General features: G+C 67.6%; 50 protein-coding genes and 1 tRNA gene (1 of these 51 only partly in view). 6 read left to right on the top strand and 45 right to left on the bottom strand.

Annotation, left to right across the window (positions count from 1 at the left end):
* Positions 1–141 precede the first annotated feature (141 nt).
* The 23 genes from ACF1B9_RS24060 to rpsJ form a co-directional block, all read right to left on the bottom strand.
* Complete coding sequence (locus ACF1B9_RS24060) at positions 142–798, bottom strand: adenylate kinase (RefSeq protein ID WP_391738825.1); 657 nt, start codon at positions 796–798, stop codon at positions 142–144.
* A complete protein-coding gene (gene secY, locus ACF1B9_RS24055) occupies positions 798–2,117 on the bottom strand; it encodes a preprotein translocase subunit SecY (protein ID WP_351078026.1) in 1,320 nt (439 codons plus the stop codon). The genes ACF1B9_RS24060 and secY overlap by 1 nt, the downstream gene beginning before the upstream one ends.
* A 215-nt stretch (positions 2,118–2,332) precedes the next feature.
* Positions 2,333–2,788, bottom strand: a complete 456-nt coding sequence (rplO, locus tag ACF1B9_RS24050; protein WP_018550610.1) for a 50S ribosomal protein L15 — start codon at positions 2,786–2,788, stop codon at positions 2,333–2,335.
* Position 2,789: 1 nt separating this feature from the next.
* Complete coding sequence (rpmD, locus tag ACF1B9_RS24045; RefSeq protein ID WP_030914154.1) at positions 2,790–2,972, bottom strand: 50S ribosomal protein L30; 183 nt, start codon at positions 2,970–2,972, stop codon at positions 2,790–2,792.
* Complete coding sequence (rpsE, locus tag ACF1B9_RS24040; protein WP_072485533.1) at positions 2,972–3,577, bottom strand: 30S ribosomal protein S5; 606 nt, start codon at positions 3,575–3,577, stop codon at positions 2,972–2,974. The genes rpmD and rpsE overlap by 1 nt, the downstream gene beginning before the upstream one ends.
* Positions 3,578–3,624: 47 nt before the next feature.
* Entirely contained in the window at positions 3,625–4,008 is a 384-nt protein-coding gene (gene rplR, locus ACF1B9_RS24035) for a 50S ribosomal protein L18 (protein WP_093540756.1), read from the bottom strand.
* A gap of 2 nt (positions 4,009–4,010) precedes the next feature.
* Positions 4,011–4,550 carry a 50S ribosomal protein L6 gene (rplF, locus tag ACF1B9_RS24030; RefSeq protein WP_266747962.1) on the bottom strand — a complete coding sequence of 180 codons (540 nt, stop codon included), beginning with the start codon at positions 4,548–4,550 and terminating at the stop codon, positions 4,011–4,013.
* Positions 4,551–4,571: 21 nt separating this feature from the next.
* Positions 4,572–4,970: a 30S ribosomal protein S8 gene (gene rpsH, locus ACF1B9_RS24025; RefSeq protein WP_005313538.1), complete on the bottom strand. Its 399-nt coding sequence runs from the start codon at positions 4,968–4,970 to the stop codon at positions 4,572–4,574.
* 224 nt (positions 4,971–5,194) lie between these two features.
* Complete coding sequence (locus ACF1B9_RS24020; protein WP_003948630.1) at positions 5,195–5,380, bottom strand: type Z 30S ribosomal protein S14; 186 nt, start codon at positions 5,378–5,380, stop codon at positions 5,195–5,197.
* 2 nt (positions 5,381–5,382) lie between these two features.
* Positions 5,383–5,940 (bottom strand): 50S ribosomal protein L5, encoded by a 558-nt coding sequence (rplE, locus tag ACF1B9_RS24015; RefSeq protein WP_189544134.1) that lies wholly within the window; start codon positions 5,938–5,940, stop codon positions 5,383–5,385.
* Positions 5,940–6,263 (bottom strand): 50S ribosomal protein L24, encoded by a 324-nt coding sequence (gene rplX, locus ACF1B9_RS24010; RefSeq protein ID WP_003966949.1) that lies wholly within the window; start codon positions 6,261–6,263, stop codon positions 5,940–5,942. Before rplX ends, rplE begins: the two co-directional genes overlap by 1 nt.
* A 2-nt stretch (positions 6,264–6,265) precedes the next feature.
* Positions 6,266–6,634 (bottom strand): 50S ribosomal protein L14, encoded by a 369-nt coding sequence (rplN, locus tag ACF1B9_RS24005; protein ID WP_003966950.1) that lies wholly within the window; start codon positions 6,632–6,634, stop codon positions 6,266–6,268.
* Between the two features lie 106 nt (positions 6,635–6,740).
* A complete protein-coding gene (rpsQ, locus tag ACF1B9_RS24000) occupies positions 6,741–7,025 on the bottom strand; it encodes a 30S ribosomal protein S17 (protein WP_030977953.1) in 285 nt (94 codons plus the stop codon).
* The gene (rpmC, locus tag ACF1B9_RS23995; RefSeq protein WP_014047786.1) at positions 7,025–7,249 is read right to left on the bottom strand and encodes a 50S ribosomal protein L29; all 225 of its coding nucleotides are present in this window, start codon (positions 7,247–7,249) and stop codon (positions 7,025–7,027) included. The genes rpsQ and rpmC overlap by 1 nt, the downstream gene beginning before the upstream one ends.
* Complete coding sequence (rplP, locus tag ACF1B9_RS23990; protein ID WP_072485538.1) at positions 7,249–7,668, bottom strand: 50S ribosomal protein L16; 420 nt, start codon at positions 7,666–7,668, stop codon at positions 7,249–7,251. The genes rpmC and rplP overlap by 1 nt, the downstream gene beginning before the upstream one ends.
* Before the next feature lie 5 nt (positions 7,669–7,673).
* Entirely contained in the window at positions 7,674–8,516 is an 843-nt protein-coding gene (rpsC, locus tag ACF1B9_RS23985) for a 30S ribosomal protein S3 (protein WP_093540760.1), read from the bottom strand.
* Positions 8,516–8,863: a 50S ribosomal protein L22 gene (gene rplV / locus ACF1B9_RS23980; RefSeq protein ID WP_004571827.1), complete on the bottom strand. Its 348-nt coding sequence runs from the start codon at positions 8,861–8,863 to the stop codon at positions 8,516–8,518. The genes rpsC and rplV overlap by 1 nt, the downstream gene beginning before the upstream one ends.
* 40 nt (positions 8,864–8,903) lie before the next feature.
* Complete coding sequence (gene rpsS / locus ACF1B9_RS23975; RefSeq protein ID WP_003966956.1) at positions 8,904–9,185, bottom strand: 30S ribosomal protein S19; 282 nt, start codon at positions 9,183–9,185, stop codon at positions 8,904–8,906.
* A gap of 12 nt (positions 9,186–9,197) precedes the next feature.
* The gene (rplB, locus tag ACF1B9_RS23970; RefSeq protein ID WP_093773282.1) at positions 9,198–10,034 is read right to left on the bottom strand and encodes a 50S ribosomal protein L2; all 837 of its coding nucleotides are present in this window, start codon (positions 10,032–10,034) and stop codon (positions 9,198–9,200) included.
* Between the two features lie 40 nt (positions 10,035–10,074).
* Positions 10,075–10,398 carry a 50S ribosomal protein L23 gene (rplW, locus tag ACF1B9_RS23965; protein ID WP_189544130.1) on the bottom strand — a complete coding sequence of 108 codons (324 nt, stop codon included), beginning with the start codon at positions 10,396–10,398 and terminating at the stop codon, positions 10,075–10,077.
* Entirely contained in the window at positions 10,398–11,048 is a 651-nt protein-coding gene (rplD, locus tag ACF1B9_RS23960; protein ID WP_327369309.1) for a 50S ribosomal protein L4, read from the bottom strand. Before rplD ends, rplW begins: the two co-directional genes overlap by 1 nt.
* Before the next feature lie 4 nt (positions 11,049–11,052).
* On the bottom strand, positions 11,053–11,697 hold the full coding sequence (gene rplC, locus ACF1B9_RS23955) for a 50S ribosomal protein L3 (protein ID WP_351078032.1): 645 nt from the start codon (positions 11,695–11,697) through the stop codon (positions 11,053–11,055).
* Positions 11,698–11,710: 13 nt separating this feature from the next.
* Positions 11,711–12,019: a 30S ribosomal protein S10 gene (rpsJ, locus tag ACF1B9_RS23950; RefSeq protein ID WP_003948644.1), complete on the bottom strand. Its 309-nt coding sequence runs from the start codon at positions 12,017–12,019 to the stop codon at positions 11,711–11,713.
* Between the two features lie 526 nt (positions 12,020–12,545).
* Here rpsJ and ACF1B9_RS23945 point away from each other — a divergent pair.
* The 3 genes from ACF1B9_RS23945 to ACF1B9_RS23935 all read left to right on the top strand — a co-directional run bounded on the left by ACF1B9_RS23945 (position 12,546) and on the right by ACF1B9_RS23935 (position 18,971).
* Entirely contained in the window at positions 12,546–14,216 is a 1,671-nt protein-coding gene (locus tag ACF1B9_RS23945) for an RNA ligase family protein (RefSeq protein WP_391738822.1), read from the top strand.
* A gap of 162 nt (positions 14,217–14,378) precedes the next feature.
* Positions 14,379–16,604 carry a poly(A) polymerase gene (locus ACF1B9_RS23940; RefSeq protein ID WP_391738821.1) on the top strand — a complete coding sequence of 742 codons (2,226 nt, stop codon included), beginning with the start codon at positions 14,379–14,381 and terminating at the stop codon, positions 16,602–16,604.
* 327 nt (positions 16,605–16,931) lie between these two features.
* Entirely contained in the window at positions 16,932–18,971 is a 2,040-nt protein-coding gene (locus ACF1B9_RS23935; protein ID WP_391739314.1) for a PIG-L family deacetylase, read from the top strand.
* 107 nt (positions 18,972–19,078) lie between these two features.
* On the opposite strand, the gene tuf is transcribed toward ACF1B9_RS23935, so the two are convergent.
* The 17 genes from tuf to ACF1B9_RS23850 form a co-directional block, all read right to left on the bottom strand.
* Complete coding sequence (gene tuf, locus ACF1B9_RS23930; RefSeq protein ID WP_351078042.1) at positions 19,079–20,272, bottom strand: elongation factor Tu; 1,194 nt, start codon at positions 20,270–20,272, stop codon at positions 19,079–19,081.
* Between the two features lie 159 nt (positions 20,273–20,431).
* Positions 20,432–22,558 (bottom strand): elongation factor G, encoded by a 2,127-nt coding sequence (fusA, locus tag ACF1B9_RS23925; RefSeq protein WP_391738819.1) that lies wholly within the window; start codon positions 22,556–22,558, stop codon positions 20,432–20,434.
* A 38-nt stretch (positions 22,559–22,596) separates the two neighbouring features.
* Positions 22,597–23,067 (bottom strand): 30S ribosomal protein S7, encoded by a 471-nt coding sequence (rpsG, locus tag ACF1B9_RS23920; RefSeq protein ID WP_093897234.1) that lies wholly within the window; start codon positions 23,065–23,067, stop codon positions 22,597–22,599.
* 2 nt (positions 23,068–23,069) lie between these two features.
* On the bottom strand, positions 23,070–23,441 hold the full coding sequence (gene rpsL / locus ACF1B9_RS23915; protein ID WP_003948652.1) for a 30S ribosomal protein S12: 372 nt from the start codon (positions 23,439–23,441) through the stop codon (positions 23,070–23,072).
* A 314-nt stretch (positions 23,442–23,755) separates the two neighbouring features.
* Positions 23,756–24,196, bottom strand: a complete 441-nt coding sequence (locus ACF1B9_RS23910) for a hypothetical protein (protein WP_391738818.1) — start codon at positions 24,194–24,196, stop codon at positions 23,756–23,758.
* An 11-nt stretch (positions 24,197–24,207) separates the two neighbouring features.
* On the bottom strand, positions 24,208–24,867 hold the full coding sequence (locus tag ACF1B9_RS23905) for a hypothetical protein (protein ID WP_391738817.1): 660 nt from the start codon (positions 24,865–24,867) through the stop codon (positions 24,208–24,210).
* A 261-nt stretch (positions 24,868–25,128) separates the two neighbouring features.
* Positions 25,129–29,028 carry a DNA-directed RNA polymerase subunit beta' gene (locus ACF1B9_RS23900; RefSeq protein ID WP_351078048.1) on the bottom strand — a complete coding sequence of 1,300 codons (3,900 nt, stop codon included), beginning with the start codon at positions 29,026–29,028 and terminating at the stop codon, positions 25,129–25,131.
* Between the two features lie 129 nt (positions 29,029–29,157).
* A complete protein-coding gene (gene rpoB / locus ACF1B9_RS23895) occupies positions 29,158–32,643 on the bottom strand; it encodes a DNA-directed RNA polymerase subunit beta (RefSeq protein WP_391738816.1) in 3,486 nt (1,161 codons plus the stop codon).
* Between the two features lie 599 nt (positions 32,644–33,242).
* Positions 33,243–33,626 carry a 50S ribosomal protein L7/L12 gene (rplL, locus tag ACF1B9_RS23890; RefSeq protein ID WP_362440680.1) on the bottom strand — a complete coding sequence of 128 codons (384 nt, stop codon included), beginning with the start codon at positions 33,624–33,626 and terminating at the stop codon, positions 33,243–33,245.
* A 111-nt stretch (positions 33,627–33,737) separates the two neighbouring features.
* Positions 33,738–34,268, bottom strand: a complete 531-nt coding sequence (rplJ, locus tag ACF1B9_RS23885; RefSeq protein ID WP_266415516.1) for a 50S ribosomal protein L10 — start codon at positions 34,266–34,268, stop codon at positions 33,738–33,740.
* Positions 34,269–34,555: 287 nt separating this feature from the next.
* Positions 34,556–35,437 carry a DUF1396 domain-containing protein gene (locus ACF1B9_RS23880; RefSeq protein ID WP_391738814.1) on the bottom strand — a complete coding sequence of 294 codons (882 nt, stop codon included), beginning with the start codon at positions 35,435–35,437 and terminating at the stop codon, positions 34,556–34,558.
* Positions 35,438–35,633: 196 nt separating this feature from the next.
* The gene (locus tag ACF1B9_RS23875; RefSeq protein ID WP_391738813.1) at positions 35,634–36,536 is read right to left on the bottom strand and encodes a hypothetical protein; all 903 of its coding nucleotides are present in this window, start codon (positions 36,534–36,536) and stop codon (positions 35,634–35,636) included.
* 170 nt (positions 36,537–36,706) lie between these two features.
* Entirely contained in the window at positions 36,707–37,429 is a 723-nt protein-coding gene (rplA, locus tag ACF1B9_RS23870; protein ID WP_093897228.1) for a 50S ribosomal protein L1, read from the bottom strand.
* Positions 37,430–37,510: 81 nt separating this feature from the next.
* The gene (gene rplK / locus ACF1B9_RS23865; protein WP_006126872.1) at positions 37,511–37,945 is read right to left on the bottom strand and encodes a 50S ribosomal protein L11; all 435 of its coding nucleotides are present in this window, start codon (positions 37,943–37,945) and stop codon (positions 37,511–37,513) included.
* A 176-nt stretch (positions 37,946–38,121) separates the two neighbouring features.
* Positions 38,122–39,021 (bottom strand): transcription termination/antitermination protein NusG, encoded by a 900-nt coding sequence (nusG, locus tag ACF1B9_RS23860; RefSeq protein WP_391738811.1) that lies wholly within the window; start codon positions 39,019–39,021, stop codon positions 38,122–38,124.
* Positions 39,022–39,093: 72 nt separating this feature from the next.
* Positions 39,094–39,381, bottom strand: coding sequence for a preprotein translocase subunit SecE (gene secE, locus ACF1B9_RS23855; RefSeq protein WP_391738810.1), 288 nt, complete (start codon positions 39,379–39,381; stop codon positions 39,094–39,096).
* Between the two features lie 106 nt (positions 39,382–39,487).
* A tRNA-Trp gene (locus tag ACF1B9_RS23850) sits at positions 39,488–39,560 on the bottom strand.
* Between the two features lie 224 nt (positions 39,561–39,784).
* Between ACF1B9_RS23850 and ACF1B9_RS23845 the strand changes: the two genes are divergently transcribed.
* Both ACF1B9_RS23845 and ACF1B9_RS23840 read left to right on the top strand, forming a co-directional pair.
* Complete coding sequence (locus tag ACF1B9_RS23845) at positions 39,785–41,011, top strand: pyridoxal phosphate-dependent aminotransferase (protein ID WP_351078066.1); 1,227 nt, start codon at positions 39,785–39,787, stop codon at positions 41,009–41,011.
* A gap of 122 nt (positions 41,012–41,133) precedes the next feature.
* A complete protein-coding gene (locus ACF1B9_RS23840; RefSeq protein WP_391738807.1) occupies positions 41,134–42,201 on the top strand; it encodes an adenosine deaminase in 1,068 nt (355 codons plus the stop codon).
* 55 nt (positions 42,202–42,256) lie between these two features.
* Here the strand turns inward: ACF1B9_RS23840 and ACF1B9_RS23835 are convergent, their stop codons facing one another.
* A complete protein-coding gene (locus ACF1B9_RS23835; protein WP_391738805.1) occupies positions 42,257–42,862 on the bottom strand; it encodes a TetR/AcrR family transcriptional regulator in 606 nt (201 codons plus the stop codon).
* A gap of 88 nt (positions 42,863–42,950) precedes the next feature.
* Here ACF1B9_RS23835 and ACF1B9_RS23830 point away from each other — a divergent pair, with 88 nt between their 5' ends.
* A complete protein-coding gene (locus ACF1B9_RS23830; RefSeq protein ID WP_391738803.1) occupies positions 42,951–43,586 on the top strand; it encodes an NAD(P)-dependent oxidoreductase in 636 nt (211 codons plus the stop codon).
* Positions 43,587–43,652: 66 nt separating this feature from the next.
* Here the strand turns inward: ACF1B9_RS23830 and ACF1B9_RS23825 are convergent, their stop codons facing one another.
* The 4 genes from ACF1B9_RS23825 to ACF1B9_RS23810 all read right to left on the bottom strand — a co-directional run.
* Positions 43,653–44,711 carry a UDP-N-acetylmuramate dehydrogenase gene (locus tag ACF1B9_RS23825; protein WP_391738801.1) on the bottom strand — a complete coding sequence of 353 codons (1,059 nt, stop codon included), beginning with the start codon at positions 44,709–44,711 and terminating at the stop codon, positions 43,653–43,655.
* Between the two features lie 70 nt (positions 44,712–44,781).
* Positions 44,782–44,916, bottom strand: coding sequence for a hypothetical protein (locus ACF1B9_RS23820; protein ID WP_391738799.1), 135 nt, complete (start codon positions 44,914–44,916; stop codon positions 44,782–44,784).
* A 129-nt stretch (positions 44,917–45,045) separates the two neighbouring features.
* A complete protein-coding gene (locus ACF1B9_RS23815; protein WP_391738797.1) occupies positions 45,046–45,474 on the bottom strand; it encodes a MaoC family dehydratase in 429 nt (142 codons plus the stop codon).
* Positions 45,474–45,520 carry the end of a MaoC family dehydratase N-terminal domain-containing protein gene (locus tag ACF1B9_RS23810; protein ID WP_391738795.1) on the bottom strand. It continues 406 nt past the right edge of the window, so 47 of the gene's 453 nt are visible here — the last part of the coding sequence; its start codon lies beyond the right edge, outside the window; the stop codon is at positions 45,474–45,476. Before ACF1B9_RS23810 ends, ACF1B9_RS23815 begins: the two co-directional genes overlap by 1 nt.

Raw genomic sequence — 45,520 nt, 5'->3', positions numbered from 1 at the left:
CACCTGGGCGCGGCCCCTCTCTCCATCCAAGGCCAGCGTGGGGGGGGGGGGGGCGGCTTACACACCGCTCCGCCCAAACGTGGGGGCGGGGGCCCCCTGGGCCGCCGCGCCCGACTGTACGAGTAGTGCGGGGTCTGCCCCTCAGGCCTTCTCGGACCCGAGAGCCTCCATCGCCCGCTCGGTCACCTCGGTGACCTTGCCGAGCGCGGAGATGGTGACCACCAGGTTCTGGGCCCGGTAGTAGTCGATGATCGGCTCGGTCTGCGTGTGGTAGACCTCCAGCCGGGTACGGACCGTCTCCTCGGAGTCGTCGTCGCGCTGGTACAGCTCGCCGCCGCAGGTGTCGCAGACGCCCTCGGCCTTCGGCGGGTTGTACGTCACGTGGAAGACGTGCGCGCTGTCGTTGCGGCAGATCCGTCGACCCGCGATCCGCTTGACGACCTCGTCCTCGGGGACCTCCAGGTCGAGAACCGCGTCCAGCTTCACGCCCTCGTCCTTGAGCATCGCGTCAAGAGCCTCGGCCTGACCCACGTTGCGCGGGAAGCCGTCCAGCAGGAAGCCGTTCTCGGCGTCCGGCTGGGACATGCGGTCCTTGGCCATCGCGATGGTGACCTCGTCCGGCACCAGCTGCCCCGCGTCCATGTAGGCGCGGGCCTGCTTGCCAAGGTCGGTGCCCTGGCTGATGTTGGCGCGGAAGAGATCGCCCGTGGAGATGTGCGGAATCGACAGGTTCTTGGCAAGGTACGCAGCCTGCGTTCCCTTGCCGGCACCGGGCGGCCCGACGAGGACGATTCGCATCAGCGGAGGAACCCTTCGTAATTGCGCTGCTGGAGCTGACTCTCGATCTGCTTCACGGTCTCCAGACCCACACCCACGATGATGAGGATGCTCGTCCCGCCGAACGGGAAGTTCTGGTTAGCGCCACCGAAGCCTGCCAACGCCATCGTCGGCACCAGAGCGATCAGACCCAGGTACAGCGAGCCCGGCCAAGTGATCCTGTTGAGCACGTAGCTCAGGTACTCGGCAGTAGGTCGACCAGCCCGGATACCCGGGATGAACCCACCATACTTCTTCATGTTGTCGGCGACTTCCTCGGGGTTGAACGAAATCGCCACATAGAAGAAGGCGAAGAAGACGATCAACAGGAAGTACGCCGTGATGTAGTACGGGTGGTCGCCCTTGACGAAGTTGTCCTTGATCCAGGTCGCCCAGCCCGCGGTGGAGTTGGAGAACTGGACGATCAGGGCGGGGATGTAGAGCAGCGAAGAAGCGAAGATGACGGGAATCACACCCGCCTGATTCACCTTCAGCGGAATGTACGTCGAGGTACCGCCGTACGACCTGCGGCCGATCATGCGCTTCGCGTACTGCACCGGGATACGGCGCTGGGCCTGCTCGACGAAGACGACGAGGCCCACCATCACGAAGCCGATCAGGATGACGGTGCCGAACTCGATCCAGCCGTCGGCCAGCTTGCCGCTGGTCTTGATGGCCCACAGGGCGCCGGGGAAGCTGGCGGCGATCGAGATGAACATCAGGATCGACATGCCGTTGCCGATGCCGCGGTCGGTGATGAGCTCACCGAGCCACATGACGGCGGCGGTACCCGCGGTCATGGTGATCACCATGACGATGGTCGTGAAGATCGACTGGTTCGGCACGATCTGGTCGGCGACCGGGCAGCCGCTGAACAGCGCGCCACTGGTGGCGGTGGCCACCAGGCCGGTGCCCTGGAGGATGGCGAGCGCGACGGTCAGATAACGCGTGTACTGCGTGATCTTGGCCTGGCCGGACTGCCCCTCCTTCTTGAGCGCCTCAAGTCGGGGAATGACCACGGTCAGCAGCTGGAGAATGATGCTGGCCGTGATGTACGGCATGATGCCGAGCGCGAAGATCGTGATCTGCAGCAGTGCACCACCGCTGAACATGTTCACCAGGCCGAAGAGGCTGTTGTTGCCCTTGCTGGCCTGATCAACACAGGTCTGGACGTTCTCGTAGCTCACTCCCGGTACGGGGATGTGTGCCCCGAGCCGGTAGATCACGATGATGCCGAGCGTGAAGAGCAGCTTCTTGCGCAGGTCGGGCGTCTTGAACGCCCGGGCGAACGCGGTGAGCACGGTGCCTCCTGCGACCCCCGCGCAATGCGAAGAGGTGACGGTCTTGAGGATCGACGAATACGTAACAGTCAAAAGTACCCGGGCGGGTGCCCGAGGGGATACCACACAACAACGCACGCCACCTTACCGGCGACCATGCCCACCTAGGAACGACCAACCGGGGATGCCCCAAATGAGAGGCATCCCCGGTCGGATGTTCAGGCCATCGAGTTGTCTCAGACGAGCTCGGTGACGGTGCCGCCGGCGGCGGCGATCTTCTCCTTGGCGGAGCCGGAGACGGCGTCAACCGAAACCTGCAGCGCCACGGAGATCTCGCCCTGTCCGAGGACCTTGACGAGGTGGTTGTTGCGCACCGCACCCTTGGCGACCAGGTCGGCCACGGTGACCTCTCCACCCTCGGGGTAGAGCGTCGCGAGCTTGTCCAGGTTCACGACCTGGTACTCGGTGCGGAACGGGTTCTTGAAGCCCTTGAGCTTCGGGAGACGCATGTGGAGGGGCATCTGCCCACCCTCGAAGCGCTCCGGAACCTGGTAGCGGGCCTTGGTGCCCTTGGTGCCACGACCGGCGGTCTTACCCTTGGACGCCTCACCACGACCCACACGGGTCTTGGCGGTCTTGGCGCCCGGGGCGGGCCGGAGGTCATGGGCCTTCAGCGGCTTGTTCTCCGCCATGTCAGTCGACCTCCTCAACCGTCACGAGGTGGCGGACGGTGTGAGCCATTCCGCGGAACTCGGGGCGGTCCTCCTTGACAACCACGTCGTTCAGGCGCTTGAGCCCGAGCGAACGCAGGGTGTCGCGGTGGTTCTGCTTGCTGCCGATGTACGACTTCGTCTGCGTGATCTTGAGGCGAGCCATTACGCACCCGCTCCCGCACGCGCACGAAGCAGGGCCGCGGGGGCGACGTCCTCGAGCGGCAGACCACGGCGGGCCGCGATCTCCTCGGGACGCTGCAGGCCCTTGAGGGCCTCCACGGTCGCGTGCACGATGTTGATCGCGTTGTCGGAGCCGAGCGACTTCGACAGGATGTCGTGAACGCCGGCGCACTCCAGAACGGCGCGCACCGGGCCACCGGCGATCACACCGGTACCGGGGGAAGCAGGCTTCAGCAGGACGACGCCCGCGGCCTTCTCGCCCTGGATCGGGTGAGGAATGGTGCCCTGGATGCGCGGAACCTTGAAGAAGTTCTTCTTGGCTTCTTCCACGCCCTTGGCGATGGCCGCGGGAACTTCCTTGGCCTTGCCGTAGCCGACACCGACGGTGCCGTCACCATCGCCCACCACGACCAGCGCGGTGAAGCTGAAGCGACGACCACCCTTCACAACCTTGGCGACGCGGTTGATCGCGACGACGCGCTCAACGTACGCGGTCTTCTCGGCGGCAGCTGCGCCGCCGTCACGGCCCTTCCGGTCCCGCCGCTCGCCGCCACCGGCACCGCTTCCGCGGCGCTGGGGTCCAGCCATTGGATTTACCTCTCTCTGTTACGTCCGCTGTGCGTAGGAACCGGGGCTTAGAACTTCAGCCCGGCTTCACGGGCGGCGTCAGCCAGAGCGGCAATCCGCCCGGCGTACTGGTTACCACCGCGGTCAAACACGACGGCCTCGACGCCTGCGGCCTTGGCGCGCTCAGCGACCAGGGCGCCGACCTGCTTGGCCTGGGTGCTCTTGTCGCCCTCGCCACCACGGATGGAGACGTCCAGGGTCGACGCCGACGCGAGCGTGTGCCCCGCGATGTCGTCGATGACCTGAGCCACCATGTGGCGGTTGGACCGCGTCACGACCAAGCGCGGACGCTCCGGCGAACCGGAGATGTGCTTGCGGACACGGATGTGGCGACGCTTGAGGGCGGCACGCTTGTAGGCGTCGCCCTTGGCAATCTTCACGCCGTATGCCATGGCTACTTACCAGCCTTTCCGACCTTGCGGCGGATGACCTCGCCGGCGTACTTGACGCCCTTGGCCTTGTACGGGTCAGGCTTCCGCAGCTTGCGGATCTTGGCCGCGGTCTCGCCGACCTTCTGCTTGTCGATGCCCTCGACGGAGAACTTCGTGGGGGACTCCACCTTGAAGGTGATGCCCTCCGGGGCCTCGATCAGGATCGGGTGGCTGTAGCCCAGGGCGAACTCCAGGTTGGAGCCCTTCGCCTGGACGCGGTAACCGACACCGCTGATCTCGAGCGCCTTGGTGTATCCCTGGGTCACACCGGTGATCATGTTCGCCACCAGCGTGCGGGACAGGCCGTGAAGGGCCTTGTTCTGACGCTCGTCGTTCGGGCGGGTGACGCTGAGGAAGCCGTCCTCACCCTTGGTGACCTCGATCGGCGACGCGACGGTGTGCGTGAGGGTGCCCTTGGGGCCCTTCACCGCGACCGTGCGGCCATCGATGGTGACGTCCACACCGGCGGGAACCTGGATGGGGAGCTTGCCGATTCGCGACATGAGCTATTCCTCCGTTCCCGACTACCAGACGTAGGCGAGGACTTCCCCACCTACGCCCTTCTTCTGAGCCTGCTGGCCGGTCAGGAGACCGTGGGACGTGGAGATGATCGCCACGCCCAGGCCGCCGAGGACCTTCGGCAGGTTGGTGGACTTTGCGTAGACACGCAGACCCGGCTTCGAGATGCGCTTGATGCCGGCGATCGAACGCTCGCGGTTCGGGCCGAACTTCAGCTCCAGGACGAGGTTCTTGCCGACCTCGGCGTCCTCGACCTTCCAGCCGGTGATGAAGCCCTCCTGCTGGAGGATCTCCGCGATGTGCGACTTGATCTTGCTGTGCGGCATCACGACGGAGTCGTGGTATGCCGAGTTCGCGTTACGCAGACGCGTGAGCATGTCTGCGATGGGATCAGTCATGGTCATGAATTGGCCTTCGGCCTCTCTCGCCGGGGTTTCCTGTATGCGCCATCCCTCTCCCCACTCAGAGGCAGGACGGGTGCGGTGCGGGGACCTACGGCGTAGTAAGTCGGTCTAGGGCGGCAGGCGCCCAACCCCACAAGCCTACGGCATGTGAGGCCGGACTCCTGCCGACCAGATGCTTACCGAGAGCTTCCGTCAATTCCCAACGCCCGGAGGGCGAAGGAGAATTACCAGGAGCTCTTGGTCACGCCCGGCAGCTCGCCACGGTGAGCCATCTCACGAAGGCACACGCGGCACAGGCCGAACTTGCGGTAGACGGAGTGGGGCCGGCCGCAGCGCTGGCAGCGGGTGTACCCGCGAACGCCGAACTTCGGCTTACGGGCGGCCTTAGCGATCAGAGCCTTCTTCGCCACGGTCAGTTCTCCTTGAACGGGAAGCCGAGGTGACGAAGGAGGGCACGACCCTCGTCGTCATTGGTCGCCGTGGTGACCACGGTGATGTCCATGCCCCGGACCCGGTCGATCTTGTCCTGGTCGATCTCGTGGAACATGACCTGCTCCGTGAGACCGAAGGTGTAGTTGCCACGGCCGTCGAACTGCTTCGGCGACAGACCACGGAAGTCACGGATACGCGGCAGCGCGAGCGACAGCGTACGGTCCAGGAACTCCCACATCCGGTCACCACGAAGGGTGACGTGGCAGCCGATCGGCTGGCCCTCGCGCAGCTTGAACTGCGCGATGGACTTGCGGGCCTTGGTGACGGCCGGCTTCTGGCCGGTGATCGTGGTGAGGTCGCGCACGGCGCCGTCGATCAGCTTGGAGTCGCGGGCGGCGTCGCCCACACCCATGTTGACCACGATCTTGACCAGGCCGGGAATCTGCATGACGTTCTCGTAGGAGAACTCCTCACGCAGCTTGCCGGCGATTTCCTCGCGGTACTTCGTCTTCAGACGCGGAGTGGTGGTGGTAGCCATCAGATGTCCTCACCCGTCCGCTTGGCAACGCGGATCTTGTTGCCTTCGTCGTCGAAGCGGTAACCGACGCGCGTGACGACCTTGTTGCCGTCCTTCTCCACGACGAGCTGAACGTTGCTCACGTGGATGGGGGCCTCGGTCGTGACGATGCCACCGGTCTGCGAACCGCGAGCGGTCTGGCCGGCCTTGGTGTGCTTCTTGACCCGGTTGACACCCTCGACGAGGACGCGGTCCTGAGCGGGGTAGGCCACGATGACCTTGCCCTGCTTGCCCTTGTCCTTACCGGTGATGACCTGAACCAGGTCGCCCTTCTTGATCTTCATGCTTACAGCACCTCCGGCGCGAGCGAGATGATCTTCATGAACTTCTTCTCGCGCAGTTCCCGGCCCACCGGGCCGAAGATGCGGGTGCCGCGGGGGTCACCGTCGTTCTTCAGAATGACGGCGGCGTTCTCGTCGAAGCGGATGTACGAGCCATCCTGACGGCGACGCTCCTTGACGGTGCGAACGATGACGGCCTTGACGACGTCACCCTTCTTCACGTTGCCACCGGGGATCGCGTCCTTGACGGTGGCGACGATGACGTCACCGATGCCCGCGTAGCGGCGACCCGAACCACCGAGAACACGGATGGTGAGGATTTCCTTCGCACCCGTGTTGTCGGCGACGCGAAGTCGCGACTCCTGCTGGATCACGTCTATCTCCTGATCGTCTGCCGGTTCCCGGTGGGGGCCACTCCGTCACCGGAGCGGACCCCACCGAGCCTGGCGGAACCTGCCTGAGGGGAATGCCCCTCAGGAATTACTTGGCCTTCTCGAGGATCTCGACGACGCGCCACCGCTTCGTGGCGGACAGCGGCCGGGTCTCCATCAGGAGGACGCGGTCGCCGACGCCGGCGGCGTTCTGCTCGTCGTGCGCCTTGAGCTTGTTCGTACGGCGGATGACCTTGCCGTACAGCGCGTGCTTGACACGGTCCTCGACAGCGACGACGACGGTCTTGTCCATCTTGTCGCTGACGACCAGACCCTCACGGGTCTTGCGGAAACCGCGGTCGGTGTTCGTCTCAGTCACAGTCTTCTCGCTCATCAGACGCTCTCCACCGTCTCGATGCCCAGCTCGCGCTCGCGCATCAGGGTGTAGATCCGGGCGATGTCCTTACGGACGGACTTGAGCCGACCGTGGTTCTCGAGCTGCCCGGTCGCCGCCTGGAAGCGGAGGTTGAACAGCTCTTCCTTGGCCTCGCGGAGCTTGTTGAGCAGCTCCTCGTTGCCCAGCTCGCGCAGCTCGGACGCCTTGGTTCCGGCCGACATCACGCCTCACCTGCCTCGCGCCGAACGATGCGGCACTTCATCGGAAGCTTGTGAGCAGCGCGGGTGAGCGCCTCACGAGCAATCTTCTCGTTCGGGTAGGACAGCTCGAACATCACCCGACCCGGCTTGACGTTCGCGATCCACCACTCGGGAGAACCCTTACCGGAACCCATGCGGGTCTCGGCCGGCTTCTTCGTCAGGGGACGGTCCGGGTAGATGTTGATCCAGACCTTGCCGCCACGCTTGATGTGACGGGTCATCGCGATACGAGCTGCCTCGATCTGACGGTTCGTCACGTACGCCGGGGTCAGCGCCTGGATGCCGTACTCGCCGAACGCAACCTGCGTGCCACCCTTGGACATACCGCTGCGCTTCGGGTGGTGCTGCTTGCGGTGCTTGACCCTACGGGGGATCAGCATTTCGGTCAGGCCTCCGTTCCGGTGCTCTCGGCAGCCGGAGCGGCAGCGGCGGGAGCCTCGGCCTTGGGGGCCTCGGCAGCCGGAGCCGACTGCTGCTGCGGCTTGCGACCGCGACCGCCACGCTCGCCACCGCGGCCACCGCGGCCGGCCGGGCGGTCAGCGCCGCCACGGGCCGGGCGGTTGCCGGCGCGGGCAGCGGCGTTCTCGGCGCGGACCTCGGCGATGTTCTTGACGTCGCCCTTGTAGATCCAGACCTTCACGCCGATGCGGCCGAAGGTCGTCTTGGCCTCGAAGAAGCCGTAGTCGACGTTCGCGCGGAGCGTGTGCAGGGGCACACGGCCCTCGCGGTAGAACTCCGAGCGGGACATCTCGGCGCCGCCGAGGCGGCCACCGCACTGGATCTTGATGCCCTTGGCGCCGGCCTTCATCGAGCTCTGCATGCTCTTGCGCATGGCACGACGGAAGGAGACGCGGGAGGAGAGCTGCTCGGCGACGGCCTGGGCCACCAGCTGAGCGTCGACCTCGGGGTTCTTGACCTCGAGGATGTTCAGCTGGACCTGCTTGCCGGTCAGCTTCTCCAGCTCGCCACGGATGCGGTCGGCCTCGGCGCCGCGGCGACCGATGACGATGCCCGGGCGGGCGGTGTGGATGTCAACGCGGACGCGGTCGCGGGTGCGCTCGATCTCGACCTTCGAGATGCCGGCCCGCTCCATGCCCTTCGTCATCATGCGACGAATGGCGACGTCTTCCTTGACGTAGTCCTTGTACAGCTTGTCGGCGTACCAACGGGACTTGAAGTCCGTGGTAATGCCGAGCCGGAACCCGTGCGGGTTTACCTTCTGGCCCATTACCGGGTTCCTTCCTTGCTGCTGACGACCACGGTGATGTGGCTGGTCCGCTTACGGATCCGGTAGGCACGGCCCTGAGCACGCGGACGGAACCGCTTCAGGGTCGGGCCCTCGTCCACGTACGCCTCGCTGATGACCAGCGAAGAGGCGTCGGTGTGGTCGTAGTTGTGTGCGGCGTTGGCGATGGCGCTGTCCAGCACCTTGCCAACCGGCACGCTCGCGGCCTGCGGGGCGAAACGCAGGACCGCCTGAGCCTCCGTGGCATCCATGCCACGGATGAGGTCCACCACGCGGCGGGCCTTCATGGGCGTGACGCGGATGTACCGCGCCTGGGCCCTGGCTTCCATGGTTGTCCCTTCGGTGTAAGTCATAGTCAGTCACCCCGCGTTAGCGGCGCTTCGACTTCCGGTCGTCCTTGACGTGGCCGCGGAAGGTGCGAGTCGGCGAGAACTCGCCGAGCTTGTGGCCGACCATCGACTCGGTGACGAACACCGGGACGTGGATCTTGCCGTTGTGCACCGCGATGGTGTGACCCAGCATGGCCGGGACGATCATCGAGCGACGGGACCAGGTCTTGATGACGTTCTTGGTGCCTGCCTCGTTCTGTACGTCCACCTTCTTGATGAGGTGGCCGTCGACGAAGGGCCCCTTCTTGAGACTGCGCGGCATCTAAACCCGCTCCTAGCGCTTCTTGTTCGTCTTGCGGCGGCGGACGATGTACTTGCTCGATGCCTTCTTCGGCGAGCGAGTACGACCCTCCTTCTGACCCCACGGCGAGACCGGGTGGCGACCACCGGAGGTCTTGCCCTCACCACCACCGTGCGGGTGGTCAACCGGGTTCATCGCGACACCGCGGACGGTCGGGCGAACGCCCTTCCAGCGCATGCGGCCGGCCTTGCCCCAGTTGATGTTCGACTGCTCGGCGTTGCCGACCTCGCCGATCGTGGCGCGGCAGCGGGCGTCGACCAGGCGGATTTCACCCGACGGCATACGAAGGTGGGCCATGGTGCCCTCCTTCGCCAGCAGCTGCACGGAGGCACCCGCGGAACGGGCGAACTTCGCGCCGCCGCCGGGCCGCAGCTCGATGGCGTGGATGGTCGTACCGACCGGGATGTTGCGCAGCGCCAGGTTGTTGCCGGGCTTGATGTCGGCGGCCGGGCCGTTCTCGACACGGTCGCCCTGCGTCAGGCCACGCGGCGCGATGATGTAGCGCTTCTCGCCGTCCGCGTAGTGCAGGAGCGCGATGCGCGCGGTGCGGTTGGGGTCGTACTCGATGTGCGCGACCTTGGCCGGCACGCCGTCCTTGTCGTGACGACGGAAGTCGATCACTCGGTAGGCGCGCTTGTGGCCACCGCCCTGGTGGCGAACGGTCACACGACCGGCGTTGTTACGGCCGCCCTTGCTGTGCAGGGGGCGGACCAGCGACTTCTCCGGCGTGGACCGCGTGATCTCGACAAAGTCGGCGACGCTGGAGCCACGACGGCCCGGGGTCGTCGGCTTGTACTTGCGGATACCCATTTCTCAGTCCTCGTCCGATTCCGGACGATCCAGACCGCCCTCAGGCGGTCGGACCGCCGAAGATGTCGATACGGTCGCCCTCGGCGAGGGTCACGATGGCGCGCTTGGTGTCAGCACGCTTGCCGAAACCGGTGCGGGTGCGCTTGCGCTTGCCCTGCCGGTTGATCGTGTTGACCCCGGTGACCTTGACCGAGAAGACCGCTTCCACGGCCTGCTTGATCTGGGTCTTGTTGGAGCCGGGCGCGACGATGAACGTGTACTTGTTCTCGTCGAGCAGCGCGTAGCTCTTCTCGGAAACGACCGGCTTGACGAGAACGTCGCGCGGGTCCGAGTAGGTCTTGCTGGTAACGGTCGCCTCACTCATCAGGCGTCGCTCCCTTCGGTCTCAGCGGTCTGGGGGCCAGACACGAAGGACTCGAAGGCGGCCTGGGTGAAGACCACGTCGTCAGAGACGATCACGTCGTACGTGTTCAGCTGGCCCGGCTCCAGGATGTGCACCTGGGGCAGGTTGCGGGCGGACAGCCACGCGGCCTCGTCGGCACGGTCGACGACCAGGAGCAGGTTCTTGCGCTCCGAGATCTTGCCGAACAGCGTCTTGGCGGCCTTGGTGGAGACGGCACCCTCGACCACGCCGGTGACGACGTGGATGCGGGAGTGACGGGCCCGGTCCGAGAGGGCACCGCGCAGGGCGGCGGCCTTCATCTTCTTCGGGGTCCGCTGCGAGTAGTCACGCGGCTGCGGGCCGTGGACGACGCCACCGCCGGCGAACTGCGGCGCACGGGTCGAACCCTGGCGCGCGCGGCCGGTGCCCTTCTGGCGGTACGGCTTGCGGCCACCGCCACGGACTTCGCCGCGGGTCTTGGTCTTGTGCGTGCCCTGACGGGCAGCGGCCAGCTGTGCGACAACGACCTGGTGGATCAGCGGAACGCTGGTCTTCGCGTCGAAGATCTCCGCGGGGAGCTCGACGGTACCGGCCTTGTCGCCTGCCGGCGAAAGGATGTCAATGGTGCTCATTACCTCAAGCCCCCTTGGCCGCGGTACGGACCAGGACGAGGCCGCCGTTCGGACCGGGGACTGCGCCCTTGATGAGGAGCAGACCCTTCTCCGCGTCAACCGCGTGGATGGTCAGGTTCTGGGTGGTGACACGCTCGTTGCCCATGCGACCCGCCATGCGCATGCCCTTGAAGACACGGCCGGGGGTGGCACAGCCACCGATGGAGCCGGGCATGCGGTGCACACGGTGGGCACCGTGGGACGCCTTGCCACCCTTGAAGTTGTGACGCTTCATCACACCGGCGAAGCCCTTGCCCTTGCTCTTGCCCGTGACGTCGACCTTGACGCCGGACTCGAACACCTCGGCAGTGACTTCCTGGCCCAGCGTGTACTCGCTGGCGTCGGCGGTGCGGAGCTCCACCAGGTGGCGGCGCGGGGTCACGTCGGCCTTGGCGAAGTGACCCTTGAGGGGCTTGTTCACCTTGCGGGGGTCGATCTCGCCGAAGGCGATCTGGACTGCCTCGTAGCCGTCGTTGTCGTTGGTGCGGACCTGGGTGACGACGCAGGGCCCGGCCTTGACGACGGTCACCGGGACGACCCGGTTGTTCTCGTCCCAGACCTGGGTCATGCCGAGCTTCTCGCCCAGAACGCCCTTAATGTTCTTAGCCATCTCGCGCGTCACCTCAGAGCTTGATCTCGATGTCGACGCCCGCCGGCAGGTCGAGACGCATCAGCGAGTCAACCGTCTTCGGCGTGGGGTCGAGGATGTCGATGAGGCGCTTGTGCGTCCGCATCTCGAAGTGCTCGCGCGAGTCCTTGTACTTGTGCGGCGACTTGATGACGCAGTACACGTTCTTCTCAGTGGGCAGCGGCACCGGGCCCGCGACCGACGCACCAGTGCGAGTCACCGTCTCGACGATCTTCTTCGCCGAGGAGTCGATGACCTCGTGGTCGTAGGCCTTGAGCCGGATGCGGATCTTCTGTCCCGCCATGGCTACTAGTAGTCCTGTCTCTCATAACGCTCTGGAACCCGAGGGCTCTGGTAACCCCGTCTCCGACCCACGCGGTCGGGCGTGTCGCATCCCCTCCACGCAGAACTCCCGAAGGATTTCCCAACCAAGGGGGTGCGGGCCCGAGGACCGCGCTGTGCTCAATCAAGAGCTGTCGGGGGCGGAACACCCACCGGGTGCCTGGCCGGTGCCCCACTGACGCTTCCCGGAAGATTCCCGTACGTCCGACCCGCAAGGGGTCGACGAGTACTGTGGGACTCGCTTCCGGTCCTCCCGGCGGGAGGCGCGCAGCATTGACACTCAACCGAGCAACCTGGTCAGTGTGCCATACGGGGCGTGAGCCTGGCCAATCGGGCCGAGGATCTTACCGCGCGCGGTCGCTCGGTCAAACGCGGGCGCGCAGCGGGAGCAATGCCGGGCGGCGCTCGCCGTAATTCGGTCGAGTGCCGTACGCCCCCGCCCCTACAGTGACCGGCCGGGCACGCCGTCGTCACCAGGGACACCGATCATGCGTACGCACTATCCACGTACCGCTCATCTGCCCTGGTCCCCGGGGGCCGCCTCGGACGACGTACGGATCGCGGATCTCTCCGGGCTGACCGGCCGCGAGGTCGTCGTCACCGAGAAGCTGGACGGTGAGAACACCACCCTCTACACCGACGGCCTGCACGCCCGCTCCCTCGATTCCGCCCACCACCCCTCGCGGGGCTGGGTGAAGGCGCTCCAAGGCCGGATCGGCGCCCGGATCCCCGAGGGGTGGCGGGTGTGCGGGGAGAACATGTTCGCGCGCCACTCGATCGCGTACGACCAACTGGACTCCTTCTTCTACGGTTTCTCCGTCTGGGACGGGCAGCACTGCCTGGACTGGGACCGGACCGTCGCCTTCCTGCGCGAGCTGGGGATTCCCGTGCCGCCGGTGCTGTGGCGCGGAGTGTTCGACGCGCGGGCCGAGAGGGCGCTGCGGGCGTTGCGGCCGGACACCGGACGACAGGAGGGGTACGTCGTACGGCCCGCGGACGGCTTCGACGCACCGGACTTCGGGCGCCGGGTGGCGAAGTGGGTGCGGCCCGGCCACGTACAGACCGATGCGCACTGGATGCACGCCCCCGTCGTGGAGAACGGGCTCGGTCCGGCCGCCGCCCTGTGGGCCGTACGCTCCGGGGCGCCCGTCGACGCGGCGGCACTGGCCGCCGCCGCGGGCACGGCGCCGGGGGATTGCGGGGCGGCCGTCGCGATGGGTGACGCCCTCGACACGTCGGGACGCACGGGTGACGACCGGCTGACCGGCGTACTGGCCGCGCTGCTGCACCGCGGACGGCGGACCGAGCTGGCGCCCGCGCTCGCGCGGACGCTGGGGATGCCGCTCGCCCGCCGCGTCGCGGACCTCGTCGGGTTGCACCCCGCGCTGCACCGCCCGTACCCGGACGAGGAGCGCCGGGCCGGACTGGCCCGGATGTCGTTCGCCGCCGATCTTCCTCTGCTGCACGCGCTGGCCGCCACGGTGGCGGACACCGACGAGGCGCGCGAGCAGGTGGAGTGGTCGTCGCTGTACGCGCAGGAGGTGCGGGAGCCGGACGGGCTGCGCGAGGCGTTCGCGGACCTGGAGCCGGCTGCCGCCGCCCGCTGCCGGGCACAGGCCCGCGAGGCCTGCGCCGCGGACCGGGTCGGCACCGCCGAGGAGGCCGTCGCGGCGACCTGGCGGTGGCGGGCCGGGGACTTCCCCCGCCTGATCCATCTGGTCGGCCCCTCCGGCAGCGGCAAGAGCACCTTCGGCCGCGGGCTGCCCGGCGTCGACACGTATCTCTCGCTCGACGACCTGCGCCTGGCCCGAGGATCACGCGCGGACCAGAAGGCCAACGGAGAAGTACTGCGCGAGGGCCTCGACCGGCTGGACGCCGCGCTCGCCGCGGGTGGCACGGTCGTCTGGGACGCCACCTCGCTCAACGTGCACCAGCGTTCCCTGGTGCACGCCGTCGCCCGGCGCAGGGATGCTCTGCTGACCCACGCCGTGGCCCTGGTCGACGGGGCGGAGCTCATGCGCCGCAACGAACGCCGCACCCACCCGGTGCCTCGGGAGGTGCTGACCTCGCAGCTGCACCGGTTCGTACCCCCGTATCCCGGCCAGGCGCACCGCACCTGGTACATCGGCGCGAGCGGAACCGTGGAGGACAGGGCGTAGGGCCTTCCGTCTGGATCGGGCCGGATCAGGGAGCGGGTTCTGGTGCGTGCGATCGCAAGGCGGAGGAGGGAGTCAGGGCGGAGCCCTGGCGAGTGACGACAACACGGCGAGCGCGCGTGCCGGAACCCGCGAGCCCGGCATGATCCAGACGGAAGGCCCTGAATGCGTACGAGCGAGGAGATCTACCACCGGATCCGCTGGGACGCCCGGTTCGACCCGGCGCGCTTCCTGATGGGCGTGTCGCAGCGCGGGGCCCCGCCCGAACGGGTGCCGCTGCCCCGGTTCACACCCGGCGGGGAGATTCCCTGGCACCGTGTGCTGTTCTTCGAGGCGGACGGCGAGGTGGTGTGGGACCGGCCCTCCGGTGTGGACCGGATCGACGCGACGGACGCCGGGCGGGTACGCGCCCCGCGCCGGCTGCCGTCCCCCTGCTTCACCTCCCGCACGCCGCACGTGTTCTCCGCGCCGGGGGACGTCTGGGCGCCCGTACCCGAGGGGGTGCCGGCATCCGTGCTGCCCGGTCCCCTGACGCTGCTGACCTGGAACACCCTCTGGGACCGCTACGACAGCGACCGCATCGACACCGCACGGCGCCGGCCGCTCCTCCTCGACGCCCTGCATGCGGCGGACGCGGACGTCATCGCCCTCCAGGAGGCCGAGCCCGCCCTGCTCGGTCTGCTGTTGTCCACGACGTGGGTCCGCGAGAGCTACACGTTCTGGGCCGATCCGGCCGGCCGGGACGTCGCCGACTGCGGTCTGCTGCTGCTCAGCAGACTCCCCGTGCGGGAGGCGGGCCTGCACGTCCTCGGCCCGCACAAGGCGGTCGCCGCCGTGGTCGTGGAGAGCGCGGAGGGACCCGTCACGGTCGCGGTCACCCATCTCAGCAGCGACCACTCGGCGAACGGCACGGCCCGGCGCGACACCGAACTGACCGATCTGGCAACAGGGTTGGCCGCCATCGAGGGCGATGTGATGCTGCTCGGCGACTTCAACGACGGCGGGGACACCCCACAGGAGAGGCTGGGAATGCCCGATGCCTGGAGCCGGGTGCACGGCGCCGGCGACCGGACGCCGACCTTCGATCCGTCCGTCAACCCGCTGGCGGCCGTCTCCTCCCTGACGGGGCGGGCGTCCCGGCTCGACCGGGTGCTGGTCCGCCCGGGGCGGCTGCGTCCCGTGTCGGCAGCGCTGCTGGGCGACGTACCGACACCGGACGGGCTGTACGTGTCGGACCATTTCGGGGTTCGGGTGGAGCTGACCGGGGCGGCCGCGGCGGAAGCGGACGACAGCGGCACCGCGGCGGAGATCGTCAGCCGGGTGGCCGCCGCCCTGCCCGAGGGCCGCGTCCACCTGGCCGGTTCACGACGGATGGGCTGTGCGCTGCCCGGCGCCGACGTGGACCTGGTCGCGGCGCTGCCCGGGGACGGGGATCTCCCGGGGACACGGGAGCGGCTGAACGCCGCCCTGCCGGACGCCGTCGGCCTGCGCGAGGTGACCGGAGCCCGCGTACCCGGACTGCGCTTCGGTCTCGCAGGGCTGCGGGTGGACCTGGTGACGGTCGCGACGGGCGGCCTCTCCCCCGCCGAGGCGGTGGCCCGCCGCACCGGACTGGGCGAGGCCGCGGCGACGGCGCTCGGCGCGGTGAGCGACGCGGACGCGGTGCCGACGGCGGCGGACCCGCACCGGGACGCGTTCACCCGGCTCGCCCGCGAGGTGAAGGGATGGGCGCGGGCACGCGGTCTGGACTCCGCCCCGTGCGGCGGACTGCCCGGCCTGGCGTGGACCGTGCTGGCGGCCCGTACCGCCCACGAGACCGGGGATCTGCCGCCCCTGCCTCTTCTGCGGCACTTCTTCGCGACGTGGGCCGCGTGGGACTGGCGCCGACCGGTCGGCTCCGCTCCCACGCGGCCGGGCGGGTCCCCCCTCACCGTGCTGACCCCGACGGCCCCCGTCCGCTCCTGCACCTCGCAGGTCTCCTCCGCGGGCCGCGATCTCGTCGTCGAGGAGCTCTTCCGCGCCTGGGAGATCCTGGAGTCCGCCGCCGACACCGGGCCCGTACCGCACGCCCTGCTCTGTGCCCCGCCGCCGCTGCGTCTGCGGCACTCCGCCTGGGCGATCGTCTCCGTAGCGCCCGGCCCCGACGAGGGACGCCTCCGGGGCCGGCTGCCGGCCCTGCTCGCCGCCCTCGCGGAAGCGGGCTCCCCGGACGCCCACGCCTGGCCCCGCCCGGTCACCGCCGACACCTCCCTCGTCGAGTACGCCATCGGCCTGGGCCGCACCCCACCGGACGGGGCCCGGCTCGCGGAGATCGGCGCCCGGCTGCTGCGCGGCATCCCAGGAGCGGGGCTGCGCCGGACCGGTGGGGCAGCCGCGCCGGAACTGCGGTGACGCAGACCGACAGCAGCCGGACCCGATCGACGTGTTCATGGTGCGCACCCCCGCGTACTGATCAAGGCGTGCGGCGCCTTCCGGTGCTGCGCCGTCCGGCCCACACCCGCGGAAACCCAGGCAACCCGCCCTCCGGATTCCCCGTCTATCCCCCCGCGGCAGCGGCTCGCCCCCTCCGCCGCCCGCATGGAATCGGTACGCAGCGCAGGGCCGCACAACCGCCCGCTGCGGGGGAAGTGGACGGAGCACGGTGTGACGGATCGATCTGCGTCGCGCGCATCTCGTACGGGTCTGTCGCGGCGCACCCTGCTGACGACGGCCGGTGCGATGGGTCTGACCGCCCTCGCCGCCTGCACCGTGCCCGCACCGCCGCGCCGCCGCAGCCCCACCGCCGACCCGCTGCCCGGCCTCCCGATCAGCACCCCGCACCCGGCCCTGATGATGCAGGTCCTCGCCCACCCGGACGACGACCTGTACTTCATGAACCCGGACGCCCAGCGGGCCCTCGACGCCGGGACACCGCTGGTCTGCGTCTATCTGACCGCGGGCGAGGCCACCGGCGTCAACCGTGTCCCCGGCCGGCCGCTGCCCGCCCCCGACAAGGCGGCGTACTCCTCCTCACGTCACCAGGGGCTCCGCCAGGCGTACGCGACGCTGCTCGGCCTCGGCAGGTTCACTCAGTGGCAGAAGTCGGTCATCGATCTCCACGGCAACCACCGCGCCGAGATCAACCGCCTCGGGAACGGCGGCCACAGGGTCGAGCTGATCTTCATCAACACCGCCATGCATACCTCGTACGGACGCCTCGGGCTGCCCAGCCTCTGGCAGGACCGGCGGCTCGTTCTGCCCACCGTCGTAGCCGACAACTCACCGCTCCAGAAGGCGGGTTCGTACACCTACGACGGACTCCTCGACGTACTCGACGGGCTGTTCGACCGATATCGGCCGAGCATCGTGCACACCATGGATCCGGACCCCGACATCCAGCACAGCAGCGAGCTCGTCCGGCGACGGGACAGCGAGCAGAAGGGCTACTCCGACCACCCCGACCACACCGCGGCGGCGTTGTTCACCTGGACGGCGCTGATCCGGTGGGTGGCCCGGACCACCGCCGTGGGCGGCGGGGTGCCGAGCTTCGCCACCACGGCGTTCCGCGGCTACTACAACCGGCACTGGCCCAAGAACCTGCCGCCCGCCGTGCTGGCCGAGAAGGCGTCGCACCTGGTGCCGTACGGGGGCTCGGCCGACTGGCGGTGCGGCAACCCGGCTGGCTGCGGTGACTACAGCGTGGGCGGCGACCGACCGCTGACCAACCGGAAGGGCTGGGTTCGGGCCACCCACCACCGCTACCCGGGCCCACGCCCCGCCGTCGCCACCGACACGGACGGCCGGCTCGTCGCGTACGGGGTGCTGGGGCTGCGGGCGGTGCGCTGGCGCGAGAGCGCGCCGGGCAGCGGGATGTGGAACACACCGGACGACCTCGGCGGCGGCCCGCTCGCACCGATCCTGGGCAGCACGCTCCTGCCGGACGGGCGGCAGTTGCTCTTCGGGCTGTGGTTCGCCGCGCTCAGCGGCCACGGCGGGAACAACGAACGCGAGATCGTCGTGCTGGAACAGCTCTCGCCCGGCGGCGACTTCCGTGCCTGGCAGGGACTGGGCAACCCCGAGCGGAACGATGTGGACGGGCGCCGGATCGGCGTCCCGGTCGCGATCACCGCCCCCGACGGGCGGGTCCACCTCTTCGTACGGAACGCGGAGAAGGGCCTCAGTACGCGGGTACGGGACACGGCCGGCCGGTGGAGCGGATGGCGGGACACGGGTGGCGGCGAGATCCAGGACGGGCTGAGTGCCGTGGTGGACGACGTGGGGTGTGTCCATGTGTTCGCGGCGGGCCGTTTCGCGGTGCACCACTGGACACAGGACACGCCCGGCGACGAGGTCACCGCGCGCACCCAGATCAGCGGGGTACCGGTGCCCGGCGACGGCCCGGCCGCGCTGCCCGGTGCGGACGGGGCCGTCGAGCTGTACTACCGCGCGGCGGCGAAGGCCGGCCTGACGACCTTGCGGACCGGGGAGACAGCGGCGGAGACCGGCATCGACGGGTATGGGCGGCTGATCGAGGACCGGGTGGGCTTCGACGGGTACGGGCCGGTGTCCGCGGCGGGGTCGCCGGGCGGCCCCGTGCTGCTCGGCCGCACAGAGAAGGGCCTGACTCAGGTCCGTACCGCCGGAAAGCTCTTCGTACGACAGCACGGCCCCGTGGCGCTGGACGGACCCGCGCTGCACATCGGGAAGGGCGGGCGGCCGACGGTGGTGGCATTGGGGGTCGACGCCCACCCCTGGCTCTGGCGCCCCCGGCAGGCCTGACGACGCAGGCGGGCGCATGCCGAAGGGCCCCGGTCCACCGCTTGCGCGGCGGGCCGGGGCCCTTCTTGGTGCTCTGTGCGGAGCAACCAGGTCAGACAGTCAGGTGATTACTTGACGATCTTGGTGACCTGGCCGGCGCCCACGGTCCGGCCACCCTCACGGATGGCGAACTTCAGGCCCTCTTCCATGGCGACCGGCTGGATCAGCGCGACGTTCATGACGGTGTTGTCGCCCGGCATGACCATCTCGGTGCCCTCGGGAAGGGTCACAACGCCCGTCACGTCCGTGGTACGGAAGTAGAACTGCGGGCGGTAGTTGTTGAAGAACGGGGTGTGACGGCCACCCTCGTCCTTCGACAGGATGTAGGCCTGGGCCTCGAACTCGGTGTGCGGCGTGACCGAACCGGGCTTGATGATGACCTGGCCGCGCTCGACGTCCTCGCGCTTGATGCCACGGAGGAGCAGACCGACGTTCTCACCGGCCTGGCCCTCGTCGAGCAGCTTGCGGAACATCTCGATGCCGGTGACCGTGGTGGTGGTCTTCTCGGTCTTGATACCGACGATGTCGACGGTCTCGTTGACCTTCAGGACACCACGCTCGATACGACCGGTGACGACGGTGCCACGACCGGTGATCGTGAAGACGTCCTCGATCGGCATCAGGAACGGCTTGTCGACGTCACGCTCGGGCTGCGGGATCGCCTCGTCGACGGCCTTCATCAGGTCGAGGACGGACTGGCCCCACTCCTTGTCGCCCTCAAGGGCCTTGAGCGCCGAGACCTTGACGACCGGAACGTCGTCGCCCGGGAACTCGTACTCGGAGAGGAGCTCACGGACCTCGAGCTCGACGAGCTCCAGGATCTCCTCGTCGTCCACCATGTCGGCCTTGTTCAGGGCGACGACGATGTACGGAACGCCGACCTGGCGGGCCAGGAGCACGTGCTCCTTGGTCTGCGGCATCGGGCCGTCGGTGGCGGCGACCACGAGGATGGCGCCGTCCATCTGCGCCGCACCCGTGATCATGTTCTTGATGTAGTCCGCGTGACCCGGGCAGTCGACGTGCGCGTAGTGACGCGACTCCGTCTGGTACTCGACGTGCGCGATCGAGATGGTGATACCGCGCTGGCGCTCCTCGGGAGCCTTGTCGATCTGGTCGAAGGCCGAGGCCTCGTTCAGGTCCGGGTACGCGTCGTGCAGCACCTTGGTAATGGCGGCCGTGAGGGTCGTCTTACCGTGGTCGATGTGACCGATGGTGCCGATGTTGACGTGCGGCTTAGTCCGCTCGAACTTCGCCTTCGCCACTGGGTCCTCCTGTGGAGTGGTTCTGTACGCCTTGCTTCATCGGCGCCAGGTGATCTTTGCTGGGATGCCGGGGCCGGGGACAATCGCCGCATTGCTTGCGCTCCGCGACGAATGCCCCCCAGGCTCCGGTGACAAGCCTAAAGCGTGAGCTCGGGAGAGTTACTCGCCCTTGGCCTTCGCGATGATCTCCTCGGCGACGTTCCGCGGAACCTCGGCGTAGGAGTCGAACTGCATCGAGTAGCTTGCGCGACCCGAGGTCTTGCTGCGGAGGTCTCCGACGTAGCCGAACATCTCCGAAAGGGGCACGAGGCCCTTCACGACGCGAGCGCCGCTGCGCTCCTCCATGGCCTGGATCTGGCCACGGCGGGAGTTGATGTCACCGATGACATCGCCCATGTAGTCCTCGGGCGTGGTCACCTCGATGGCCATCATCGGCTCGAGGAGCACGGGGGACGCCTTGCGGGCACCCTCCTTGAACGCCTGCGAACCGGCGATCTTGAACGCCAGCTCGGAGGAGTCGACCTCGTGGTAGCCACCGTCGAGAAGGATGACGCGGACGCCCACCATCTCGTAGCCGGCCAGGATGCCGAACTGCATGGCTTCCTGAGCACCCGCGTCCACCGAGGGGATGTACTCACGGGGGATGCGGCCACCGGTGACCTTGTTGACGAACTCGTACGAGGTCTCGCCGCTCTCGATGGGCTCGATCGCGATCTGCACCTTGGCGAACTGACCGGTACCACCGGTCTGCTTCTTGTGGGTGTAGTCGATGCGCTCGACGGCCTTGCGGATCGTCTCGCGGTACGCGACCTGGGGCTTGCCGACGTTGGCCTCGACGCGGAACTCGCGCTTCATGCGGTCGACGAGCACCTCGAGGTGGAGCTCACCCATACCACCGATGATGGTCTGGCCGGTCTCCTCGTCCGAGTGGACCTGGAAGGAGGGGTCCTCCTCCGAGAGGCGCTGGATGGCGACACCCAGCTTCTCCTGGTCACCCTTGGACTTGGGCTCGATGGCGACCTGGATGACCGGCGCCGGGAAGTCCATGGACTCCAGGATCACCGGGTTCTTGTCGTCGCACAGCGTCTCACCGGTGGTGGTCTGCTTCAGGCCCATGACGGCGATGATGTCGCCGGCGCCCACCGAATCGATCTCCTCACGCTTGTTCGCGTGCATGCGGTAGATCTTGCCGATGCGCTCCTTCTTGCCCTTGACGGAGTTCAGCACCGCGGTGCCGGACTCCAGGCGGCCCGAGTAGACCCGGACGAAGGTGAGCTTGCCGAGGTGCGGGTCGCTCATGATCTTGAACGCGAGGGCCGCGAGCGGCTCGTCGTCGGACGGCTTGCGCTTGACGACCTCCTCCGGGTCCTTGACGCTGTGGCCCTCGATGGCCTCGACGTCCAGGGGGGAGGGGAGGTAGCGCACGACGGCGTCGAGCAGGGGCTGGACGCCCTTGTTCTTGAACGCGGTGCCGCAGAACACGGGGGTGACGGTCGTCTCGCCGCCCTTGCCCGAGTTGATGGTGATGCGACGGATGCCCTCGTAGAGCTGCTCCGCGGAAGGCTCTTCGCCCTCCAGGTAGAGCTCCATGAGCGTCTCGTCGTTCTCCGCGGCGGCCTCGAGGAGCTTGGCGCGCCACTCGTCGGCAGCCTCGACCAGGTTGGCCGGGATGTCGACGACGTCGTACGCCTCGCCCTTGGTCGCCTCGGCGGGGTAGACGAACGCCTTCATCGTCACGAGGTCGACGACACCCGTGAAGTCGGCCTCGGCACCGATGGGGAGCTGCATCACGATCGGGGTCGCGCCGAGGCGGTCCGTGATCATGGTGACGCAGCGGAAGAAGTCGGCACCGGTGCGGTCGAGCTTGTTGACGAAGCAGATACGCGGCACGCCGTAGCGGTCCGCCTGACGCCAGACGGTCTCGGACTGCGGCTCGACGCCCGCCACACCGTCGAACACGGTGACGGCGCCGTCGAGGACGCGGAGCGAACGCTCCACCTCGACGGTGAAGTCGACGTGACCCGGGGTGTCGATGATGTTGATGGTGTGGTCAACATCATTGAGCGGCCAGTGGCAGGTCGTCGCGGCAGACGTGATCGTGATGCCGCGCTCCTGCTCCTGCTCCATCCAGTCCATCGTGGCAGCGCCGTCGTGGACTTCACCGATCTTGTACGAAACGCCGGTGTAGAAGAGGATCCGCTCAGTGGTGGTCGTCTTGCCCGCGTCGATGTGGGCCATGATCCCGATGTTGCGGACCTTGGCCAGGTCAAGCGAAGTGGTGGCCATAAGGCTCAATCTTCTCTCGGTCTCGATGTGGGTAGCGACTACCAGCGGTAGTGCGCGAAGGCCTTGTTGGACTCGGCCATCTTGTGGGTGTCCTCACGCTTCTTGACAGCAGCGCCAAGACCGTTGGAGGCGTCGAGCAGCTCGTTCATGAGGCGCTCGGTCATGGTCTTCTCGCGGCGGGCGCGGGAGTAACCCACGAGCCAGCGCAGCGCGAGGGTGGAGGCGCGACCGGGCTTGACCTCGATCGGCACCTGGTAGGTGGCGCCACCGACACGGCGGGACTTGACCTCGAGCGAGGGCTTGACGTTCTCAAGCGCGCGCTTCAGCGTGATGACCGGGTCGTTGCCGGTCTTCTCGCGGAGGCCTTCCATGGCGCCGTACACGATCCGCTCGGCGGTGGAGCGCTTGCCGTTGAGCAGGATCTTGTTGATCAGCGAGGTGACAAGAGGAGAACCGTAGACCGGGTCGATGATGACCGGGCGCTTCGGGGCGGGGCCCTTACGAGGCATTCTTACTTCTCCTTCTTGGCGCCGTAGCGGCTGCGGGCCTGCTTGCGGTTCTTGACACCCTGGGTGTCAAGGGAGCCGCGGATGATCTTGTAACGAACACCCGGCAGGTCCTTCACACGGCCACCACGCACGAGCACGATGGAGTGCTCCTGCAGGTTGTGTCCCTCACCCGGGATGTAGGCCGTGACCTCGATACCGGAGGTCAGACGCACACGCGCGACCTTACGGAGTGCCGAGTTCGGCTTCTTCGGGGTGGTCGTGAACACACGCGTGCAGACGCCGCGGCGCTGGGGCGAACCCTCAAGTGCGGGCGTCTTGTTCTTCTCGACCTTGTCCTGCCGGCCCTTCCGGACCAGCTGCTGGATCGTAGGCACTACTTCTCCGGTTTCTGTGTGCCGTTCGTGAAACTAACCTGGAACGTCACCGACCCACGCGGTCGGGTGTGTCGAATGCTGCAGGCTCCTGCCGCAAGGCAGAAGGGGGCGCAGATTGCGGTGGCCGTTGGCGGACTCGCCATGCGGTTGAGGACACGCACACGAGCCCAGGCACACCCCAGGCACAAGGTCTGAGCGTACCTACCTCGTCGACTCCGGTCAAAACAAATCCTGTCCACCGGGACACGCCGACGTTCTGCTCCGCAACTGCGACTACCTCCGCCGCCCCTTCGAACCGAGGCAATCGCCCGGCCTCAATCCCTTTGTTCACGGTTCAGCCCGTGGCGATTCAAGTAGCTCCTGATCAGCAGAAGATCCTCGCGGTCCTTACAGCGATCAGATCTTTCCTTCCAGGCGGCCACCTCAAGGAGCGGGCAAAACGGTATGCCCTGAATCAGTTCGGCGCCTTCGATCAGTTCGTCCGGCCCTGCGGAACCGGGCAGCCAGCGATCGAAGACTTCCAGGCAGCCATCGAAGAGCAGCACCATACGGCCGTACCCGGACGGTGCCGCCACGGGCTCGGACAGGCTGACGGCAAGCTTCCAAGCCGCTCCCCTGGCCACCACGTCCAGGTCTCCCACAGCCTCCCTGAGCCCATGGGCCAGCAACGGTCCGCTGCCCGCGACGACATAGTCACCGAGCGCCAGATCGAGGGTCAGGAGCTTCCGAACGAGTGGATGCTCGGTCAGATCCAAAAGCCCTCCTCCTAGAGGACAGGCAGCCCGACCGCGGAACGAGCAGCCATGCCCATCGCCAGGGACGCGATGACACTGGCCAGCGTACCGATGAGGAAGTATTCCGAGGCGTGCTTCCCGTGGTCGTTCGTCGGTACGCGCGCCAGGGACTTGGCCGCCAGGACCAGAGCTGCGGCTTCGGGCTGGCCGGCGGCGATAAAGACGAACAGAAGTCCGCGCTCCAGCAGCCCGATGTTCTTACTGCCGCTCATGAAATCCAGAGCCTTGCTCTTTTCCGGCCCGTCCGGCATCGACTCGACTTCGGCGCACACCGGGGCCGTGGCCGCCTTGGCCAGTGATCCTCCGCCGAACACCGCGAGAAGAAGTGCAGACAGGAAGATCGCCACTCGGTCGCTGTGCAGCAGAGCTCTGCCGAGGATGGTGGTTGTCCCGCCCGCAGTCCACAACGCGAGCAACACGGCGACGCACAAAAGGACCGCCCCCGCACGTCTCGTTGCCGGTGAAGAACTCGTACTCAAGGGAAATGTGAGAGAGAAGCCGGGCGACGGCATCGCAGTCGACTGATGGAACAGGACCGAACCGCAGGCGAGCAGAACAGCGGCGACAAAGGCCGCCCAGGGTCTCGTCTCATGTGTGTACGGAGCAATGCTGTACACGCTGTAGACGGCCACGAAGGAAACCGTCAGCCAGGGACGGCTTCGCTGCCACCCTGATCCCCACGGCATCGATAACGCCGCCGAGATTCCGAAGAAGACACGTGCTGTCTCCACGCCCGCCCCCCGTGCTCCGCTTGTCAGAACCCATGATCAGGACCGGACACTACCCCGGGCGGCCCCCTGCACACCGAGGCTTCACCGAACCGGTGCACACGCCGGAGGGCGACCACCCCGTGCGTACGGGATGGCCGCCCTCCGGTCGTTCAGGCGACTCGCTTACTGGTTGTACGGACCGTAGTCGTAGTCCTCCAGCGGAACGGCCTGGCCGGAGCCCGTGCCGAACGGCGAGTAGTCGATGTCGTCGTAGCCGACGGCCGAGTACATCGCGGCCTTGGCCTCCTCGGTCGGCTCGACCCGGATGTTGCGGTAGCGGGACAGGCCCGTACCGGCCGGGATGAGCTTACCGATGATGACGTTCTCCTTGAGGCCGATCAGGGAGTCCGACTTGGCGTTGATCGCCGCGTCGGTCAGAACCCTGGTCGTCTCCTGGAAGGACGCCGCCGACAGCCACGACTCGGTGGCGAGCGAGGCCTTGGTGATACCCATCAGCTGCGGACGGCCGGAGGCGGGGTGACCGCCCTCGGTGACCACACGACGGTTCTCGGTCTCGAACTTCGAGCGCTCGACGAGCTCGCCCGGCAGCAGTTCCGCGTCGCCGGACTCGATGATCGTCACACGGCGCAGCATCTGCCGGATGATGATCTCGATGTGCTTGTCGTGGATCGACACACCCTGCGAGTTGTAGACCTTCTGGACCTCGCCGACCAGGTGGACCTGGACGGCGCGCTGGCCGAGGATCCGCAGCACGTCGTGCGGGTTGGTGGCACCCACGGTGAGCTTCTGGCCCACCTCGACGTGGTCGCCCTCGCCCACCAGCAGACGGGCACGCTTCGAGATCGGGAACGCCGTCTCGTCGCTGCCGTCGTCCGGGGTGACGACGATCTTCTTGGTCTTCTCGGTCTCCTCGATACGGACGCGGCCGGCCGCCTCCGAGATCGGGGCGACACCCTTGGGCGTACGGGCTTCGAAGAGCTCGACGACTCGGGGCAGACCCTGGGTGATGTCGTCACCGGCCACACCACCGGTGTGGAAGGTACGCATCGTCAGCTGGGTACCGGGCTCACCGATGGACTGGGCGGCGATGATGCCGACCGCCTCACCGATGTCGACCAGCTTGCCGGTGGCGAGCGAGCGTCCGTAGCAGAAGGCACAGGTGCCGACCGCGGACTCACAGGTCAGGACCGAACGGGTCTTGACCTCCTCGACTCCGGCGCCCACCAGGGCGTCGATCAGAACGTCACCGAGGTCGACGTTGGCAGGCGCGATGACCTTGCCGTCGACGACGACGTCCTCGGCGAGCATGCGGGCGTAGACCGAGGTCTCGACGTCCTCCGTCTTGCGGAGCACGCCGTCCGCACCCTTGACGGCGATCTTCAGCTTCAGGCCGCGGTCGGTGCCGCAGTCCTCCTCGCGAATGATCACGTCCTGCGAGACGTCCACCAGACGACGGGTCAGGTAACCCGAGTCGGCGGTACGCAGGGCGGTGTCCGCCAGACCCTTACGGGCACCGTGCGTGGAGATGAAGTACTCCAGAACGGTGAGGCCCTCACGGAAGGACGCCTTGATGGGACGCGGGATCGTCTCGTTCTTGGCGTTGGACACCAGACCACGCATACCGGCGATCTGACGCATCTGCATCATGTTTCCTCGGGCACCCGAGTCAACCATCATGAAGATGGGGTTCGTCTTGGGGAAGTTCGCGTTCATCGCCTCGGCGACCTCGTTGGTCGCCTTGGTCCAGATCGCGATGAGTTCCTGCGTGCGCTCGTCCTTGGTGATCAGACCGCGCTCGTACTGCTTCTGGACCTTCTCGTCCTGCGCCTCGTAGCCGGCGACGATCGCCTTCTTGGCCTCGGGGACCACGACGTCGGAGATGGCCACGGTGACACCGGAACGGGTCGCCCAGTAGAAGCCCGCCGCCTTCAGGTTGTCGAGCGTCGCCGCCACGATGACCTTGGGGTAGCGCTCGGCGAGGTCGTTGACGATCTCGGAGAGCTGCTTCTTGCCGACGGAGTAGTCGACGAACGGGTAGTCCTCGGGCAGCAGCTCGTTGAAGAGCGCGCGGCCCAGCGACGTACGCAGCCGGAACGTGTCGCCCTGCTGGTACTCCTGCTCGCCCTCCTCGGCGACCGGCGGCACCCAGCCGCGCGGCGGGATGGTGCCCACCGGGAAGCGGATGTCGACCTTCGCCTGGAGCGACAGCTCCCGGGCGTCGAAGGCCATGATCGCCTCGGCCGTGGAACCGAAGGAACGGCCCTGTCCGACGACGTTGCGCTCCTCCTCGTCCGTGGTGAGGAAGAACAGGCCCAGCACCATGTCCTGGGTCGGCATGGTGACGGGACGGCCGTCGGCCGGCTTCAGGATGTTGTTCGAGGACAGCATCAGGATGCGGGCCTCGGCCTGCGCCTCCGCGGAGAGCGGCAGGTGCACGGCCATCTGGTCACCGTCGAAGTCCGCGTTGAACGCGGTGCAGACGAGCGGGTGGATCTGGATGGCCTTGCCCTCGACCAGCTGCGGCTCGAAGGCCTGGATGCCGAGGCGGTGCAGGGTCGGTGCACGGTTCAGCAGCACCGGGTGCTCGGCGATGACCTCTTCGAGTACGTCGTACACCACGGTGCGGCCGCGCTCGACCATGCGCTTGGCCGACTTGATGTTCTGCGCGTGGTTCAGGTCGACCAGGCGCTTCATCACGAACGGCTTGAAGAGCTCCAGCGCCATGGCCTTCGGCAGACCGCACTGGTGCAGCTTGAGCTGCGGGCCGACGACGATCACGGAACGCGCGGAGTAGTCCACACGCTTACCGAGAAGGTTCTGACGGAATCGACCCTGCTTGCCCTTCAGCATGTCGCTGAGGGACTTGAGCGGGCGGTTGCCGGGACCGGTGACCGGGCGACCGCGGCGGCCGTTGTCGAACAGCGCGTCGACGGCCTCCTGCAGCATCCGCTTCTCGTTGTTCACGATGATCTCGGGGGCACCGAGGTCGAGAAGACGCTTCAGGCGGTTGTTGCGGTTGATCACACGGCGGTACAGGTCGTTCAGGTCGGAGGTCGCGAAGCGGCCACCGTCCAGCTGCACCATCGGACGCAGGTCCGGCGGGATGACCGGCACGCAGTCGAGCACCATGCCCTTGGGCTTGTTGCTGGTCTGCAGGAACGCGGAGACGACCTTCAGGCGCTTGAGCGCGCGGGTCTTCTTCTGGCCCTTGCCGGTACGGATGATCTCGCGGAGGCGCTCGGCCTCCTCGTCGAGGTCGAACGACTCCAGGCGCTTCTGCAGAGCGGCGGCGCCCATGCAGCCGTCGAAGTACGTGCCGAAGCGGTCACGCAGCTCGCGGTAGAGCAGCTCGTCGCCCTCCAGGTCCTGGACCTTGAGGTTCTTGAAGCGGCTCCACACCTCGTCGAGGCGGTCGATCTCGCGCTGCGCGCGGTCGCGCAGCTGCTTCATCTCACGCTCGGCGCCCTCGCGCACCTTGCGGCGCACATCGGCCTTGGCGCCCTCGGCCTCCAGCTCGGCCAGGTCGGTCTCGAGCTTCTTGGCGCGGGCCTCGAGGTCGGCGTCGCGGCGGTTCTCGATCTGCTGACGCTCGACGGAGACGTGCGCCTCCAGCGAGGGCAGGTCGCGCGTGCGGCGCTCCTCGTCCACGAACGTGATCATGTACGCGGCGAAGTAGATGACCTTCTCAAGGTCCTTCGGCGCGAGGTCGAGCAGGTAGCCCAGGCGCGACGGGACGCCCTTGAAGTACCAGATGTGGGTGACGGGAGCGGCAAGCTCGATGTGGCCCATGCGCTCACGGCGCACCTTGGCGCGCGTGACCTCGACGCCACAGCGCTCACAGATGATGCCCTTGAAGCGGACACGCTTGTACTTGCCGCAGTAGCACTCCCAGTCCCGGGTCGGACCGAAGATCTTCTCGCAGAAGAGTCCGTCCTTTTCGGGCTTGAGCGTGCGGTAGTTGATGGTCTCCGGCTTCTTCACTTCGCCGTGCGACCAGGTCCGGATGTCGTCCGCGGTGGCAAGGCCGATCCGCAGCTCGTCGAAGAAGTTGACGTCGAGCACTTGTCGTCAATCCCTCTTTCGGGGGTTCGAGCCCCCTCGCGTCACGCGAGAAAATGGGGCACTTCAGCAATGGTCTGAACGGGTCCGGGGAGAGCCGGCCGGATCACAGGGATCCGGCCGGCCAACCCGTCAGACCTCTTCGACGCTGCTCGGCTCGCGCCGGGACAGGTCGATACCGAGCTCCTCCGCCGCGCGGAAGACGTCCTCGTCCGTGTCGCGCATCTCGATGGACATGCCGTCCGAGGACAGCACCTCCACGTTGAGGCAGAGCGACTGCATTTCCTTGATGAGCACCTTGAAGGACTCAGGGATGCCCGGCTCGGGGATGTTCTCGCCCTTGACGATGGCCTCGTAGACCTTGACGCGGCCGGTCACGTCGTCGGACTTGATCGTCAGGAGTTCCTGGAGGGCGTATGCGGCGCCGTATGCCTCAAGGGCCCACACCTCCATCTCACCGAAGCGCTGTCCACCGAACTGAGCCTTACCACCCAGCGGCTGCTGCGTGATCATGGAGTACGGGCCGGTCGAGCGCGCGTGGAGCTTGTCGTCGACCAGGTGGTGCAGCTTGAGGATGTACATGTACCCGACCGAGACCGGGTCCGGGAACGGCTCACCGGAGCGGCCGTCGAACAGCTGGGCCTTGCCGGAGGGCTGCACCAGCCGGTCGCCGTCGCGGTTCGGGATCGTGGCCTCGAAGAGACCGGAGATCTCGTCCTCGCGCGCACCGTCGAAGACGGGGGTGGCGACGTTGGTGCCGGGGGCGACCTGGTCGGCGCCGATGGCCTGCAGGCGCTTGGCCCACTCGTCACCGAGGCCGGAGACGTCCCAGCCGCGGCTGGCGAGCCAGCCGAGGTGGATCTCCAGGACCTGTCCCGGGTTCATTCGGGACGGGACACCCAGCGGGTTGAGGATGATGTCGACCGGGGTGCCGTCCTCCAGGAACGGCATGTCCTCGATCGGGAGGATCTTCGAGATGACGCCCTTGTTGCCGTGACGGCCGGCGAGCTTGTCACCATCGGTGATCTTGCGCTTCTGCGCGACGTAGACGCGGACCAGCTGGTTCACGCCCGGCGGCAGCTCGTCGCCCTCTTCGCGGTCGAAGACGCGGACGCCGATGACCTTGCCGATCTCACCGTGCGGCACCTTCAGCGAGGTGTCGCGCACCTCGCGCGCCTTCTCACCGAAGATCGCGCGGAGCAGGCGCTCCTCGGGGGTCAGCTCGGTCTCGCCCTTGGGCGTGACCTTGCCGACGAGGATGTCACCGGCGACGACCTCGGCACCGATACGGATGATGCCGCGCTCGTCGAGGTCGGCGAGGACCTCTTCGGAGACGTTCGGGATGTCCCGGGTGATCTCCTCGGGGCCGAGCTTGGTGTCACGGGCGTCGACCTCGTGCTCCTCGATGTGGATCGAGGAGAGGACGTCGTCCTGCACGAGGCGCTGCGACAGGATGATCGCGTCCTCGTAGTTGTGACCCTCCCACGGCATGAACGCCACGAGCAGGTTCTTGCCGAGGGCCATCTCACCGTTCTCGGTGGCCGGACCGTCGGCGAGGACCTGGTCGGCGACGACCCGGTCGCCCTCGGAGACGACAACCTTCTGGTTGACCGAGGTGCCCTGGTTGGAGCGCATGAACTTGGCGATGCGGTACGTGGTGTACGTGCCGTCGTCGTTGGTCACGGTGATGTAGTCCGCGGAGACCTCCTGGACCACACCGTCCTTCTCGGCCTTGAGCACGTCACCGGCGTCGGTGGCGCAGCGGTACTCCATGCCGGTGCCGACCAGCGGCGCCTCGGACTTGATCAGCGGCACCGCCTGACGCATCATGTTCGCGCCCATGAGGGCACGGTTGGCGTCGTCGTGCTCCAGGAAGGGGATCATCGCGGTGGCGACGGACACCATCTGGCGCGGCGAGACGTCCATGTAGTCGACGTCCGCGCCGGGCACGTAGTCGACCTCGCCGCCACGGCGGCGGACCAGCACGCGGGGTTCGACGAACCGGAGCTCGTCGGTCAGCGGCGCGTTGGCCTGCGCGATGACGAAGCGGTCCTCCTCGTCGGCGGTCAGGTAGTCGACCTCGTCGGTGACCTGGCCCTCGACGACCTTGCGGTACGGCGTCTCGATGAAGCCGAACGCGTTGATGCGGCCGTACGAAGCCAGCGAACCGATCAGACCGATGTTCGGGCCTTCGGGCGTCTCGATCGGGCACATGCGGCCGTAGTGCGACGGGTGCACGTCACGGACCTCGAAGCCGGCCCGCTCACGGGAGAGACCACCCGGGCCCAGCGCGTTGAGACGACGCTTGTGCGTCAGGCCCGACAGCGGGTTGTTCTGGTCCATGAACTGGGACAGCTGGCTGGTGCCGAAGAACTCCTTGATGGAGGCGACGACCGGCCGGATGTTGATCAGGGTCTGAGGCGTGATCGCCTCGACGTCCTGGGTGGTCATGCGCTCGCGCACGACGCGCTCCATACGGGCGAGACCCGTACGGACCTGGTTCTGGATCAGCTCTCCGACGTTACGGATACGACGGTTGCCGAAGTGGTCGATGTCATCGGTCTCGACCATGATCGAGCGACCGGACTCGCCGACCGTCTCGGTCTCACCGGCGTGCAGCTTCACCAGGTACTTGATGGTGGCGATGACGTCGTCGGTGGTGAGGACCCCGGCGTCCAGCGGCTCGTTGGCGCCGAGCTTCTTGTTCACCTTGTAGCGGCCGACCTTCGCGAGGTCGTAGCGCTTCGGGTTGAAGTAGAGGTTCTCCAGCAGTGTCTGGGCGGCCTCGCGCGTGGGCGGCTCGCCCGGACGCAGCTTGCGGTAGATGTCGAGCAGCGCGTCGTCCTGGCCCTGGGTGTGGTCCTTCTCCAGGGTGGCGCGCATGGACTCGTACTCGCCGAACTCCTCCAGGATCTGCTCGGTCGTCCAACCGAGAGCCTTGAGCAGAACGGTCACGGACTGCTTGCGCTTGCGGTCGATGCGCACACCGACCATGTCGCGCTTGTCGATCTCCATCTCCAGCCAGGCACCCCGGGACGGGATGATCTTGGCGGAGAAGATGTCCTTGTCGGACGTCTTGTCGATGGAGGAGTCGAAGTAGACACCGGGCGAACGGACGAGCTGCGACACCACGACACGCTCGGTGCCGTTGATGACGAAGGTGCCCTTGTTCGTCATGAGCGGGAAGTCGCCCATGAAGACCGTCTGAGACTTGATCTCACCGGTCTCGTTGTTGGTGAACTCGGCCGTGACGAAGAGCGGGGCGGCGAACGTGAAGTCGCGCTCCTTGCACTCGTCGATCGAGTTCTTCGGGGGCTCGAAGCGGTGGTCGCGGAACGTAAGCGACATCGACCCGGAGAAGTCCTCGATCGGTGAAATCTCCTCGAAGATTTCCTCCAGGCCGGACTTGGTGGGGACGTCTTGTCCACTGTCCAGAGCAGCCTCGACGCGAGCCTTCCAGGCGGCATTGCCGAGGAGCCAGTCAAAGCTCTCGGTCTGCAGCGCGAGGAGGTTCGGAACCTCGAGGGGCTCCTTGATCTTTGCAAAGGAGATGCGCAGCGGGGCGGTGCTGGCACCGTTGTTCGTATTCGCGGTCGAGGCGTTGCGCGAGGCGGCCAAGAGGGGGTCCTTCCGAGGGCTCGGACTCACTACGCGCGTACCGGTCCCAAGCTGGACACGGAGACAGAAATCCCAGGTCAGAGACGTTCGGTCATCGATGCTCAAGCGTGGGCATGCCCCTGGTGACGGGCAGGAGGCAGCTAACAGGCAGCGCAAAGGGTCAGTGTAGCCAAACGGCACACTGATGTCCAGTCGGGGTTCTCAGAGACCCACGTAGCTCTCAACAGCTGTTCTCAACACCTATGGCTAGCCCTTGCGCGCGGTGCGCTCTTCTTTACTGCCCGCTTCGCCCACGATCCATGCCTCGGATTCGGATCGATGTGACGACGCGTCCTGAGAATTGCGCGCCGCGTGCGGTTCGTCAAGGCCCCCCTGCCGGGACGAACGCCCCGAGGTTCTCACCCGGCCACCTCCCGGCACCTGTCGGCCGGCCCCGAGAGGCAACGGCGATGATCACCATACTCGTCGCCGCCGGAAGAGCAAGGCAGCCGCCGCGGGCACGCCGAAGGGCGACCACCCGGATGGGTGATCGCCCTTCGCCGTTTGACGTCCGTGCCGTGCGGCACAGGCAGTCAGGAGGAGTCAGCAGACTCCTTGAGTCACTTGACCTCGACGGAAGCGCCGGCGGCCTTGAGGGACTCGGCAGCCTTCTCGGCGGCCTCCTTGGCGACCTTCTCGAGGACCGGCTTCGGGGTGCCGTCGACGAGGTCCTTGGCCTCCTTCAGACCCAGCGAGGTCAGCTCACGCACGACCTTGATGACCTGGATCTTCTTCTCGCCGGCGCCGGTGAGGATGACGTCGAACTCGTCCTGCTCCTCGACGGCCTCAGCGGCGGCACCGGGGGCACCCGGGGCGGCAACGGCGACCGCAGCGGCGGCGGTGACGTCGAACTTCGCCTCGAAGGCCTTCACGAACTCGGAGAGCTCGATGAGGGTCATCTCTTCGAACTGCGCGAGCAGGTCGTCCTGGGACAGCTTCGCCATGATGGCGTCCTTCCACTAATTCGGCAGGTGCCGGAGTTACATGTAGGCGGGCGTACATTCGGCCCGCTGCGACCGTCGCCCTAGGGGGCGGCGATCATTGCGCGAGCCGAATTACTCGGCACCGCCCTGCTCGGCCTGCTTGGCACGAAGCGCCTCCGCGGTGCGGACGAACTTCGACGGGAGCGCCTGGAAGACCTGAGCAGCCTGAGTCTGCTTGCCCTTCATGGCGCCCGCCAGCTTGGCGAGCAGAACCTCGCGGGACTCGAGGTCCGCGAGCTTCTTGATCTCATCCGCGGTCAGTGCCTTACCGTCAAGGACACCGCCCTTGATGATGAGGTTGGGGTTCTCCTTGGCGAAGTCACGAAGACCCTTCGCCGACTCCACCGGGTCACCGGTGATGAAGGCAACCGCCGTCGGACCAGTGAACTGGTCGTCCAGCGAAGTGATCCCGGCCTCGTTGGCCGCAATCTTGGTCAGCGTGTTCTTCACCACGGCGTACTGGGCGTTCTCACCGAGCGAACGACGCAGCGTCTTGAGCTGCGCCACGGTGAGACCCCGGTACTCGGTCAGCACAGCGGCGTTCGAGCTGCGGAACTGGTCCGTCAGCTCGGCTACCGCGGCAGCCTTGTCGGGCCTTGCCATGAGCGTCGGCCTCCTTCCGGGTGATGAGGACCGCTCAGAAGGGGCCGGGAAAGACGAAACGCCCCGGCGCGGGCGCCAGGGCGTAGCTCGACCGAACGAAGTCCGGGAGCTTTCCACAGTCACCTGCGCAGGTCGCCCGTACTCAACGGATCCTTCGGTCGCTGTTCCCCCTTGCGAGAGCACAGCAACGACCAGCGGTCTTTGGCTTCTGTAGGAGGTTACGCGACCGGGGCTGCGTCGAGCAAATCCGTCCCGAAGCGGACGACGCGCCCGGGTCGTACGAGGGCTCAGGCTCCGCCGTCGGCGCCCTTCATCATCTCGGCCAGGTCCATGGTCTCGGAGGTCGGCGGGGCCTTGACCGTGACCGGCTTGTTGAAGTCCACGAACGTGATGGTCAGGTCGAGCCGGCCCTTATCGGTCGTGGACCGGGTGCGGAACTGCTTGGTGTGGTCGCTGCCGTCGATCCACATGTCCATCGAGAGCTTCTCGATGCCCATGTCCTCGTACTTCTTCAGTGCCTGTGTGCGTCGCTCGCGGGTCTCCGCGTCCTCGTCCGCGAGGGACGCACGCACGTCGGCCAGCGTGACCGTGCCGGTGTAGTGCGTCGTCCGGACGCCGTCCACGGTGGCCGGCCCGACCTTCTCGAGGTCCCTGGCGGCGCTCATCGAGGCGGACTCCTCCGCGGGATTACGGTCGGCCTGACTGGACAGACCACCCAGCGGGTCCTGCCCCGTGGACTTCTTGAGCTCGGCCATGTCCAGCTTGAGCCAGGACTTGCCGTCCATCTCGGCGGCCGCTTCCGCGCCACCGTTGATGTACATGGCATCGCCGGTGAGCCGCAGCTCGACCTCGCCGGCCTCCCCCGCGGAACCGCCCTTCATGTGCATCTGCATGGCCGGGGGCTTCATGGACATCGCCGCGGTCCCCTCCATGGTCTGCCCCTGGACCTCGCCGCTCATCCGGTACGTGAGCGACGTGATCCGACGGCTGTTGTCGGCGGCCTTCCGCACGGCGGCGGCAGGTGTCACCTCGACCGGCTTCCGCCCCGCCCGCTGGCCGTTTTCGCCGACAGCGGCCGGGCCGCTCTTCTCTCCCGTACACGCCGCCGTTCCGCACAGCAGCACTCCGGCCAGAGCAGCGACAGCGGTCCTTCTGTAAGTCGAACGCATGATCCCCCCACGGGACGTCAAAATATTAGTCAAGTCCCATGACCATAGCGGCCGGCACTGACAGCGCGCAGTCAATAAACATGGCCGATACAGCGAACGGGCCCCGCACCTTTCTCCTCCGAGGTACGGGGCCGTGCGTCGCGCCTGTCCGCGGCCGACCGGTGTGCGTCGATGCGTAGAGCGTCGGATCGGTGGCTCAGGATGCTCCCGCGCCGCTCTTCTGCTGCTGCTTCATGAGATCGGTGAAGTCGACCGTGTCGCCGGCCGGGGGCTTCTCGACCGAGACCTTCGTGCCGTAGTCGCTGTAGTACACGGTCGAATTGAGCTCGCCGGTCTTCATCTGGCCGCGCTCGGTCTTCTTGACCAGCAGATTGTTCTCGTCGACCCAGATGTCGACCGTCTCCGTGGTGATCCCGGCATCGCTCAGCTGCTTCTTCAGCTGGTCGAGCTGGTCGGCGTCCAGTGCGGAGTTCTTCGCGGTCAGTTCGGCGACGTCGACGGTGCCGGAGTAGTGCGTGGCAGAGACCCCGCGCACATCCTCCTGGCCGACCTTCTTCACGTCACCGGAGGCCAGCAGGGACTGCACGCCCTGGTCGGGGGTGGTGTTCTGCATCTGCTGCTTCATCGCCTCGCCGGAGGCACCCGCGATCTTGGCGAGGTCGGCGTAGCCGTAGTTGATCCAGTGCTTGCCACCGGCCTGCCGGGCGAACGCGTCGCCCATGTTGACGACGTAGCCGTCCTTGAAATAGCGGGCCTGCATGGTGCCCGTGCCACCGTTCTGCTTCATGGCGTCCGCCGCGCTGCCGCCGGTGTACGTGATCTCCATGGCGCCGGTGAGACCGTCGGTCCAGTCGATGGTGCCCGTCTGCTTCATGGACATGGTGGTGCCCATCCGGGTGGTGCCCTCGACCTTCGCCGACTTCTCCCCACCGGTCTTCTTCTGCACATCACGCAACGCGGCTATCGGGTCGGCCTTCACGACGCCGCTGCCGCGGCTGTCGCCCTTGCCGCTGTCCGACCCCCCGCAGGCCGCGACCGACGTAAGCGCCGCTGCCGTCGCCACCGACAGACACACGCGTCGCACGGTACTGGTCCTCATGTCAGCTTCCACCCCTCGTTCGGCTCAGTCGGATCCTCACGCTAACGCACAGCTCCGACACAGCCATCGGTTCCATACGGATACGGATACGAGGACGGGCCCCGCACCTCGAAAGGTTGCGGGGCCCGTCCATGTCACACGTGACGCGGCCTGATGCCGAGCGCGGGGGCTCAGACGGCGGCCGGGTCCTCCTCGACGAGGAGGTTGCGGGTGCGGTTGGCGTCCAGCGGGATGCCGGGGCCCATCGTGGTGGCCAGTGCGGCCTTCTTGATGTATCGGCCCTTGGCGGCGGACGGCTTCAGACGGAGGACTTCCTCCAGCGCCGCGGCGTAGTTCTCGACCAGCTTCGTGTCATCGAAGGAGACCTTGCCGATGATGAAGTGCAGGTTCGAGTGCTTGTCGACGCGGAACTCGATCTTGCCGCCCTTGATGTCGTTGACAGCCTTCGCGACATCGGGGGTGACCGTACCGGTCTTCGGGTTCGGCATCAGACCACGCGGACCGAGCACGCGGCCGAGGCGGCCGACCTTGCCCATGAGGTCCGGGGTCGCGACGACGGCGTCGAAGTCCAGACGGCCCTTCGCCACCTCGTCGATGAGCTCGTCGGCGCCGACGATGTCGGCGCCCGCGGCTTCCGCGGCCGCAGCACGGTCACCGGTCGCGAAGACCAGGACCCGGGCGGTCTTGCCGGTGCCGTGCGGGAGGTTCACGGTGCCACGGACCATCTGGTCGGCCTTGCGCGGGTCGACACCCAGACGGAAGGCGACCTCGACAGTGCCGTCGAACTTGGTGGTCGCGGTCTCCTTGGCGAGACGGACGGCCTCAAGCGGGGCGTAGAGGCGCTCCCGGTCGATCTTGGCGTCCGCAGCCCGGAGGTTCTTGCTGCGCTTCACTTCTACTCCTGTGGTTTCAGGGTGTGGAGTCGTGGTGCGGGCCAGCGCTTGGCCCTACCACTGAGGACGTGAGGGGCTGAATCAGCCTTCGACCGTGATGCCCATGGAACGGGCGGTGCCAGCGATGATCTTCGACGCGGCGTCGAGGTCGTTGGCGTTCAGGTCGGGGAGCTTCGTCGTGGCGATCTCACGGACCTGGGCTGCCGTCAGCTTGGCGACCTTGGTCTTGTGGGGCTCGCCGGAGCCCTTCTCCACGCCCGCGGCCTTGAGGATCAGCTTCGCGGCCGGCGGAGTCTTGGTGACGAAGGTGAAGGAACGGTCCTCGTAGACCGTGATCTCCACCGGCACGACCATGCCACGCTGCGACTCGGTCGCGGCGTTGTAGGCCTTGCAGAACTCCATGATGTTGACGCCGTGCTGGCCGAGCGCGGGGCCGACCGGCGGGGCCGGGTTGGCCGCACCGGCGTTGATCTGGAGCTTGATAAGCCCCGTGACCTTCTTCTTCTTGGGAGGCATTGCTCTCTCCGGGTCCTAGTGAGAGTGTTTCGCCGCCTTCCGGTCATCCGGATGGAGGCATACCGCACAACGATAACGGGTATAGCTGCGCGACCAAAAACCAAGCAGGTCAGACGGGCTTCGCAGCCGATCTGACCTGCTCGGTAGGCATGTGTCCGAAAACTGGCGGGAAGCCGCTAGTTCTTCTGGATCTGGTCGAAGCTGAGCTCGACCGGGGTCTCGCGGCCGAAGATCTCGACGAGACCCTTGACCTTCTTCGAGTCGGCGTTGATCTCGTTGATCGTCGCCTGCAGCGTTGCGAACGGGCCGTCGGTGACGGTGACCGAGTCGCCCACCTCGAAGTCGAGCACCTGCACCTCGACCTTGCGGGACGGAACCGGCTTGCCCTCGGCCTCGGCGGCTTCGCGGGCGGCCTTCTCCTCGGCCTCCGGGGCGAGCATCTTGACGATCTCGTCCAGCGTCAGCGGGTACGGGTCGTAGGCGTTGCCCACGAAGCCGGTGACGCCCGGGGTGTTACGGACGACGCCCCAGGACTCGTTCGTCAGATCCATGCGCACCAGGACGTATCCCGGGAGCTTGTTCTGGCGGACGTTCTTGCGCTCGCCGTTCTTGATCTGGACGATCTCTTCCTCGGGCACTTCGGCCTGGTAGATGAACTCCTCGACGTTGAGCGAGACGGCACGCTGTTCGAGGTTGGCCTTCACGCGCTTCTCGTAACCGGCGTACGTGTGGATGACGTACCACTCGCCGGGAAGGCCGCGAAGCTCCTCGCGCAGGGCGGTGACGGCGTCGACCGGGGCGGCCGGCTCGGCCTCTTCCCCGGCTTCCTCGTCGGCCTCGGCGGGCTCGTCGTCGTTCTCGTCGCCCTCGGAACCGGCGTCGGCCTCGGCGGCCTCGTCCTCGTCCTCGGTGTGCACGGCGGCCTGCTCGGCGGGCTCACCTGCGGCGGCGTCGGCAGCTTCGGCCTGGTCCGGCTCCTCGGCGTCCGCCGCCTCGACGATGTCGAGCTCGTCCTCGGCGGACTCGAAGGCGCCCGCCGTCGGCTCGACGGCGTCGTTCAGGTTCGGGTCAGACACGGTGGCTGCTTCTTCCTGGATACAAATGGGTGGAACTGCGAAAGGGGCGCCCATGAGGCGCCCTCCGCGGGATCAGCCGAAGACGTACTTGACGACCCGCTGGAATCCGAAGTCAATCACGGTCACCAGACCAATCATGACGACGACGAAGACAATCACCACCGAGGTGTACGTCGTCAGCTGGCTGCGAGTCGGCCAGACGACCTTGCGCAGCTCGGCGACGATTTGGCGGTAGAACAGCGCGAGGCGGCCCAGAGGGCCCTTCTTACCGCGCTTGCCGCCCTTCCGGGCCTTCTTCTTCGACTCCGGTACTTCATCCTCGGCATCAGGCATGTCGATGGAGCCCACGGCGTCCGTCACGCTACTCACCTGATTCCGGGTCATGGCCGTGCCGCGCCCGGTGGAGCCGCACGGCGGTGCATTGAAGTACGTACATGCGCACACATCCTGGCGAAGGAGTGTGTAGCAGGGCCGGAGGGACTTGAACCCCCAACCGCTGGTTTTGGAGACCAGTGCTCTACCAATTGAGCTACGACCCTTTGTGGTTTCCACCAACCTACCGCATCTTCCCGGATGTCCGGGTGCGAGAACGGTGCGGCGGGTGAAGGCCAACGACAGGTGAGTGTACGTGTTCAGCGGCCCGGCGTCGAACAGATAGCTCCCGACCACTCCTGGTCGCATGTTGTCCGCATGGTGTCCGAGTCCTGTCCGGTCCCTGAAACCGCTGTGCCGACAGGGATCACGGTCTGGGACCATGGGGGTCATGAGCGCTGCAACTTCTCCGTCCGAGCGCCGGGTCTCCGCCCGCATCGGTGCCATCTCCGAGTCCGCCACCCTCGCCGTCGACGCCAAGGCCAAGGCCCTCAAGGCCGCCGGCCGTCCGGTGATCGGTTTCGGGGCCGGTGAGCCCGACTTCCCGACCCCCGGTTACATCGTCGAGGCCGCGGTCGAGGCCTGCCGCAACCCCAAGTACCACCGCTACACCCCGGCGGGCGGGCTCCCGGAGCTCAAGGCCGCCATCGCGGAGAAGACGCTGCGCGACTCCGGCTACGAGGTCGACGCCTCCCAGATCCTGGTGACGAACGGCGGCAAGCAGGCCATCTACGAGGCCTTCGCCGCGATCCTCGACCCGGGCGACGAGGTCATCGTCCCGGCCCCGTACTGGACCACCTACCCCGAGTCGATCCGGCTGGCCGGCGGTGTCCCGGTGGAGGTCGTGGCCGACGAGACCACCGGTTACCGGGTCTCCGTCGAGCAGCTGGAGGCGGCGCGCACCGAGCGTACGAAGGTCGTCCTGTTCGTCTCCCCGTCGAACCCGACCGGTGCCGTGTACAGCGAGGCCGACGCCGAGGCGATCGGCCGCTGGGCCGTCGAGCACGGCCTGTGGGTGCTGACCGACGAGATCTACGAGCACCTCGTGTACGGCGACGCGAAGTTCACCTCGCTGCCCGCGATCGTGCCCGAGCTGCGCGACAAGTGCATCGTGGTCAACGGCGTCGCCAAGACGTACGCGATGACCGGCTGGCGGGTGGGCTGGATCGTCGGCCCGAAGGACGTCGTCAAGGCCGCGACCAACCTGCAGTCGCACGCCACGTCCAACGTCTCCAACGTGGCCCAGGTCGCCGCGCTGGCCGCAGTCTCCGGCAGCCTGGACGCGGTCGCCGAGATGCGGACCGCGTTCGACCGGCGCCGACAGACCATCGTCCGGATGCTCAACGAGATCGACGGCGTGCTCTGCCCCGAGCCCGAGGGCGCGTTCTACGCCTACCCCTCGGTGAAGGAACTGCTCGGCAAGGAGATCCGCGGCAAGCGCCCGGCCACTTCGGTCGAGCTGGCGGCGCTGATCCTGGACGAGGCCGAGGTCGCGGTCGTACCGGGCGAGGCCTTCGGTACACCGGGCTACCTGCGGCTCTCGTACGCCCTGGGCGACGACGACCTCGTCGAGGGCGTCTCGCGGCTCCAGAAGCTGCTGGGCGAGGCCAAGGCCTGACGCGTCCTGATTCCAGTGGGCGACCCCCCGGCTCCGGCCGGGGGGTCGCTTTCTTGTTCGGTGGCCAACTCGATAGGAAAAGCGGCTACCGCTGGACCCCACGCGTGCGGCAGGATCTTGGAATGGAGCGTGACGTACGGCTGTTGCCCAAGGCCCACCTGCACCTGCATTTCACCGGGTCGATGCGGCCCACGACCCTGCTCGAACTCGCCGACAAGTACGGCGTGCATCTGCCGGAGGCCCTGACCGGCGGCGGGCCGCCCAGGCTGCGGGCCACGGACGAGCGCGGGTGGTTCCGCTTCCAGCGGCTCTACGACATCGCCCGGTCGTGCCTGAGGTCCGCCGAGGACATCCAGCGGCTCGTGCGCGAGACGGCCCAGGAGGACGTCGCGGACGGCTCGGGCTGGCTGGAGATCCAGGTCGACCCCACTTCGTACGCCCCGCTGCTCGGCGGGCTGATCCCGGCGATCGAGATCATCCTGGACGCGGTGGACAGCGCGTCGCGGGAGACCGGTCTGCCGATCCGGGTGGTGATCGCGGCGAACCGGATGAAGCATCCGCTGGACGCCCGGACGCTGGCCCGGCTCGCCGTGCGGTACGCGGACCGGGGGGTGGTCGGATTCGGGCTCTCCAACGACGAGCGGCGCGGGATGGCCCGGGACTTCGACCGGGCCTTCGCCATCGCCCGCGACGGCGGGCTGCTGGCGGCCCCGCACGGCGGCGAACTGGCCGGTCCTTCGAGCGTGCGGGACTGTCTGGACGATCTCGACGCGGCCCGGATCGGGCACGGTGTACGGGCCGCAGAGGACCCGCGGCTGCTGCGCAAGCTGGCGGAGCGCGGGGTGACCTGCGAGGTGTGCCCGGCGTCGAACGTGGCACTGGGCGTCTACGAGAAGCCCGCCGACGTACCCCTGCGCACACTGTTCGAGGCCGGGGTGCCGATGGCACTGGGCGCGGACGACCCCCTGCTCTTCGGCTCCCGGCTGGCCGCACAGTACGACCTCGTACGGCGCCACCACACGTTCACGGACGAGGAACTGGCGGAACTGGCCCGGCAGTCGGTGCGGGGCTCCGCGGCCCCGGCCGCGGTCCGGGCGGAACTCCTGACCGGCATCGACGACTGGCTTTCGAAGCCGGCAGGGGGATCCAGCCAGAGCCTCTCGACAACGAGCCCGGCGAGCCCGGCATGATCCGAACGAGCGGCCATGGCGCCTCTCGTTCCGGTGCCCCGGCATCCGGCCCGGTCTACATGCCCACCCCTCGCATCAGCACCCCGGCCACGGACGCGGCGAAGTCGTCGAGGGGCTGCGGCGGTGCTCCGGCCTCCGTGGCCTCGTAGGCGAACGCCCGCTGCGCACAGGCCCCCAGGAGCAGTGAGGCGGCCGCGTACGTGTCCGCGTCGGCTCGTACCCGTCCGGCGGCCTGCTCGGAGCGCAGATAGGCGTCCAGGCCGCGGATGGGCATGTGCGGGCCGGTGCCCAGCTCCCGCATCGCCGCGTTGTGGCGTTCCTTGAGCGTGGGCTCGGCGTACAGCGAGGCGGCGATCGGGAAGCTCTGCTCGTAGAAGAGGGCCGCTTGGCGGGCGATCTCGGTGAGGTTCTGCTCGACGGTCCGCTCCCCCGCCCCCGGGCTCGCGATGAGCCGCTTCAGCAGCGGGTTGAGTCTGGGCAACCGTTCCTTGAGCACGGCCACGAACAGTTCCTCCTTGCTCGGGAAGTGCTTGTAGAGCGCGGCCTCCGAGCAGCCGGCGGCTCTGGCGATCTCCTTGGTGGTGGCGCGGGCCAGGCCGATGGTGAGCATCAGCTGATGGGCGGCGTCGACGATGCGGACGCGGGCCGGCTTCTGCTCCATGTGGACTCCAGTGAAGCTTGACGAGGTGGTGAGTATCCGCTCACCCTAGGGGTAAGTGAATACTTACCCACCCCCAGGAGGGTGCGCAATGAGGATCACAGTGTTCGGCGCGACGGGCGGCGTCGGTCAGGAGATCGTCCGCCAGGCGGTGGCGGCGGGGCACGAGGTGACGGCGGTGGTGCGCGATCCGGCGCGGCTGCAGGTCCCGCTCTCCGACGTACAGGTCCACACGGCAGCACGCATCGACGATCCGGAAGCACTGCGCGAGACGGTCGCGGGCCGGGACGCGGTGCTCTCCGGACTCGGCTCGCGCGGCCGTAGGGCCGACGGCGTCGCGGAACGGCTCACCGGGTCGGTGCTGCGGGCGATGGAGGCCGAGGGGACGCGGCGGCTGGTCGTGGTCAGCGCCGCCCCGGTCGGACCCCGGCCCGCCGACGACCCGCTGCCGGACCGGCTGATCCGCAAGGTCGTCGGAGCGATCCTCAAAGAGGTCTACGAGGACCTGACGCTGATGGAGGCCGCGCTGGCCCGGAGCGCGACGGACTGGACGTCCGTACGGCCGCCGAAGCTCACCAACGGGCCTCTGACGGGGAAGTACCGGACCGTCGTCGGCGGCAGTCCACGCGGTGGCCGGACCATCTCACGGGCCGATGTGGCGCACGCGATGCTGGCGCTGATCGACGATCCGGCCGCGGTGAAGCAGGGCGTGGGCGTGGCGTACTGAGCGGCGAGGCGGTGCACCGGGCGGGCGAGCCCGGAACGATCCGGACGAGAGGCCCCGGCCACAGCACTAGTAGAGGCTCACGCCGACCGTCACGGGTTCATTGACGAGCGTGACGCCGAAGGCCTCGTGGACCCCGGCGACGACCTCACGGGCGAGCGCGAGCAGGTCCTCGGTGGTCGCGCCGCCGCGGTTGGTGAGTGCGAGGGTGTGCTTGGTGGAGATACGGGCCGGGCCGGTGCCGTATCCCTTGGTGAAGCCGGCCTTGTCGATGAGCCAGGCCGCGGAGGTCTTGGTGCGCCCTCCGTCCGCGGGGAAGGCGGGGGGCGTCACCTCGGGACCGAGCCGGTCCTTGGCGCGGGCGAGGAACGTCTCGTACTCCGCCTGCTCCAGGATCGGATTGGTGAAGAAGGAGCCGGCCGACCAGGAGTCGTGGTCCTCGGGGTCCAGCACCATGCCTTTGCCGGCGCGGAGCCTGAGCACCGTTTCGCGGGCGGCCGCGACGGGCACGCGCTCGCCTTGCTCGACGCCCATGACACGGGCCGTTTCGGGGTACTTCAGGGGCGCGGACAGACCGCCTGCGTCTTCCAGTTCGAAGCGGACACGCAGCACCACGAAACGGTCGGGTTCAGCCTTGAAGCGACTGTGCCGGTACGAGAACACGCACTCGGCGTTCGGAACGGTGACCGTTTCACGGGTGCAGCGGTCGTAGGCGACGACCTCGGTGATCGTGGAGGACACTTCCTGGCCGTAGGCGCCGACGTTCTGGATCGGCGTCGCACCCGCGGATCCCGGAATTCCGGCCAGACACTCGATGCCGGCGAGACCTGCTTCGACGGAGCGCGCCACGGCGTCCGTCCAGATCTCTCCGGCGGCCAGTTCCAGCGTCGTGCCGTCCAGAGCGAAGCCCTTGGTCGCGATGCGCAGAGCCGTACCGTCGAAGCCCTTGTCGCCGATGACCAGATTGCTGCCGCCGCCGATGACGAGGAGCGGGGTGCCGCTGTCGTCGGCCTCGCGCACGGCTTCGATCACCTCGGCGTCGGTCGTCGCCGTGAGGAGTCGGGCGGCGGGGCCGCCGAGCCGGAAGGTGGTCAGGGGGGCGAGGGGGGCGTCGTGGAGTTCCTGCACGGGCACAAGAGTACGGTCCGTGGCCCCGCCACTCGGGCGGGGCCACGGACCGTGCGCACGGGACCGCGGTTCAGGCGGCCGCGGGGACACGCTCCCCGGCGGCCTCGGGCTCCGGGACCGGGGCGTTGCGGTGGCCCGGTATCAGCAGGGCGACGAGGGCGGCCGGCGCCACCGCGCCGACGCCGCCGACCATCAGTCCGGGCAACTGACTTGGTCAAGTGAGGGATCCCGGCCGCGACGGGCGCATGGGCAGGGCAGGCCCATGGGCAGGACGGGCGCATGCGTGAGGGGCACCGTCCCATGGACAGTGCCCCTCACGTCGCATTCGGCGGCCTCAGCCGAGCTGCACCACGGCGCGGGACATGCCCAGCACCTTCTTGCCCTCGCTCATGACCGTCAGATCCACCCGCACCCGCTTGTCGTCCAGCAGGGCGGCCACCTTGCCCCCGACCTCGATCAGGGCGCCCTCGTCGTCGTTCGGGACGACGACCGGCTTGGTGAAGCGGACCCCGTACTCGATGACCGCGCCCGGATCGCCGGCCCAGTCCGTGACCACCCGGATCGCCTCGGCCATGGTGAACATGCCGTGCGCGATCACGTCCGGCAGTCCGACCTCACGGGCGAACTTCTCGTTCCAGTGAATCGGGTTGAAGTCACCGGAGGCACCCGCGTACTGCACCAGCGTGGCCCGGGTCACCGGGAAGGACCGCACAGGCAGCTCCGTACCGACCTCGACCGACTCGTAAGCAACCTTCGCCGTCATCACGCCTCCTCGGCGGCGCGCGCCACCAGCTTCGTCCACGCGGTCA

The sequence above is a fragment of the Streptomyces sp. NPDC014727 genome (assembly GCF_043083485.1).
Taxonomy (GTDB): Bacteria; Actinomycetota; Actinomycetes; order Streptomycetales; family Streptomycetaceae; genus Streptomyces.
Note: the sequence above shows the minus strand (reverse complement) of the source record. Positions and strands in the feature narration are given on the sequence as shown.

What these genes read in the sequence shown, in the direction of transcription:
- ACF1B9_RS24060 (WP_391738825.1), bottom strand. Translation starts at nt 798, where the DNA reads ATGCGAATCGTCCTCGTCGGGCCGCCCGGTGCCGGCAAGGGAACGCAG.
- rplO (WP_018550610.1), bottom strand. Translation starts at nt 2,788, where the DNA reads ATGGCGGAGAACAAGCCGCTGAAGGCCCATGACCTCCGGCCCGCCCCG.
- rpmD (WP_030914154.1), bottom strand. Translation starts at nt 2,972, where the DNA reads ATGGCTCGCCTCAAGATCACGCAGACGAAGTCGTACATCGGCAGCAAG.
- rpsE (WP_072485533.1), bottom strand. Translation starts at nt 3,577, where the DNA reads ATGGCTGGACCCCAGCGCCGCGGAAGCGGTGCCGGTGGCGGCGAGCGG.
- rplR (WP_093540756.1), bottom strand. Translation starts at nt 4,008, where the DNA reads ATGGCATACGGCGTGAAGATTGCCAAGGGCGACGCCTACAAGCGTGCC.
- rplF (WP_266747962.1), bottom strand. Translation starts at nt 4,550, where the DNA reads ATGTCGCGAATCGGCAAGCTCCCCATCCAGGTTCCCGCCGGTGTGGAC.
- rpsH (WP_005313538.1), bottom strand. Translation starts at nt 4,970, where the DNA reads ATGACCATGACTGATCCCATCGCAGACATGCTCACGCGTCTGCGTAAC.
- rplE (WP_189544134.1), bottom strand. Translation starts at nt 5,940, where the DNA reads ATGGCTACCACCACCACTCCGCGTCTGAAGACGAAGTACCGCGAGGAA.
- rplX (WP_003966949.1), bottom strand. Translation starts at nt 6,263, where the DNA reads ATGAAGATCAAGAAGGGCGACCTGGTTCAGGTCATCACCGGTAAGGAC.
- rpsQ (WP_030977953.1), bottom strand. Translation starts at nt 7,025, where the DNA reads ATGAGCGAGAAGACTGTGACTGAGACGAACACCGACCGCGGTTTCCGC.
- rpmC (WP_014047786.1), bottom strand. Translation starts at nt 7,249, where the DNA reads ATGTCGGCCGGAACCAAGGCGTCCGAGCTGCGCGAGCTGGGCAACGAG.
- rplP (WP_072485538.1), bottom strand. Translation starts at nt 7,668, where the DNA reads ATGCTGATCCCCCGTAGGGTCAAGCACCGCAAGCAGCACCACCCGAAG.
- rpsC (WP_093540760.1), bottom strand. Translation starts at nt 8,516, where the DNA reads ATGGGCCAGAAGGTAAACCCGCACGGGTTCCGGCTCGGCATTACCACG.
- rplV (WP_004571827.1), bottom strand. Translation starts at nt 8,863, where the DNA reads ATGGAAGCCAGGGCCCAGGCGCGGTACATCCGCGTCACGCCCATGAAG.
- rpsS (WP_003966956.1), bottom strand. Translation starts at nt 9,185, where the DNA reads ATGCCGCGCAGTCTCAAGAAGGGGCCCTTCGTCGACGGCCACCTCATC.
- rplB (WP_093773282.1), bottom strand. Translation starts at nt 10,034, where the DNA reads ATGGGTATCCGCAAGTACAAGCCGACGACCCCGGGCCGTCGTGGCTCC.
- rplW (WP_189544130.1), bottom strand. Translation starts at nt 10,398, where the DNA reads ATGAGTGAGGCGACCGTTACCAGCAAGACCTACTCGGACCCGCGCGAC.
- rplD (WP_327369309.1), bottom strand. Translation starts at nt 11,048, where the DNA reads ATGAGCACCATTGACATCCTTTCGCCGGCAGGCGACAAGGCCGGTACC.
- rplC (WP_351078032.1), bottom strand. Translation starts at nt 11,697, where the DNA reads ATGGCTAAGAACATTAAGGGCGTTCTGGGCGAGAAGCTCGGCATGACC.
- rpsJ (WP_003948644.1), bottom strand. Translation starts at nt 12,019, where the DNA reads ATGGCGGGACAGAAGATCCGCATCCGGCTCAAGGCCTACGACCACGAG.
- ACF1B9_RS23945 (WP_391738822.1), top strand. Translation starts at nt 12,546, where the DNA reads ATGCGTACGCACTATCCACGTACCGCTCATCTGCCCTGGTCCCCGGGG.
- ACF1B9_RS23940 (WP_391738821.1), top strand. Translation starts at nt 14,379, where the DNA reads ATGCGTACGAGCGAGGAGATCTACCACCGGATCCGCTGGGACGCCCGG.
- ACF1B9_RS23935 (WP_391739314.1), top strand. Translation starts at nt 16,932, where the DNA reads ATGGGTCTGACCGCCCTCGCCGCCTGCACCGTGCCCGCACCGCCGCGC.
- fusA (WP_391738819.1), bottom strand. Translation starts at nt 22,558, where the DNA reads ATGGCCACCACTTCGCTTGACCTGGCCAAGGTCCGCAACATCGGGATC.
- rpsG (WP_093897234.1), bottom strand. Translation starts at nt 23,067, where the DNA reads ATGCCTCGTAAGGGCCCCGCCCCGAAGCGCCCGGTCATCATCGACCCG.
- rplL (WP_362440680.1), bottom strand. Translation starts at nt 33,626, where the DNA reads ATGGCGAAGCTGTCCCAGGACGACCTGCTCGCGCAGTTCGAAGAGATG.
- rplJ (WP_266415516.1), bottom strand. Translation starts at nt 34,268, where the DNA reads ATGGCAAGGCCCGACAAGGCTGCCGCGGTAGCCGAGCTGACGGACCAG.
- ACF1B9_RS23880 (WP_391738814.1), bottom strand. Translation starts at nt 35,437, where the DNA reads ATGCGTTCGACTTACAGAAGGACCGCTGTCGCTGCTCTGGCCGGAGTG.
- ACF1B9_RS23875 (WP_391738813.1), bottom strand. Translation starts at nt 36,536, where the DNA reads ATGAGGACCAGTACCGTGCGACGCGTGTGTCTGTCGGTGGCGACGGCA.
- rplK (WP_006126872.1), bottom strand. Translation starts at nt 37,945, where the DNA reads ATGCCTCCCAAGAAGAAGAAGGTCACGGGGCTTATCAAGCTCCAGATC.
- ACF1B9_RS23845 (WP_351078066.1), top strand. Translation starts at nt 39,785, where the DNA reads ATGAGCGCTGCAACTTCTCCGTCCGAGCGCCGGGTCTCCGCCCGCATC.
- ACF1B9_RS23840 (WP_391738807.1), top strand. Translation starts at nt 41,134, where the DNA reads ATGGAGCGTGACGTACGGCTGTTGCCCAAGGCCCACCTGCACCTGCAT.
- ACF1B9_RS23835 (WP_391738805.1), bottom strand. Translation starts at nt 42,862, where the DNA reads ATGGAGCAGAAGCCGGCCCGCGTCCGCATCGTCGACGCCGCCCATCAG.
- ACF1B9_RS23830 (WP_391738803.1), top strand. Translation starts at nt 42,951, where the DNA reads ATGAGGATCACAGTGTTCGGCGCGACGGGCGGCGTCGGTCAGGAGATC.
- ACF1B9_RS23815 (WP_391738797.1), bottom strand. Translation starts at nt 45,474, where the DNA reads ATGACGGCGAAGGTTGCTTACGAGTCGGTCGAGGTCGGTACGGAGCTG.